The 56,692-nt window shown below is 52.3% G+C and carries 55 protein-coding genes, 1 pseudogene and 1 riboswitch (1 of these 57 only partly in view); of the genes and pseudogenes, 21 read left to right on the top strand and 35 right to left on the bottom strand.

From position 1 onward, the window contains the following. The 9 genes from ACFO4L_RS07195 to ACFO4L_RS07155 form a co-directional block, all read right to left on the bottom strand. Positions 1-662, bottom strand: the 5' portion of a protein-coding gene (locus tag ACFO4L_RS07195) for an aldolase (RefSeq protein WP_377909014.1). The gene continues 301 nt to the left of window position 1, outside the view; 662 of the gene's 963 nt are visible here — the first part of the coding sequence; its start codon is at positions 660-662; its stop codon lies beyond the left edge, outside the window. A gap of 55 nt (positions 663-717) precedes the next feature. Further along, positions 718-885 carry a paeninodin family lasso peptide gene (locus ACFO4L_RS07190; RefSeq protein ID WP_377909013.1) on the bottom strand — a complete coding sequence of 56 codons (168 nt, stop codon included), beginning with the start codon at positions 883-885 and terminating at the stop codon, positions 718-720. Between the two features lie 5 nt (positions 886-890). Continuing rightward, on the bottom strand, positions 891-2,801 hold the full coding sequence (locus tag ACFO4L_RS07185; RefSeq protein ID WP_377909012.1) for an asparagine synthase-related protein: 1,911 nt from the start codon (positions 2,799-2,801) through the stop codon (positions 891-893). 301 nt (positions 2,802-3,102) lie between these two features. Then, entirely contained in the window at positions 3,103-3,609 is a 507-nt protein-coding gene (locus tag ACFO4L_RS07180; RefSeq protein WP_377909011.1) for a peroxiredoxin family protein, read from the bottom strand. Between the two features lie 197 nt (positions 3,610-3,806). Then, positions 3,807-4,577, bottom strand: coding sequence for a hypothetical protein (locus ACFO4L_RS07175; RefSeq protein ID WP_377909010.1), 771 nt, complete (start codon positions 4,575-4,577; stop codon positions 3,807-3,809). A 67-nt stretch (positions 4,578-4,644) separates the two neighbouring features. Further along, positions 4,645-4,935 (bottom strand): MTH1187 family thiamine-binding protein, encoded by a 291-nt coding sequence (locus ACFO4L_RS07170; protein WP_168007102.1) that lies wholly within the window; start codon positions 4,933-4,935, stop codon positions 4,645-4,647. Positions 4,936-5,109: 174 nt separating this feature from the next. Then, positions 5,110-6,048 (bottom strand): class F sortase, encoded by a 939-nt coding sequence (locus ACFO4L_RS07165; protein ID WP_377909009.1) that lies wholly within the window; start codon positions 6,046-6,048, stop codon positions 5,110-5,112. Between the two features lie 75 nt (positions 6,049-6,123). Continuing rightward, positions 6,124-7,476: a copper amine oxidase gene (locus ACFO4L_RS07160; protein WP_377909008.1), complete on the bottom strand. Its 1,353-nt coding sequence runs from the start codon at positions 7,474-7,476 to the stop codon at positions 6,124-6,126. Positions 7,477-7,602: 126 nt separating this feature from the next. Beyond that, on the bottom strand, positions 7,603-9,126 hold the full coding sequence (locus tag ACFO4L_RS07155; RefSeq protein WP_377909007.1) for an FAD-dependent oxidoreductase: 1,524 nt from the start codon (positions 9,124-9,126) through the stop codon (positions 7,603-7,605). A 157-nt stretch (positions 9,127-9,283) separates the two neighbouring features. Between ACFO4L_RS07155 and adh the strand changes: the two genes are divergently transcribed. The 3 genes from adh to ACFO4L_RS07140 all read left to right on the top strand — a co-directional run bounded on the left by adh (position 9,284) and on the right by ACFO4L_RS07140 (position 11,735). Further along, a complete protein-coding gene (adh, locus tag ACFO4L_RS07150; protein WP_377909006.1) occupies positions 9,284-10,804 on the top strand; it encodes an aldehyde dehydrogenase in 1,521 nt (506 codons plus the stop codon). Between the two features lie 26 nt (positions 10,805-10,830). Then, complete coding sequence (locus tag ACFO4L_RS07145) at positions 10,831-11,187, top strand: DUF779 domain-containing protein (protein WP_377909005.1); 357 nt, start codon at positions 10,831-10,833, stop codon at positions 11,185-11,187. A gap of 50 nt (positions 11,188-11,237) precedes the next feature. After that, a riboswitch (SAM riboswitch) is annotated at positions 11,238-11,337 on the top strand. Between the two features lie 98 nt (positions 11,338-11,435). Beyond that, positions 11,436-11,735 carry a hypothetical protein gene (locus ACFO4L_RS07140; RefSeq protein ID WP_377909004.1) on the top strand — a complete coding sequence of 100 codons (300 nt, stop codon included), beginning with the start codon at positions 11,436-11,438 and terminating at the stop codon, positions 11,733-11,735. 158 nt (positions 11,736-11,893) lie between these two features. On the opposite strand, the gene ACFO4L_RS07135 is transcribed toward ACFO4L_RS07140, so the two are convergent. Together ACFO4L_RS07135 and ACFO4L_RS07130 are read right to left on the bottom strand one after the other, a co-directional pair. Beyond that, complete coding sequence (locus ACFO4L_RS07135; RefSeq protein ID WP_377909003.1) at positions 11,894-12,340, bottom strand: SRPBCC family protein; 447 nt, start codon at positions 12,338-12,340, stop codon at positions 11,894-11,896. A 430-nt stretch (positions 12,341-12,770) separates the two neighbouring features. After that, the gene (locus tag ACFO4L_RS07130) at positions 12,771-14,390 is read right to left on the bottom strand and encodes a M20/M25/M40 family metallo-hydrolase (protein WP_377909002.1); all 1,620 of its coding nucleotides are present in this window, start codon (positions 14,388-14,390) and stop codon (positions 12,771-12,773) included. A 149-nt stretch (positions 14,391-14,539) separates the two neighbouring features. On the opposite strand from ACFO4L_RS07130, the gene ACFO4L_RS07125 reads away from it, so the two are divergent. Then, positions 14,540-15,061, top strand: a complete 522-nt coding sequence (locus ACFO4L_RS07125) for a GNAT family N-acetyltransferase (protein WP_377909001.1) — start codon at positions 14,540-14,542, stop codon at positions 15,059-15,061. Between the two features lie 58 nt (positions 15,062-15,119). Then, positions 15,120-15,359, top strand: a complete 240-nt coding sequence (locus ACFO4L_RS07120) for a hypothetical protein (RefSeq protein WP_377909000.1) — start codon at positions 15,120-15,122, stop codon at positions 15,357-15,359. Between the two features lie 149 nt (positions 15,360-15,508). Here ACFO4L_RS07120 and ACFO4L_RS07115 read toward each other — a convergent pair whose 3' ends face one another. From ACFO4L_RS07115 to ectA, 3 genes are all read right to left on the bottom strand, one after another. Next, positions 15,509-15,904, bottom strand: a complete 396-nt coding sequence (locus tag ACFO4L_RS07115; protein WP_377908999.1) for an ectoine synthase — start codon at positions 15,902-15,904, stop codon at positions 15,509-15,511. A gap of 124 nt (positions 15,905-16,028) precedes the next feature. Continuing rightward, positions 16,029-17,318 (bottom strand): diaminobutyrate--2-oxoglutarate transaminase, encoded by a 1,290-nt coding sequence (gene ectB, locus ACFO4L_RS07110; protein ID WP_377908998.1) that lies wholly within the window; start codon positions 17,316-17,318, stop codon positions 16,029-16,031. A 75-nt stretch (positions 17,319-17,393) separates the two neighbouring features. After that, on the bottom strand, positions 17,394-17,909 hold the full coding sequence (ectA, locus tag ACFO4L_RS07105; protein WP_377908997.1) for a diaminobutyrate acetyltransferase: 516 nt from the start codon (positions 17,907-17,909) through the stop codon (positions 17,394-17,396). Positions 17,910-18,566: 657 nt separating this feature from the next. Here ectA and ACFO4L_RS07100 point away from each other — a divergent pair. Next, positions 18,567-20,012, top strand: coding sequence for a phospholipase D-like domain-containing protein (locus tag ACFO4L_RS07100; protein ID WP_377908996.1), 1,446 nt, complete (start codon positions 18,567-18,569; stop codon positions 20,010-20,012). A 783-nt stretch (positions 20,013-20,795) separates the two neighbouring features. Here ACFO4L_RS07100 and ACFO4L_RS07095 read toward each other — a convergent pair. Together ACFO4L_RS07095 and ACFO4L_RS07090 are read right to left on the bottom strand one after the other, a co-directional pair. Next, on the bottom strand, positions 20,796-21,704 hold the full coding sequence (locus tag ACFO4L_RS07095) for a phosphotransferase (RefSeq protein WP_377908995.1): 909 nt from the start codon (positions 21,702-21,704) through the stop codon (positions 20,796-20,798). Between the two features lie 88 nt (positions 21,705-21,792). Next, positions 21,793-22,509 (bottom strand): YqcI/YcgG family protein, encoded by a 717-nt coding sequence (locus ACFO4L_RS07090; protein ID WP_377908994.1) that lies wholly within the window; start codon positions 22,507-22,509, stop codon positions 21,793-21,795. Positions 22,510-22,619: 110 nt separating this feature from the next. Here ACFO4L_RS07090 and ACFO4L_RS07085 point away from each other — a divergent pair, with 110 nt between their 5' ends. Beyond that, positions 22,620-23,798, top strand: a complete 1,179-nt coding sequence (locus ACFO4L_RS07085; RefSeq protein ID WP_377908993.1) for an iron-containing alcohol dehydrogenase — start codon at positions 22,620-22,622, stop codon at positions 23,796-23,798. A gap of 226 nt (positions 23,799-24,024) precedes the next feature. Then, the gene (locus ACFO4L_RS07080) at positions 24,025-25,377 is read left to right on the top strand and encodes an FAD-dependent oxidoreductase (RefSeq protein ID WP_377908992.1); all 1,353 of its coding nucleotides are present in this window, start codon (positions 24,025-24,027) and stop codon (positions 25,375-25,377) included. Between the two features lie 73 nt (positions 25,378-25,450). Here ACFO4L_RS07080 and ACFO4L_RS07075 read toward each other — a convergent pair whose 3' ends face one another. Beyond that, positions 25,451-26,983, bottom strand: coding sequence for an esterase/lipase family protein (locus ACFO4L_RS07075; RefSeq protein ID WP_377908991.1), 1,533 nt, complete (start codon positions 26,981-26,983; stop codon positions 25,451-25,453). A 257-nt stretch (positions 26,984-27,240) separates the two neighbouring features. On the opposite strand from ACFO4L_RS07075, the gene ACFO4L_RS07070 reads away from it, so the two are divergent. Beyond that, a complete protein-coding gene (locus ACFO4L_RS07070; protein ID WP_377908990.1) occupies positions 27,241-27,990 on the top strand; it encodes a GTP pyrophosphokinase in 750 nt (249 codons plus the stop codon). A gap of 51 nt (positions 27,991-28,041) precedes the next feature. Here ACFO4L_RS07070 and ACFO4L_RS07065 read toward each other — a convergent pair whose 3' ends face one another. Further along, positions 28,042-29,061 carry a zinc-binding alcohol dehydrogenase family protein gene (locus ACFO4L_RS07065; protein WP_377909160.1) on the bottom strand — a complete coding sequence of 340 codons (1,020 nt, stop codon included), beginning with the start codon at positions 29,059-29,061 and terminating at the stop codon, positions 28,042-28,044. Between the two features lie 338 nt (positions 29,062-29,399). Between ACFO4L_RS07065 and ACFO4L_RS07060 the strand changes: the two genes are divergently transcribed. Continuing rightward, positions 29,400-29,594, top strand: coding sequence for a hypothetical protein (locus tag ACFO4L_RS07060; RefSeq protein WP_168007144.1), 195 nt, complete (start codon positions 29,400-29,402; stop codon positions 29,592-29,594). 52 nt (positions 29,595-29,646) lie between these two features. On the opposite strand, the gene ACFO4L_RS07055 is transcribed toward ACFO4L_RS07060, so the two are convergent. Further along, positions 29,647-30,345, bottom strand: coding sequence for a Na-translocating system protein MpsC family protein (locus ACFO4L_RS07055; protein ID WP_168007146.1), 699 nt, complete (start codon positions 30,343-30,345; stop codon positions 29,647-29,649). 263 nt (positions 30,346-30,608) lie between these two features. Between ACFO4L_RS07055 and ACFO4L_RS07050 the strand changes: the two genes are divergently transcribed. The 6 genes from ACFO4L_RS07050 to mgtE all read left to right on the top strand — a co-directional run bounded on the left by ACFO4L_RS07050 (position 30,609) and on the right by mgtE (position 37,514). After that, a complete protein-coding gene (locus ACFO4L_RS07050; protein WP_377908989.1) occupies positions 30,609-32,357 on the top strand; it encodes an L-lactate permease in 1,749 nt (582 codons plus the stop codon). 18 nt (positions 32,358-32,375) lie between these two features. After that, positions 32,376-33,110, top strand: coding sequence for a (Fe-S)-binding protein (locus ACFO4L_RS07045; RefSeq protein WP_377908988.1), 735 nt, complete (start codon positions 32,376-32,378; stop codon positions 33,108-33,110). After that, positions 33,107-34,534: a LutB/LldF family L-lactate oxidation iron-sulfur protein gene (locus ACFO4L_RS07040; RefSeq protein ID WP_377908987.1), complete on the top strand. Its 1,428-nt coding sequence runs from the start codon at positions 33,107-33,109 to the stop codon at positions 34,532-34,534. The genes ACFO4L_RS07045 and ACFO4L_RS07040 overlap by 4 nt, the downstream gene beginning before the upstream one ends. After that, a complete protein-coding gene (locus ACFO4L_RS07035; RefSeq protein ID WP_377908986.1) occupies positions 34,518-35,219 on the top strand; it encodes a LutC/YkgG family protein in 702 nt (233 codons plus the stop codon). Before ACFO4L_RS07040 ends, ACFO4L_RS07035 begins: the two co-directional genes overlap by 17 nt. Positions 35,220-35,313: 94 nt before the next feature. After that, positions 35,314-36,027, top strand: coding sequence for a FadR/GntR family transcriptional regulator (locus ACFO4L_RS07030; RefSeq protein ID WP_377908985.1), 714 nt, complete (start codon positions 35,314-35,316; stop codon positions 36,025-36,027). 128 nt (positions 36,028-36,155) lie between these two features. Then, complete coding sequence (gene mgtE, locus ACFO4L_RS07025) at positions 36,156-37,514, top strand: magnesium transporter (RefSeq protein WP_377908984.1); 1,359 nt, start codon at positions 36,156-36,158, stop codon at positions 37,512-37,514. Between the two features lie 46 nt (positions 37,515-37,560). Here the strand turns inward: mgtE and ACFO4L_RS07020 are convergent, their stop codons facing one another. Continuing rightward, positions 37,561-38,157: a hypothetical protein gene (locus ACFO4L_RS07020; RefSeq protein ID WP_377908983.1), complete on the bottom strand. Its 597-nt coding sequence runs from the start codon at positions 38,155-38,157 to the stop codon at positions 37,561-37,563. A 156-nt stretch (positions 38,158-38,313) separates the two neighbouring features. Here ACFO4L_RS07020 and ACFO4L_RS07015 point away from each other — a divergent pair, with 156 nt between their 5' ends. Further along, positions 38,314-38,763, top strand: coding sequence for an Lrp/AsnC family transcriptional regulator (locus tag ACFO4L_RS07015; protein ID WP_377909159.1), 450 nt, complete (start codon positions 38,314-38,316; stop codon positions 38,761-38,763). Between the two features lie 86 nt (positions 38,764-38,849). Here ACFO4L_RS07015 and ACFO4L_RS07010 read toward each other — a convergent pair whose 3' ends face one another. The 4 genes from ACFO4L_RS07010 to ACFO4L_RS06995 are packed head-to-tail and all read right to left on the bottom strand — an operon-like array spanning position 38,850 to position 40,888. Then, positions 38,850-39,593, bottom strand: a complete 744-nt coding sequence (locus ACFO4L_RS07010) for a VOC family protein (RefSeq protein ID WP_377908982.1) — start codon at positions 39,591-39,593, stop codon at positions 38,850-38,852. Next, the gene (locus ACFO4L_RS07005) at positions 39,583-40,008 is read right to left on the bottom strand and encodes a WapI family immunity protein (RefSeq protein WP_377908981.1); all 426 of its coding nucleotides are present in this window, start codon (positions 40,006-40,008) and stop codon (positions 39,583-39,585) included. The genes ACFO4L_RS07010 and ACFO4L_RS07005 overlap by 11 nt, the downstream gene beginning before the upstream one ends. Next, on the bottom strand, positions 40,005-40,250 hold the full coding sequence (locus ACFO4L_RS07000) for a glutaredoxin family protein (protein ID WP_377908980.1): 246 nt from the start codon (positions 40,248-40,250) through the stop codon (positions 40,005-40,007). Before ACFO4L_RS07000 ends, ACFO4L_RS07005 begins: the two co-directional genes overlap by 4 nt. Positions 40,251-40,306: 56 nt before the next feature. Then, the gene (locus ACFO4L_RS06995; RefSeq protein ID WP_377908979.1) at positions 40,307-40,888 is read right to left on the bottom strand and encodes a DedA family protein; all 582 of its coding nucleotides are present in this window, start codon (positions 40,886-40,888) and stop codon (positions 40,307-40,309) included. 192 nt (positions 40,889-41,080) lie between these two features. Here ACFO4L_RS06995 and ACFO4L_RS06990 point away from each other — a divergent pair, with 192 nt between their 5' ends. Beyond that, a complete protein-coding gene (locus tag ACFO4L_RS06990) occupies positions 41,081-41,236 on the top strand; it encodes a hypothetical protein (RefSeq protein WP_377908978.1) in 156 nt (51 codons plus the stop codon). 64 nt (positions 41,237-41,300) lie between these two features. Then, the gene (locus tag ACFO4L_RS06985; protein ID WP_377908977.1) at positions 41,301-42,740 is read left to right on the top strand and encodes a protein adenylyltransferase SelO; all 1,440 of its coding nucleotides are present in this window, start codon (positions 41,301-41,303) and stop codon (positions 42,738-42,740) included. Between the two features lie 198 nt (positions 42,741-42,938). On the opposite strand, the gene ACFO4L_RS06980 is transcribed toward ACFO4L_RS06985, so the two are convergent. From ACFO4L_RS06980 to ACFO4L_RS06960, 5 genes are all read right to left on the bottom strand, one after another. After that, complete coding sequence (locus ACFO4L_RS06980) at positions 42,939-43,820, bottom strand: glycine betaine ABC transporter substrate-binding protein (RefSeq protein ID WP_377908976.1); 882 nt, start codon at positions 43,818-43,820, stop codon at positions 42,939-42,941. A gap of 209 nt (positions 43,821-44,029) precedes the next feature. Continuing rightward, the gene (locus ACFO4L_RS06975) at positions 44,030-45,673 is read right to left on the bottom strand and encodes a flotillin family protein (RefSeq protein WP_377908975.1); all 1,644 of its coding nucleotides are present in this window, start codon (positions 45,671-45,673) and stop codon (positions 44,030-44,032) included. Positions 45,674-45,858: 185 nt separating this feature from the next. Next, positions 45,859-46,140: a hypothetical protein gene (locus tag ACFO4L_RS06970; RefSeq protein WP_377908974.1), complete on the bottom strand. Its 282-nt coding sequence runs from the start codon at positions 46,138-46,140 to the stop codon at positions 45,859-45,861. 20 nt (positions 46,141-46,160) lie between these two features. Then, positions 46,161-47,204, bottom strand: a complete 1,044-nt coding sequence (locus ACFO4L_RS06965) for a 2,3-butanediol dehydrogenase (protein ID WP_377908973.1) — start codon at positions 47,202-47,204, stop codon at positions 46,161-46,163. A 25-nt stretch (positions 47,205-47,229) separates the two neighbouring features. Beyond that, the gene (locus ACFO4L_RS06960) at positions 47,230-47,985 is read right to left on the bottom strand and encodes an alpha/beta hydrolase (protein WP_377908972.1); all 756 of its coding nucleotides are present in this window, start codon (positions 47,983-47,985) and stop codon (positions 47,230-47,232) included. Between the two features lie 190 nt (positions 47,986-48,175). On the opposite strand from ACFO4L_RS06960, the gene ACFO4L_RS06955 reads away from it, so the two are divergent. Both ACFO4L_RS06955 and ACFO4L_RS06950 read left to right on the top strand, forming a co-directional pair. Then, on the top strand, positions 48,176-49,603 hold the full coding sequence (locus ACFO4L_RS06955; protein ID WP_377908971.1) for an SLC13 family permease: 1,428 nt from the start codon (positions 48,176-48,178) through the stop codon (positions 49,601-49,603). 76 nt (positions 49,604-49,679) lie between these two features. After that, positions 49,680-51,068 carry an RQC-minor-2 family DNA-binding protein gene (locus ACFO4L_RS06950; protein ID WP_377908970.1) on the top strand — a complete coding sequence of 463 codons (1,389 nt, stop codon included), beginning with the start codon at positions 49,680-49,682 and terminating at the stop codon, positions 51,066-51,068. A gap of 137 nt (positions 51,069-51,205) precedes the next feature. On the opposite strand, the gene ACFO4L_RS06945 is transcribed toward ACFO4L_RS06950, so the two are convergent. The 6 genes and pseudogenes from ACFO4L_RS06945 to ACFO4L_RS06920 all read right to left on the bottom strand — a co-directional run bounded on the left by ACFO4L_RS06945 (position 51,206) and on the right by ACFO4L_RS06920 (position 56,477). Continuing rightward, positions 51,206-51,436, bottom strand: a complete 231-nt coding sequence (locus tag ACFO4L_RS06945; protein WP_377908969.1) for a hypothetical protein — start codon at positions 51,434-51,436, stop codon at positions 51,206-51,208. A 157-nt stretch (positions 51,437-51,593) separates the two neighbouring features. Further along, positions 51,594-52,724, bottom strand: coding sequence for a hypothetical protein (locus ACFO4L_RS06940; protein WP_377908968.1), 1,131 nt, complete (start codon positions 52,722-52,724; stop codon positions 51,594-51,596). Beyond that, a pseudogene (locus tag ACFO4L_RS06935) lies at positions 52,721-53,299 on the bottom strand (M15 family metallopeptidase); the annotation flags it as partial. The pseudogene ACFO4L_RS06935 and the gene ACFO4L_RS06940, both read right to left, overlap by 4 nt. A gap of 80 nt (positions 53,300-53,379) precedes the next feature. Then, entirely contained in the window at positions 53,380-54,039 is a 660-nt protein-coding gene (locus tag ACFO4L_RS06930; protein WP_377908967.1) for an MBL fold metallo-hydrolase, read from the bottom strand. 68 nt (positions 54,040-54,107) lie between these two features. After that, positions 54,108-54,905: a carbon-nitrogen hydrolase family protein gene (locus ACFO4L_RS06925; protein WP_377908966.1), complete on the bottom strand. Its 798-nt coding sequence runs from the start codon at positions 54,903-54,905 to the stop codon at positions 54,108-54,110. Positions 54,906-54,971: 66 nt separating this feature from the next. Continuing rightward, a complete protein-coding gene (locus ACFO4L_RS06920) occupies positions 54,972-56,477 on the bottom strand; it encodes a malate:quinone oxidoreductase (RefSeq protein WP_377908965.1) in 1,506 nt (501 codons plus the stop codon). Positions 56,478-56,692 lie beyond the last annotated feature (215 nt).

Raw genomic sequence — 56,692 nt, 5'->3', positions numbered from 1 at the left:
TCAACAATCGTCTGCATCGGCACCGGACTGCTGTGAAAATGCTCCTGAACAGGAATGTTGAATTTTTCTTCCCGTTCGACTACATGTTCCAGTCCCTCAATCGTCTGTCCGAACTGCTCCAGTGAATTCAGCCACATTTTCTGCTGCGGATAAGCAGGAAATATGAGCGGATCTGTTTCGTTCCAGTGCACCGGTATTACGTCATCGCTCAGCAGCCTGGCTCCTTGCTTGATAAAAGCGGCTGCGGTGGTAGATTTCCCCGCTCCTGAATCGCCGGTGATGATAATGCCCATATTCTGCAAATATAATGCGCTTCCGTGCATCGGCAGTATTTCCCGCTGCATCAGAATCAGTCCAAGACAGCTCCCCATCACGTACAGCCGGATGTAGGCATCTGTTGCTCCTTCCGCCCGTTCATATCCGATTTCACGGCCTGAACGGATCGAAAAAACACCCACTCCCTCGATTTGAAACAAAATCTCATTTCTCTCATAGATAAACATATCCTGCCCGGCCCTGCTCCCCCATTTATCGGACAGCTTCTCTTTACGGACGTGAACGTCTACAGCTGAGGCTGACGGATTTGGAAGCAGCCCCTTCAGCGAAATATCGCTCTGTATATTCATCCCGAAGGCATGATAATCAAATAGTGCCGGCTCCATTTCCGTCTCCCCCCTTCTGTCTGCTGCCTGAGCAGCGCAGCAAGATTATGTTTGATCAGCTTCCTACTCCTGGCGGATTGTTACAAGAGGCATTTGACTGTCCGTCATGTGTTTCGTGCCGGCCTTCCGATGCTTCAAAACAGTCCGGGTTCGCGTTACCTGGTCCGTTCATTGTCATGCGGATATCCAGAACGTCCATTGCTGGTGTTTTCCATGCTTTCATCACTCTCACCTCCTTTCAGCCTGCTGCAGAAACTGATTCAGGATCATGCTTCTGCTGATTATTTTAAAGTCAGCCGTTCCGGCGTAAGCCGGCTCGGCTTTCTCAGGCATCCTGTCTGCTGTTTCTATGAACACAGCCGGATCAACATAGCGGAAAAGCCGGTTATTCTGTTTAAGAGCTTGCACTTCCTCCCGCCACTTCTGCCAGTTGTTCTGCATGCGCCAAACTGTGTCGATTCCCTGAATCCCCCGTCCTTTCTGGAAACGGATTGCATCAGGAAGAATCCCTTTTGTCGACCTGCGAATCAAGGAGCGCTCCAGCCCGCCGGTAACGTACTGCTCTTCCGGAATCGACAGACAAAACTGGATCAGGCGAACATCGTTCGTCGGATCCATCTCCCTGATTCCGGTATACAGAGAGAGGTGGGTATTGGCATTTCCTGTGTTATTCCAGAAATAATCAGCTGTGTAGTAATGCCTCCGAAAGTCGCGCAGCTCATGCTTCGGCAAGCCCCCAAGCGGAACGCCGTAGTCGCTTAGTTTGTCATGTATATGTGTACGGAAGGCGAGATCCGGATGAATCCAGTCCGGAAACAAGTCCGGATGTTTTTCGGTTTTAAACAGCCTCTTAAAAATAAACGGATAGACCACACGTCTGCCGGTACGCTCCTGTCTGCAATAGGCCTGCATTTCACGATCCAGCTGCAGCAGTTTCATCTGCTTCAGCAGCGTTTCATAATAATAGTAGGTCAGACGATGCGATCCCCATGAGACCGAATGGTTACCGCGTGCCCCGGTGAGCATTACAGCAGCTCCTTCTTTTGCTGCCTGCCGCTGCACGCCTTCCAGCCAGAAAAAATTTTCGATAAATTTATATGGCGATTCCAGCAGTTCGATATGCTCTGCTATTTTTTCAAACGGATCAACGCCGTTAAATGACAGCTTTTTAGAATCGATATTGCCACTGAAGTCAGCGGTTAAATTAATTCCCCTCGATTCGTCAGGCTGATAATAAACGTCTGTCCAGTTGTCAAACCCTTCAGCTGGAACCATGCTGTACGTCTGCAGCGGTTCGTTCGTATGGGCGGCGGCGATGCTAGCCACCGTTCCGGAATCCAGTCCCCCACTTAGATGCGAGGCCACTTTTTTCCTCGTACGCATTTTAGAGGTGACTGCCTCTGTCATGATTTCCCGGAATGCCTCTTCATAAGCCGCATCAGACGAGAGCCTGATCTTATAATCCGGATCGATCAGCTGATATGGGGAAATGCTGACCCGGCTGCCCTGAAAAGTGAGGACAGAAGACGGTGGAACCTGCTGAATATCCTTGTAGACGGTCATATTCATATCCACTGCATCAATCATCGAAGGAATCGCGATAAATTGGGCCATCCAGCTGTCGTTAATATCGCGGCTCACTCCATCTCTACCTTGTAGAAGCGATTTGGTGGTTCCGAATGCCAGTGTGTCCCCTTGATGAACGTAATAGAGGGAGCGGGTCCCTGAAAAATCCCGGAACAGTGTGAGCTTTCTCTCTTGGTTATCCCACACCGCTCCGGCAAAACTCCCATGCAGATGCCGCGGCAGCTCTGCACCCCACTTTGCAAATGCGTGCGCAAACAGCTCTGCTTCTGTTATCTGCCGCTGTTCGGCTGCATCAATTGATAATTTGTGAAACAGCTCCCGTCGATTGTCGATCAGCGCATCTGTAAGGACGAGATAGCGTCCTCTGAACCAGAGCGGCAAACGTTCCCCCGGCTGCTCTTCCGTGATCCACTGATGGGCACAGGCCATGAAGATTGTTTCCTCCTGCATAAAGTGAACGGCATCAGAGACGAACCGGTTCAGCTGGTGCAGCATATATTGTTTTTCAGATTCCTGCTGAGCTGGTCCGATTACGCCTGCCAGTGCACTCATGCCAACCGCCCCTTATTGTGCGTTTTAAAGAACAAATAAAGTAAAATAAATGCAAACGCGCGCCAACACGTTCGCTTTACAAAATCGATTTGCAACTAAATTCTTAATAACGAACAACTTATGTTCAATTTAGCACCATATGTAACTGCTGTCAACTAAATATTCAGAAAAAAGATTGTTGAAAATTCTCTTAAAATTGAACAGCCGTTCGTTTTATGAGCTATTCACAAAGAACGTTATAACGAACAACTATTCATAAATAACGGTCTGAGCGGATTGACTCAGACCGTTCACTTTCCTTTTACTGCTTATGCTCCGAAATATAGTCAATATTCTGCTGTAGACCTTCCATGTCAATACGGCCGAACGGGCCGCTCTGCCGCTGCACGAAAAGCAGCCTGTTTTCTTCATCTAACAAGAAGACTGCCGGCTCTCCATGAATTCCGTGATCGCTGTACATGCTGTTCTCATCGTCGTGCTTATAAACACCATAGTCCTGGAGCATTTGCATGTTCTCATCTGCAAGGACCGGGAACGGATAGTTGTGCTTATGCTGAAAGCCTTCCAGCTTTTCAAGCCTGTCGCTCGATACAGCCGTAATCCACACGTTCTGATCAGACAGCTGTTTTTGGCTTTCCTTCAGCTCCTTCAGTGATTTCTCGCATGCGGGGCACCAGGAGCCGCGGAAGTAATAAATCAGCCTCCAGCCCGGTCGCTCCTCTTTATCCTTCTCAAGCTGATACGTGTCGCCTGTTACAGCGGGAAGAACAATATCCGGTGTATGATAGCCTACTAACAGATTTTCCATCCTTTCACCTCAGTGATTGTGACGTGATGCTTTCTTTCCCGTTATTTCTCACACTTAATCATGAAGGCTTTTACCAGCATCAGTGTCAGACGGATACCCTATGCAGCCAGGTTAGTTCTCTTCATTCAAGCAGTATGATGAAGCGCTCGCTGTCAGTCTTATGAATCAGTCACACTATTTAAGCCGTCATTCTATGATTAGTCTAGACGTTCTATTTCCCGGGAAATAAGAGCGCCAATTTCCCGGAGCGATGAACGAGATCCATACGAACCGTGATGACGGCCATTGCTGTCTGCAGCGCTTCCTAGCCCAAGAAATTGTTCCCCAGGCTTCGCATAAACAAACACAGCCGAAATACCGCACAAGCTCCCAGTTCCAAATGATACAGCTGGATAATCGGATACTTGCTGCACCCTTTCCTGATTTACCCCGGGCAGTGCCTGAATCACATCCGCTCCGAACACCCATATCTGACTGGGCTTCAACCAGTCAATTCGCTTCTGAAACAACGCACGTATTTCCTCCAGCTGAAACAACGCTTCTTTCAGGCCGGTTGCCCCCATCCGCTTCTTTGTCGCAAATGGAACATAGTCCAAGTGATAGACCGATGCCGAATCCCCGTAGTAGCTGTATCCTGCTCCATTCATGAACCCTTCCATCTTTGCGCCGTTCTTCTTTCCAAACCAGTTTGTGTACACGTTTCCGGAGAGAAAATACTCGTTCAGCTTCCGAACAGCCTGCTCTGCCTCCGTTTTTGCCCAATCGATAGCCTTCTGGTTGGTATGTTTCTGCGGGAAGCGGTTCGCTTTGTCAAAATCCCGTGGAGACGGGTTCACGCCAACTGTCAGAACCGGGCGCACGGGCCCGAGCCAGAGGAGCGGCACAGCCTGCGGCAGTAGAAGCTCCGGGTATATCTCTGTAAGACGGTCCTGAAGCTGAGCCGCCTCGTCCATCAGCTCTCGTTCCACTGCCTGCACCTCCTTCATAAAATACTCCAGCCAGGCTTGCTGCCCGGCTGGAGCTGTTTTGTTTCGTTTATTTGTCTACTTTGTTGACCTGGCCTTCAAGCGTCATGTCTTTATCCGTGCGGTCGTCGATTTTCATCGTCGTGACAACCCGCTTTGCGTTATTTTTCACTTCGTTCAGGTGAATCACCTGGGCAACATCGAACAGTTTATCGATGTCTCCTTCCACGATCGTTGACGTTGGTGTGACCTGATACTTGAGACCGTTCTGCTCAATAACTGCGACAGCTCGATCGACATCGTCTTGAAAGCTTTCTGAACCTGTTCCTACTGGTACTACGCTGATTTCTAAAAGTGCCATAGTCAACTTCCTCCTTTTAACGTCTTGTTAAAAAGACTATTGCCATTTCTCATCCTGTTTAAACATTCGTCTCTGATCGAGAGGAATCCAAGGCCCGTTCAGGCACCATACAGCTTAGATTCGAAACGCATCAGAAAAAGCCGGACCCTTTTATGAAAAGGATCCGGCCCGCGTTTATTTTTTCTCTGATGGTTCTGATTCTGCACCATCTTTCGTCACAGCAGTGACGTAATGCGTCAGCTCGCCTACGTCTTCTGACGAGTAACTCTTACGCCCATAGGCTGCTTTGCTGGCAGCAAGCTCCACAGTGCCGTCCTCCAGCTCCCTGTATACCCGGTAGCCGACGACGTTCTCATCGTCGACCGCATGCCAGCGGAAAGACTGGCCGCTGACCGAAATATTTTCCGGGGGATCCGGCTGCTCAGCTTCGTCTTCCACGAGTTCCGTATAGACGACGAGGCGGTCATCGTGTGTGCCATACTCCTGATTAAAGGTGCCGGTGCAGGTAATCAGATTCAGATGCCGTCCGTCGCTGCGCCCGAAAATTTCCTCAAGCGGAGCCTCACGTCGATCGTAAACGATCGTTTTCGTCACTTCAAACTGAAACTCATTTCCTTCGTCATCGGTTACAAAAACCTCTTCTCCAGCTTCCAGCTCATGCAGATCGTAAAATACGGCAGGACCGTCGCGGCTGTCTACGTGACCAGCCAGTACTGCGTTCCCCTGTTCTCCGGGACGCACACCCGGTTCAAACCAGCCGACCCCCTCAGCTGAATCAGGAACGCCCATCTGCCCGTTATCCAGTATGCCGACCTCCTCCAAATCGGCTTCCACGTCAATCGCCGGAATAGAGAGCGTTTCAGGGAGCCCAGGTCCCGTATCTTCTTCTGAAGCCTCCGGTGCTTCCTCCTGATTTGGATGGACCGTGAATGCGTCCATATCCTCAAATTCTCCGGCTTCTGCTTCCTCTGGCTCAGCCGGTGCTTCATTGCGCTCGGACAGCACCTGCGTCTCAGTCGGACTGGAGAAAACAGGCTGGATGAGCACCACGATCATAAAAGCAGCTGCGGCAGCTGCAGCCGGCAGCAGAAATAAGTACATGAGTCGCTTCATGTCAGCCTCTCCTTCCGCTGTCAATCGGACCAGTCCGGGAGCTTTGCTCCCGGAAGATCCGTATATAATCAGCCGTTACTGCTGGCTGCTCCACTTCTTTCGACCAAGCACCAGTGCACCTGCCGCAGCAATGAAGGCTGTCAGCATGGCCCACATAAAGGTCGTGTTGGATGCGGTACCGCCAAGACCAGTTGCCGGCATCTCTTCAGGCATGCTGTCTGCAGCGAACATGTCCGGGTTCTGGTCGACGATCGCTCCGCCCAGCACTTCACCGAGCATAAACATATGGTGGAAACCGTGACGGAACTCATCGCTCCACGTGCGCTCAAATTCACCTGCGGTATACGCATCGAACGTATTCGTCACGTCCGCTACGTGGGAACGGATTTCCTCTTCCCCGGCTTCTTGCGGAATGCCTGTTGCTTCATCGAGGAAGGCGGAAAATTCAACGACGTAGCTTTCCAGATCCGCTTCTGCCTGCGTTCGTGCATCGGCATCATCTTCAATTGCCGCTACAGTCATGTCACCGAAGAAATCAATGTGACTCTGCCAGATCGGTTCGAAGGCTTCTGCGCCATCATCTCCATAGACAGATCCGATTGTTTCTGTCAGATCCGCTGTATTTTCATCCAGTGCCCAGGACACAAAATCAAAGTCTTCTGCACCATCAAAGCCTTTCTGCATCGTGAAGGATGCCAGGAAGAAATGCTCGGACAGAAGGTGGTTCAAGTGTGCACGAAGGTCTGCGGCCGGTGTGGACACCTCTGTGTTATCAAAGTCTTCCGGGAACTGTCCGGAAATAGCGCCGCCAAGGTTCACGCCGATATCAAACATGTGGTGGAAGCCGTGACGGAAATTCTCGTATGCCTCCATGAATTCGCCGTCCACATAGGAATCAAACGTGCTCGATACATCTTCAACGTGTGCAGAAATCGCTTCTTGACCAGCTTCCTGCGGCAGACCGCCTTCTGTTGCGGCATCAAGGAAAGCAGAGAATTCGTCTACATAGTTATCCAGATCTGCTTCTGCCTGGGCGCGTGCTTCTTCGTCTCCTTCGGCTTCGGCTGCTACCATGTCACCGAAAAAGTCGATGTGGCTCTGCCAGATGCGGTTAAATTCTTCTGCTCCTTCAGATCCGTAAACAGATTCGATCGTCGCGGTGATCTCTGCTGTGTTTTCATCCAAAGCCGCTCCGGCTTGCGCCGTATCCTCTGCTCCATCAAATGCTTTCTGCATAAACGCGACTGTCAGTGCAAAATGCTCGGAGAAAAGCTGATCCAGGTCAGCCCGCAGATCAGCTGCCGGTGTGGAAACTGTCGGACTGTAGTCATCGTGATCGTGGTCTCCGTGATCATCAGCCATTGCAACGGTTGGTGCAAATACGAGCAGTGCGCAGGACGTCAGTGCTGCTTTCTTCATCATTTTCATCAATAATCCCTCCGTTTTTGTTTTGCTTTCACAAGAGTAAACGGAAGGAAAAAAGGATTGGATCACTTTTTCTCAAAAAAAATAAAAATACCGCTCCCGGACCTGTCCGGAAGCGGCTTTCCTGTTCTATTCTTCTTTTATCTGATCAAGCGGCTTCACCGCCGGGCCTTCGAGTACATCGCCGTCTGTGTTAAACCTGGACCCGTGGCATGGACAGTCCCACGACCGGTCCCCGTTATTCCAATAGAGCTCACAGCCGAGGTGGGTGCACGTTGTATCCACGATTGTGACGTGGCCTTGCTCATCCTTATAGGCACCTGCACGCTTTCCGTTTACATTGACGACTGCGCCTTCATTGAAATCGAGGTCTTCTACCTTTTTGCTCTTTCCGCGGTCGAGCTTTCCACGGACAAACTCCATGGCAACATCCATGTTTTCCTTAACCGCATGTTTCATTTCTTTTCCCGGCCTGAAGCGGGATGGTGTATACAGCGGCGCGTATTCGTTTCGCTTTTCCGTAATCCGGTCCGCGATGATCTGCGCGGCAGCAACGCCGTTCGTCATGCCCCACTTTGCAAAGCCGGTGGCGACGAATACATCATCTTTTCCCGGATTAACAGGTCCCGCATACGGGAGCCCGTCCAGTGTAAATACATCCTGGGAGGCCCAGCGGTAAGGCACTGCAGCGGTATCAAAGTGATCGAGGCCGAACTGATGCAGTTTTTTATAGTTTTCAAGCGTATTCACCTTCTGTCCGCTCGTATGTCCTTCTCCGCCGATAAGAAGAAGCTCTCTTCCATCCGTATCAAACGCACGGCGAATCGACCGCTTCGGGCTTTCCACATTCAAATACATCCCTTCCGGCGCTTTTGTGTTCAGACGGAAAGCAACGGAATAGGATCGTTCCACGTGCAGCCTCGCGACGAACAATGCCTGCAGGTCTTTGAATGGATAGTGAGTCGCCATCACCACATGGTCCGCCATCACGACGGAGCCGTTTTCCATGAGCACCTGCGGCCGCTTCCCGCGCTTAATATCGACTGCCCGCGACTGCTCGAATACAGGCATGTTTTCGACCTCCAGATAGCGAAGCAGCTTGGCGAGAAAGCAGACCGGGTGAAACTGGGCCTGGTCATACATTGCCAGCATGCGACGCTTCGTGCCGTCAAAGGCTTCTTTTTCCACCATGCCGCCATCAAGCTCCAGCTTTAAATACGCTTCCGCCTCCCGTTCCAGCTGCGTCATTCCCGCTTCCGTATCGGCATATAAATATGCGTTCTGCCGCTCAAAATTGCAGTCAATATTCAGCTTGCGGGTCATCCGCTCGATCCAGCTGATCGCATCCTCGTTGGCATCGTAGTATAGCCGGGCATTATCGACACCGACCTGATCAATCAAATCTGCATATTTCAGTCCGTGCTGGGACGTTATCTTTGCTGTCGTCCAGCCGGTCGTGCCAGCACCCATCCGGTCGGCCTCCACGAGCACAACCTGAAAGCCCCGTCTCGCAAGCATAAAGGCAGTCGAAACGCCTGCAATACCTCCGCCAATGACGCAGACCTCGGTATCGAGATCCTCCTCCAGTGCCGGAAATGTCTGTGTAGGCCGCTCCCGCCATAGTGATACGGGCTGTTCGGGCAGCTTGTTCATCCGGATCCCCCCTTAAAAAGTCGCTTTGCTTTCGATATTCCCACTGCCATTATTTATGAAACGAAATTATTTGAAAATTCGACGATTTATGATATATTGTAATCGCTTACATTTTTTTCGCTTCATCAAATACAGAGAAGAATGGGAGAGTGTGCACATGATCTACGCAAAGCCGAATACGGAAGGCAGTCTGGTTCAATTTAAAAAGCGGTACGATAACTATATTGGAGGACAGTACGTGCCGCCGAAAAACGGTGAGTACTTTGAGAACACGACGTCGGTAACCGGTGAAGTCTTTACCGAGCTTGCCCGCTCTTCGAAGGAAGATGTAGAGGCCGCCATTGAAGCGGGCCACGAAGCAAAAGCCTCCTGGGGCGCAACATCGCCGACCGAACGAGCAAATATTCTGCTGAAAATTGCAGATCGCATGGAAGCGAACCTGGAAATGCTGGCTGTTGCTGAAACGTGGGAAAACGGAAAAGCCGTCCGCGAGACGCTTGCTGCCGATATCCCGCTTGCTATTGACCATTTCCGTTATTTTGCGTCTGCTATCCGCGCTCAGGAAGGCGGCATCAGTCAGCTCGATGATGATACCATTGCCTATCATTTTCACGAGCCTGTCGGCGTCGTCGGTCAGATTATTCCGTGGAACTTCCCGATTTTAATGGCAACATGGAAGCTTGCTCCAGCTCTTGCTGCAGGTAACTGTGTTGTCCTGAAACCTGCTGAGCAGACGCCGTCCAGCATCTTTGTGCTGCTCGAGCTGATTGAAGATCTGCTTCCGCCAGGGGTGTTGAACATCGTCAGCGGTTTCGGTGTGGAAGCCGGAAAGCCGCTCGCGTCCAGCTCCCGAATTGATAAAGTAGCCTTTACCGGGGAAACGACGACCGGCCGCCTGATTATGCAGTATGCATCAGAAAATATTATTCCCGTTACGCTGGAGCTCGGCGGCAAGTCGCCGAACCTTTTCTTCGCTGATGTGATGCAGCAGGAGGACGGATACCTTGAAAAAGCACTTGAAGGCTTTGCAATGTTCGCGCTGAATCAGGGCGAAGTATGTACCTGTCCGTCCCGCGCCCTGATCGAAGAGTCCATCTACGACAGCTTTATGGAAAAAGCTGTAGACCGGGTCAAGCGCATCAAGACCGGCAACCCGCTTGATACGGATACGATGATGGGTGCTCAGGCATCGAAGGAGCAGCTCGATAAAATCCTGTCTTACCTCGATATCGGCAAACAGGAAGGTGCCAAGGTACTTGCCGGCGGCGAACAGGCGCACCTGGACGGCGACCTTTCCGGCGGATACTACGTGCAGCCGACTATTTTTGAAGGGCACAACAAAATGCGTATTTTCCAGGAGGAAATTTTCGGCCCGGTGCTTTCCGTCACCTCGTTTAAAGATCAGGCGGATGCGCTGTCGATCGCAAACGATACGCTTTACGGCCTCGGCGCCGGCGTATGGTCCCGCAATATTAACACGGCCTACCGCTTCGGACGCGCGATTCAGTCCGGACGCGTGTGGACCAACTGCTACCACGACTATCCGGCTCACGCAGCATTCGGCGGATATAAGAAGTCGGGTATCGGACGCGAAAACCACCTGATGATGCTGAGCCATTACCAGCAGACGAAAAACATGCTGGTCAGCTACAGTGAAGAACCAAAAGGCTTTTTCTAAGCCAAAAAAAGAAAGGGTGTTCTGTGATGACAGAACGAGTAACCGCAACCGAGGAGACGCTGGAACTGATTGAGAAGCTGAAAAAGCGCCACGGTCCGCTCATGTTTCACCAGTCAGGCGGATGCTGCGACGGCAGCTCCCCGATGTGCTACCCCGACGGTGACCTGCGAATTGGTGAAAGCGACGTGTACCTCGGCGAGATCGGCGGCTCTCCGTTCTATATGTCACGAGATCAATATGAATATTGGAAGCACACGCAACTGATTATCGACGTCGTCGATGGACGCGGGGGCATGTTTTCGCTGGAAGGCCCGGAAGGAAAGCGTTTCTTCACCCGCTCCCGCGTCTTCAGTGAGGAAGAACGAAAAGAGCTGCAGCTTTAGCATTTCTGGACATTTTCAAGCAAACCGTTTATACTTCCGTTAACAGTATACATTTATCCTGAGTGGACGAGAGATCTGGCTCTACGACTCCACGGCAACCTGCCTCGCAAGGTGCCAACGCCAGCAGAGCAATGCTCTGAGCGATGAATGAACGGATGAACCCCTTCTCTCATCGTGACAGAAGGGGTTTTTTGTGCATTTGCACGGACAGGGAATGTATGCTGAATCTATCAGCAGAGGAATGATGTATGATGAGTTACGCTTCCGCTCTATTTTGTCACCACGCCGATCCGGGAACCTATTTTCAGTCAACGGCGGCCAGAATGAAACAAAAAGCTGCCGGCTGTCAGTTTATCTTTGATGCCGGCACCTCCTTTTTCCACGATCGCTTTTACGTATACGCTTCCTCGATTCGCGGAACAGAATATCGCATCACGCTCTCCCGGGAGCAGTCCGAAACACTGCAGAAAAAAGGGCCCGGTTCCCTTGAACACTTTTTATGGAGTGAGCTGGAAAAGCAGGGGTTTCCCGCTGCCAAGGTGCAGTAAATCGCAACGAACTTCCTGCTGCTCAACGTATTGAATAACTGAAATACGCAGGCGGAGTCCATTCAGCTATCCAAGAACGCTCGTGAAAAAGCTGTATCTGTATCTCCAATAATCGCGAAAAAGACGTCCAGCATGATCGCTGGACGTCTTGTTGTTTCCTATGCTCCTGTTTCCTGACGCAAGTGGTGCACAAACCGGCGAACAAGCTGATCTCGTGTCCGTTTTGCAGAGAACTTCAGCTTAAGCTTGCCTGTGAGGCTGACCGGCTTTTTTTCACCTTCGTAAATCAGCTGTGTTTCGTTTTCGTTTAATTTGATCAGCGTAAAGCGCAGCGTCATGGCGAAATGTCCATCCGCTTCAAACGAAATCTGCTTCACTTTTTGGGACGGTTCATCGCGGTAATCCGTTGTTTCTACCACGTACGTTATTTCCCGTCCGCCCTCCGAGCACGTCTGCCGATGCTTCGCTCCAATAGTATCGCTGCTTCCTTCAATCAGTTCACTGTGAACAACGTGCGGCAGCAGGGTGCCGATGGAACGGTCCTGAAATCTGTGCCACACAACTTCAATATGTGTCGGAACGAGAGATTCTTCCTCCCACTTCATCTTGTTGCCCCCTCCTGCCCATTCGTTTCCTATGTTCCTATTATCGGGGCAGAAACACCGGCAAATCAAGCGATTCGGCTGTGGGAGATTATGAGAAATTGACGGAACTGTGGGAGGCCAGACTGATCCTTGTGAACCTGCACAGCTCGTACGTTTCTCGAACAGCGAACGAAGCCGGCATTTTCAGGTGCTGCATGATAAATGGTTCTACGCTGCTTCCAGCTCGCCTGACAACAAAAAAAACAGCAGGCCGCCCGGGTGCTGCGGACGTCCTGCCGTTTTTGTTATGAAGATACTTTAAGGGGGAAGATCTTCATGAAAAAGGGGGAGATAATTTGGTGCTCTCTCTTACAATTTCCACTTTAACATCTTTGTGTTAAAAACGTGTTTCAGAAGCGTAAAGGATTATGAAAGGATTGTAAAAAATTGTTCAGCTATAGTGGGGCGAGCTGTTTTTCTGCCAGACCTCCATCAGCTTATGCAGCATTTTCGGGGTATGCACAAATGCATTCTGCCGGTGCAGCCGCTCTGTCCGCTGATGCGGATCTTTTCCGAACGGGCCGACGTTCAAGACCGGTGCCTTCAGCTGCTGCATCGCTTCAAATGGAATCGTGTAACCCGTCCCCCAGACCGGTGTATTGTTGCGGTAAGCATCAAGCTCAGAGTCAGGCTTTTGATAGTTGACATAGCTGAGGTCGCAAATCCCGTTAAAGTAGTGGACGTGCTCGACGCTGAAGCCTTCTTCGCCTGCCGTCTGCTTTAAACTCTCCACGGCCTCCTGAATACGGCTCTCATCTGAAGAGTTGACTGCCGGATAGTACGGCGGTGCGAAAAACAGCACGGCGGCCGGGGCCAGCTCCGGACAAAGCAGCATCCACTCTCCGGCAAGACGGATCGCCTGCTCCCGGTCATCCCAGTCCTCTTCCTGCAGAATCGTGCGGGTCCCCTCCTCAATCAGATCTTCATCAAATTTATTTTTTACATAGGCGTAAAGCTCTTCGTAGCGGATGACACGAACGCCTGCGACGCCTTCTACCTGCTCACGTTCGCATAACCGCCGATAGTCGGCGCTGCACTGGTCCATCGCGCCGGTAACGACTTCTTCAAAGGTGTCCATCACCGCTCCTGCATCACGCTTCATCGTAAAGACGTTATAGAGGGCAGCGGCCCGGTACGGGGTCTGGGTCGAATATTCCAGCTTCAAATCCCGCAGCTGCAGCGAAACCGGAAGCGGCGTGCTTTCGCCGAGATCTTCTTCTCGAAACGCAGGATTCCATTCCATTTCTTTTGATACGTAAGAGGACATATAGGTTGCCGTAATGCCGCTGAGCGGTTCCCCTACGTGCGTTTCCTTTCCGTAGAACAGAACTGCCGGCATAATTTTGCCCATCGTGCCTGTATAAATATAGTGGGTCTCATCACCCGGCCGCTGCGTGAAGGAGGGTTCACTGTTCAGGAAAAGCGTATAATCCAGCGCGTGCCTCTCTTTCAGCTTCAGCAGCTCCGGCACCACTGTCCGCATGCCGACAGAATCGACCTCTTCATCCGGGACCGAAACGAGTATGAGATTGAGCGGCCAGCCTTCTTCAATAGCCTGCTCCATCACATGCAGATGCAGCACAACTCCCATTTTCATGTCCATCGTACCGCGGCCAAACAGATAGTTATCGGACTCTAAATCGCTTCTGGCTGCTTCCGGGAGCGTTTCAGCTTCCTCCTTCAGCTTCATGGTCAGCGCCTTCGGATCAAATGCAAACGGTTCCAAATGGCCGTATTCCTCTGTCTGAACCGTATCAAAGTGGCTGATCATGACGATCGTCTTTGTAACGTCTGCATCTGGATGCCGGTATACAGCTGTCAGGGAACGCCGGCCTTTATCCGCATCATGCAAGTGAACGTAATCCCGGTGTTCTTTAAAATAAGGAAGCAGCTTCAGCTTCTCTTGTAATTTAACTGGAAAATCTTTTTCTCCTTGTGAAAACGTCCGGCTCTCCCAGCCGACTACTTCACAAAGAAGTTCTTCAAGTGCTTCAGGTGTGTGCCATAACATGCCAACCATCCTCCCGCTGATAAAAAGTCCATTCCTTCACCAGTTTACCTTATCTGCAGAAAAAAACCATCAGTGAAGCAGAAAACCTTCCAATTCCGCTCCGTTGCCTGCACAATAGAAGAAGTATTGAAAAAGGACGTGATCGGATCGTGACGATACTTATCAGGCCGGCGATGCCAGAGGATGCTGCCAAACTTGCCGCTATAGCCTCGGACGTAACAGACGAAGGCTTTGGTCTTGCGAGTCCGGAGGAAGTGACACACACTGCTGCTTCGATGGAAGAAAAGATTCTCACTGTCGGAAAAGACCCCCGTTCGTTGTTTTTAACAGCAGAGAGCGATGGACAGCCTGTCGGTTCGCTGATCTTTCAGCGAAGTTCGCAAGTCAAATACGTCCACCACGGCAGTTTCGGCATGTCGCTTGCCCCTGCCTCACGAGGAGCGGGCATCGGTCGAAAGCTGATGGAGGCACTGCTGAGCTGGGCAGCAGAAGCACCAGGCCTCGAAAAAATCACGCTCGAAGTACTCGCAGAAAACACAGCCGCCCGGTCTCTCTACAAACAGTTTCAATTTGAAGAGGAGGGCAGGCTGCGCCGCCATGTCTACTATCAGGGTGCCTATGACGACCTGATCCTGATGGCCCTGTTTCTAAATCAGGAAAACCGAGTTTAGTCCCAGCTTTCAGTGGGAAACAGAGTCGTACACGATCCCAATTAAAGGAGCTGACTGTATGACACAACATCGTTTAAACCAGCTTGAAATCGGTCAAAATTACACGGCAAAGGAGCTTGACAGCTTCGTGTCCACGACGGATGTCGTCGTTCTCTCTTCAAACGAAGAGCAGCTGTTTACCGATCCGGAGCGCGAATACAAAGTTGCCGGTTCTTATAATGGCTTTTTCGAGCATTCCTCCGACAACGGAGAAAAGTATTTCCGTGAAAAACGTGCTTATATAGTAGAGAAAGTCTGACGCTGTTTCACGTGAAACGTTTAAATCCCGGACCAGTAAGAGACGGTCCGGGATTTTTATCAGCCGTGAACGTGATAGATGAAAAAGCCTGCAGAGGGTCAAAAGAGCGCAGCGGGATTTGATCCGCTGCGCTCTTAGCATATCGTGATTTATTCGTCTTCGACGAGCTCGTACGCGCCTTCTTCGTTGTGCGTTTCCTGACCGGTGATCGGCGGGTTGAACACGCAGACCATGCGCATATCCGAGCCTTCGTATGCTCGCAGATAGTGCTCGTCGTTCTTATCCAGCGCGTAGATTTCGTTGGCTTTGATCGGCCATACTTTGCCGTCTGCAACCGTTTCTACTTCACCCTCACCCTCAATGCAGTAAACTGCTTCCAGGTGGTTCTGGTACCAGATGTGCGTTTCAGTACCTGCTTTTATGACAGTATCGTGTACGGAATAGCCCATGTTGTCCTTTTTCAGGAGCAAGCGGCGGCTTTCCCAGTTTTCACCTTTTACGTGCTGATCGGAACCAATGATGTCTTCCAGTCGAACTACCTTCATGTCTGAAATCCTCCTCGATGTTTTCCGGTATTCTTCTACTATACAGACTGTCCGTTATCCGGACAGCAGAAAAGAGCGGCCGAAAGCGGAGTCCCGGCCGCTCTGATTCTGTTTTATTAAGTCGTTACTTCGCTGCCGTTTTCGTCTTTACGTTCATGGATTTGAGAGCGTCCTTGATGCTTGCTTCAATAATATCCAGTCCTGCCTGCAGGCCTTCCTCGTCAATGTTAATCGGCGGGAACAGCTTGAACACCTGGTCGTGTCCCCCTGCTGTTTCCATGATCAGCTGTCGTTCAAAGGCGTGCTCTGCCACCTTTTCACTAAAGCCTTCAATATCAGAAGAAATACCCTGCATGAGACCTCGTCCTTTACGGTGAGCCTTCATCTCCGGATATTTATCAATCATGTTATCAAGGAACTTCGTAACGGTTTCTGCGCGTGCCTGGACGCTCTTTTCAAACTCCGGGTCTTCCCAGTACGTGAGTGATTCTGTCGCAGTGACAAACGCCATGTTGTTACCGCGGAACGTACCGTTATGCTCGCCCGGCTTCCAGTCGTCCAACTCCGGCTTAATGAGCGTGATTGCCAGCGGCAGGCCGTAGCCGCCGATCGACTTGGACAGGCAGATCACGTCCGGCTTAATGCCGGCAGGCTCAAAGGAGAAGAACGTACCCGTACGTCCGACGCCAGCCTGAACATCGTCCACAATCAGGACAATGTCCCACTCGCGGCAGATGCGCTCCAGGCGCTGCATCCATTCAAAGCTTGCGGCGTTAATACCGCCTTCACCCTGTACGGTTTCAAAAATAACCGCTGCCGGAACGGCTACGCCGCTTCCGTTGTCTTCCAGGAATCGCTCGAAGTAGTCAAGCGTGTCTTCGCCTTCAACAAAGTTATCATACGGCATTTGAACCGTATGGCTCAGCGGAATGCCGGCACCTTTACGCTTCATGGAGTTTCCTGTTACAGACAGGGAACCGATCGTCATGCCGTGGAAACCGTTCGTGAAGCTTACGATGTCCGTGCGGCCGGTCATTTTACGTGCAATTTTCAGCGCACTCTCGACCGTGTTCGTTCCTGTTGGTCCCGGGAACATAATGCGGTAGTCCATGTCACGTGGTTTCATAATGACGTCACGGAACTTCTCCATAAACGCTACCTTTGCGTCTGTTGCTTTATCAAGTGAATGCGTGATGCCATCGTCGAGGATATAGTCAACGAGCTTTTTCTTCATAGCAGGTTCGTTGTGGCCGTAGTTCAGTGCGCCTGCACCAGAGAAAAAGTCGATATACTCCTTGCCTGCTTCATCCCACATTTTGTAGCCGCGGGCTTTCGTAAATACGGTTGGAAAGCTTCGTACATAGCTTCGTACACTGGATTCAAGCTCTTCGATCAACTGTAGCTTTTCATTCATGGATAAAGGTCCTCCCAATATAATTGTAGTCACCTTGTCTAAGCGGACGGTTGTCTTCCGATCTTGCCTGTGAGTTTATTTCTTCCAGAAAGGTCCGATACGGTACGTGTATTCTGCTTTCCCGTCTTCTTCCGGGAACACGTCCGCAGGGAACGTTTCGCGTACTTCAAATGACGTATCTTCTGTCTTCGCCAGCTTCTTAAAGAGAGACTGGGAAGCGACATTGTCTTTTGTAATCGTTGCTTCCAGATACTTGACATCTTTCGCTGCGTCACGGCTGAGAAGCTCATCCAGCATTTTGTAGGCTACGCCTTTTCCGCGCTGGGAGCTGTCCACTCCTACCTGCCATACAAATACTGTATCCGGATGCTCCGGCTGGATGAAACCGGTGATAAATCCGACTAGTTCGTCGTTTTCACGCGCAACGACGCAGGTCTCGGAAAAATATTCCGCCATCATAATATACTTATAGGCAGAGTTCAGATCTAACGACGTCTTCTTTGCCAGATTGTACATCCCCTGGCCATCTTCTTTGGACGGCTGTTCCAGTGAAAGGGCCTCAAGTACAGGAGTAACAGTAGTGCTGCTCATTACTTAAAAACCACCTTTTTTTTATTTATTTTGCGAGAAGTCATAGATCAGGATGTCTTCAAGCAAAGAAGCTTCCGTTTTTTCAACACTATTAATCATAGGACGCTTTGACTTTATTCGCAAACGGACTTAAACGGCATGGATAGTGATTAATCAGTATCGCTTAAGCTTAGTTATCTTCAGACCATCGATCTTGCTTATACCTCTCGATTTGTCGCTAATGCACCAGATTGCTACAGGTCGACTGTTAAATTTGCTTACAAATGGAAATTTATATCCATCTCCTCCTGTTTTTTCGGCCCGGTTTCTGTCCCGCCGCCGTGAAAGCGCTCATGGCACGCTTTCATATTATTTTCATTGATTCATATACCTGTTTATCAGAAAGCTAAACGGGAAATTATCAAAAAAGATGGGAGACGCCGAACGTAAAAACGGGTCTATCCCTTATCCCATCTAGGTCCTACGCCCTTGTAAAGATTCTATAAACTTTTTTAATCACGGATGAATTGCACCGTCCGTTTGCGGCTAAAACGAATGAAGCATTCTTTTGGTCAACGCACCCCTTTCTCTCCCGTCGCTTCATTTATTTTCAAATGAATGAAATACAGTCTGCTGTTAAGCGGTATACTATGAAAGAGTACAGGGAGGGAATAGCAGATGAAGCACAAAAAGTGGCTCTGGATTGGACTAGCTTTCGCAGCGCTTTATATCGGGGTGACCGCCTGGCACCAGCTGAAACCGCTGCCGGAGGGGATTGACTATACAGGTGATGTGCATATGCTGCAGGAGGATGAGGCGGTCTTTCTGGCAGATTTGACGTATCAGAATGAAGCAGACGAAGTGTATGAGCACGAGATTATGGAGGAAATGTTCCGCGTGATCGATGAAGCAGAGCGCTTTCTGATTATCGATATGTTTATGGTAAATGAATTTTCCGATGAATCACGGTCGTTTCCCGAGCTGAGCCGTGAATTCGGCGATCGGATCGAACAGCGGATGGCCGAGTCGCCTGACCTCAAGGCCGTGTTTATCACGGATCCGATCAATACGACGTATTTCTCTCATGAGGCGGCTCACATTGACAGGCTTGCCGATGCTGGTGTAGAAGTGATCTACACGAATTTGGAGAGACTGCGTGACCCAAATCCAATATACTCCAGCTTCTGGCGGATTGGTTTTCAATGGTTCGGCCAGCGGGGACCCGCTTGGCTGCCAAATGCGTTCGGTCCTTCCGCTCCGGACGTCACGCTTCGCTCGTACTTAAAGCTGGCCAATATTAAAGCGAATCACCGCAAGCTCGTGATGAATGAAGAAGAGGCGGTCATCACTTCTGCCAATCCGCATGACGCCAGCGGCTTTCACTCCAATATCGGCATCCGGGTATCAGGCTCTATCTTAAAGGAACTAGTCGATCAGGAACGGGCCGTCGCTGCGTTTTCTGATGGAGACCTCGATGCTTTTCCGACTTCGGAGGAATTAGATGAGTGGGTGACAATCAGAGAAGAAGGTCCGATTCAGGCGCAGCTCGTGACAGAGCAGAGTATCCGCCAGGCTGCTTTGAAGATTTTGGAGCGCGCGGAGCAGGGAGATACCGTCTGGCTCGGCATGTTTTACTTGTCAGACCGTTATATAATAGAGGGACTTCACGAAGCGGCAGACCGGGGCGTGCAGATTCAGGCAGTGCTTGACCCGAATCAAAATGCGTTCGGCCAGGAAAAAATCGGACTGCCGAACATTCCGGTTGCCTCTGAACTCGTGGACCGCGAGGACGGACTGATCACCGTACGCTGGTACGATACCTATGAAGAGCAGTACCATTCCAAGCTGCTCTACGCCGACCGCGGAGAGCAGGTAAACATTCTTGCCGGCTCCACGAACTTCACGGAGCGTAATTTAAATAACTACAATCTGGAGAACAACATCAGTTTGACTGCACCTGCCGACAGTCAGCTTGCCGAAGACGTGGACGCTTACTTTGAACGGATTTGGAACAATGAAGACGAAACCTTTACGGTAGCCTATGAGGAATATGAAGGGGCTGTCACCCCGTACCTGTACGGTCTTTATGTACTGCAAAAATCGCTCCGGTTTACTACGTATTAGCATTCTGCCAGCATCAAAAGCGTTTCCCGGATCCGGGAAACGCTCAGAGTGTCAATAAAGTCCTATTAGGTGAATAACGTTGCATTTGCCCGTATCTGCGGACACTCGCTTTCCGGAGGGAACGGGCTCAGCTAAGCGCTTCTTCCCTTCGTCAGAAGCGCTGGATCTTTGCCTCGTTCTGAGCCGAGGTCCTCCGATGTCGGCAGCTGGCAGTACGGTTCATATGTGTGGTTAGGCCTGCACGAGCTGCTTCCATACAGGTAGAACTTTCCCGATGAGACGTTTCGATGTTGAACAGGAGTATCCGTACTTCCTACAATTCCGTATAAAAGGTAAAAAAGCAGTCGCGTTTGCCTGTCGTGACATTGTTCTCCAACAATCAGAGCCGTGTGTCCGGCGGAGGCGCAACAAGCAGTCTGAAGATTTCGTGCCGTTCAGATCTGCGAACGGCATCCACGCACGAGCGGAGCCGGCCTGGTTTTTAAAGGCTTCTCGAGAGAAGCCTTTGTCCGAGTGAAGCCTTATCGCCGTTCGAACTTGAACGGCATGACAAGCGCGTGCGGAGCCGGACCGGCTCTTGAAGGCTTTTCGTGAGAAGCCTGAGTCCGAGTGAAGCCGCGCCATTCTCCCTTCATACAGGGGTCACCCTGAGAAATAGCTGAAGGCCAGCCCACCGCAGGCTAAGTAAGCAGAGGGGAAAGACAATCAAACAAAAAACATGTAAGCTGAAAGATTTTTTAAACAGCCTGAGAGCCTGCCGCGTGGATGCGGCAGGCTCTTTTTTTAATGGTCAAACCAGTAGTGCAGCGCCCGTTCCAATCCGGTGCGGCACCATTCAGCTACCCGCTGGTCCTGCTGCTCATAGGCTGCTTTTCCGACAGCTGCGCTGACAAACACGGCTTTAAAGATCGCGAGCTGCTCCGTATCGTCATCAATGGCTCCGTACCATTCATAAAAGCGCTTCTTCGCTTCATCCGGGAGCGCCTGATAGACGAGTGCAAGATCGGATGCCGGGTGCCCGACGTGCGCGTCGCCCCAATCGATGATGCCCTTTAGTCTTCCACTGTGGGCGATCAGGTTTTTGGGATGAAGATCGCCGTGTACAAGCGTTGTTTCAGCCGGATTTTCCCAATCCGGCACCTGCTGTAAATAGCGCTGGACCATCTCGATCGTCCGGCCGGAGCAGATCGGCGCCAGACCGTGCATGCTCTCTTCGAGCATCGGCTTGCGCTTTTTAGCAGACAGCCGCTTCAGCTCATCTCCTGGCAGGCCGCTTCCGGAAACCGGGAGCTGGTGCAGACGCACGAGAAAGCAGGCAAGCCGGTCTGCTTCACTGCCAAGCAGGTCTGTGTTCTGCTCCATGGCAAGCTCTCTGCCCGGCACATAGGAGAAACCGGTAAATGGATACTGGTGTCCTTCCGCTGTATCTGCGAACGGCACCGGCACATCATACACGCTGTGAAACTGCCGTTCGGCCAGCATGTTCAGCACATACTTCTCATTGCATAAAGAACGCCAGCCTTTTTCATGTCTCGGAAATCGGAACACGTACCGGCCCCCAGCTGCATAAACGATCGTATCGAAGCCGGTGCCTGTATGCTCCAGCCTGACCGGAGCCATGTCCGGAAGCGCAGCTTCTACATATGCTTCCGCCTCCCGGCGGGTAATATCTCGAAATGAAACGGTCGTCATACGGCCTCCTCCTCTGTCGTTTCATTTTACAACAGAGAGTGCCGGCCTGTCGTCTGCAGGCCCTGCTCGGCAGGCCATTTTCAACATGCTACTTTTTCACGTGAAACGGACACTGTCCCTTTATCGGTTCCGCGTCATCTCCGATAAAGAATTGCTTCCATTCCTGATGCTCCGGATCGCCGTAGTGGCTGATATCCGGATGAGTCGGCAGCTGGTCCCACTCCTCGACCCGCTGACGTACCTTCTCACGGGACATCATGCCCCCAGGCTGGGTGCCCTCCAGTCCGTCAAAAATTCGCCGCGGCTGAAACCCAAGAATGAGGCTGTTGCCAAGATCCCTCGTTTTACGCTGCTTATAGGCCGGTGCATTCCCAAAGACAAAGATCGGCTCCTGCTCAAAGTGAAAATCCCATAAAAAATGCTCCGGGTCAGCCGGCTTATCGTTCGGCCAGGGAAGCGGATCCTGCTCGTGTAAGTATTGAAGCAGCTCCCAAAAGTAAGCGCGGTAATACTCAATGCTTTTCTCTTCCTGCTCCGGTTCTACGAACACAAACAGTCCATGTCTTGCGGGCTTTGGCTCCTGGAACAGCTGTAAAAATTCGTGCACGATTTGCGGAAGGGCGCTCCAGTCGTTATGAGGGACGCATCCGTAGCGCAGCTCTGCTTTCTTCTCCCCCTTTTGTCCAAAGTAGCAGGGAAAATCCTTTCGTGTAACAATCGAGCGAAACGTATCATATTCTTTATTAAACCAGGACGGAAGCTCTCTTCCGCCTGCAATCATCTGTTGATCCAGCAATCCATTCATCTTATGGCCCACCTCCTGGTCATTCTTATTCCCATTATCCTCCTATAAAAAACGGTAACTCTATACCATAACCTGCTATAATGGTTAAAAACCGACAGGAGGCGTTTCGCATGCAGGTATTATCCCGTCTGTATCAATCGGCTTTTTACATCGCTACCCCTTTCCTCCCATGGCGGACACCGGAGCTTTTGGAAGGTCCTGGCACACTCAAGCATCTGCCTGCCCTGCTGCAGCACCGAAATCTGCAGCGCATTCTTGTGGTCACCGATGCCGGTGTTGAACAAGCAGGCCTTCTTGGCCCCCTGCTGGACTTATTTGAACAAAAAGGGATGACCGTGGACGTATGGAAAGACGTAACCCCCGATCCGACTTCTACTCAGGCTGCGAGTCTTGCGGAAGCGGTAAAGCGGTTTGATGCGGATGCGATTGCGGCTGTCGGAGGAGGTTCCGTCATCGATTGTGCGAAAGCAGCCCGGGCACTGATTGCCAGACCGGATCGTTCGCTGTCTGAGATGAGGGGCGTCCTGAAAATTCGCCGGCGCGGTTTGTTTTTTGCCGCCGTTCCAACAACTGCCGGTACCGGCTCTGAAGCGACCGCCGCCGCTGTAATTACCGACGCTGACACGCATGAAAAGTATGCCCTGATTGATACGTGCCTGATTCCCGATGCAGCGGTTCTTGATGCAGCCCTGACGGTCCAATTGCCGAAGCGGCTAACCGCTGCTGTTGGTATGGATGCGCTGACGCATGCTGTCGAGGCGTTTATCAGCCGCAGCAGAACGAATGAAACTGACCGGCATGCGGCAGAGGCTGTCCGACTGTTAGTGAAACACCTGCCAATTGTCTATCAGAACGGAGATAATCTGGAGAGCAGAAGACTCGTGCTCCATGCCGCTCATCTGGCCGGCCTGGCCTTTACAAAAGCGTTTATTGGAAATGTCCATGCGCTTGCTCATCAGCTTGGAGCTCAATACAGAATTCCTCACGGTGAGGCAAATGCTATGCTGCTCGTCCCGGTGTTACGCCAGTATGGCAGCCGCATTTATCCGCGCCTTGAGAAGCTGGCTGCAGCTGCCGGACTTTCCCAGACAGACGGTGCTGCTTTCATTGAGCTTTTGAACGAGCTCCGACAAAGCCTGGACCTGCCTGCTGGAACAGAAAGTCTGCAGACAGCGGACTATCCGGCGATTTCCCGTGCAGCGCTTCGCGAGGCAAATCCGCTCTATCCTGTACCTGTCATGTTTAGTGAGCGAGATATGTACGAAGTGCTTCGCTCTATCCATCTGTGAAAAGTTTGTGAATGAATGAGCATTTGTGTTGCATCCTGAATACAAAGGTTATATACTAAGCATACGGTTAATTTGTGATCTTATTCACAAGTTAGACTGTGTGTTTTTTGCTTCTTCTTGTGAATGTTTGAGCAAGTTGCTGGATGACCGATAATGAAGCTGATAGGATAGCTGTATACGATTTTTTGTGAATAATTGAGCAAGATAAAACAGGAGGTATGTCAGCATGAAAATTGCTGTTATTGGAAGCACACATGCAGGGACGGCCGCGGTTCGGAATATGGCAGAGCTGTACCCGCAAGCAGAGATTCACGTTTATGAGCGAAATGACAACGTTTCTTTTCTGTCCTGCGGTCTGGCACTGTACGTTGGAGGGGTAGTGAAAGATCCTCAAGGTCTCTTCTATTCGTCTCCTGAGGAAATGAAGGCAATGGGCGTGCACGTGCACATGGAGCACGATGTCACCACTATCGATACCGAGAGCCGCCAGCTGGAGGTCACCGATATGAAAACGGGCCAGGCCCGTACGGACAGCTACGATCGTCTTGTCATGACAACCGGTTCATGGCCAGTGACTCCGCCGATCGACGGTATTGACTTGGAGAATATTTTACTTGCAAAGAACTTTAACCAGGCGAATACGATCATTGAGCGCGGAGAAAAAGCCGAACACGTAACGGTTGTTGGCGCAGGCTACATTGGCGTAGAGCTTGTGGAGGCCTTTCAGCAGGCAGGAAAAAAGGTCACGTTGATCGATGGCGTTGACCGCATCTTGAATAAATATTTAGATAAGGAATTTACCGATATAGTCGAACATGATTTCCGCAGCAAAGAGATCGAACTTCGTCTTGGGGAATCTGTTGTCCGCTTTGAAGGCGACGGGCACGTGCAGCGTGTTATAACGGATGGCGGTGCAGTCGAAACGGATATGGTGATCATGTGCGTCGGCTTCCGTCCGAACACCGGCTTACTGAAAGGAAAAGTCGACATGCTCGATAACGGCGCTATCCGCGTGAATGATTATATGCAGACGAGCGATCCTGCGATTTTTGCAGCTGGCGACTGTTGTGCCGTACCGTACAATCCAACAGCAGGCCACGCTTATATTCCGCTTGCAACGAACGCGGTGCGCATGGGAACGCTCGTCGCCCGCAACATCATGCAGCCGCAGATGCGCCACGTCGGTACGCAGGGTACGTCAGGCCTGCACATTTTCGGGATGAACATGGCTTCTACCGGCCTGACAGAAACGTCAGCGGAAGCGATGGGCCTTGAGGTCAAAAGCGTAACGATTAACGAAAAACACCGTCCTGAATTTATGCCGACATCTGAAGACGTGCAGCTGAAGGTAACCTTTGATCCGAACTCCCGTCGTCTGCTTGGGGCGCAGGTCATTTCCAAAGCAGATGTGACGCAGTCGATCAACACGCTGAGCGTCTGTGTGCAGACGAGAATGACAGTAGACGAGCTTGCCTTCGTCGACTTCTTCTTCCAGCCGCACTTTAATCAGCCGTGGAACTTCCTGAACAAGGCAGGCCTGGCAGCCTTCGAACAGCCGCAGCCAGAGCACGCCAAGTAAAGGAGCCGAACGGTAAAGAATGCAAACGACAACCAGCACCCGGGAATGTTCTCCCGCGGTGCTGGTTTTTTCGTTAATAGGACTGTCCATCCTCATCGGTAAAGACCGATCGGACAGCTGATCGTTCAAATGCTGTGCCGGACGGAGCATGTCCGCTGACACGGACGACTGCGTTGTACACTCCTGCCCCCCGGCCGCCGACGGCTATCCGGTCAGGTGCCTGTCCCCTTGCCTGCTGCCGGTATTCACTGACCGCCTGGCCGAATGCGCGGCCTGCTCCCGGCTCACCCGGTGTGAAGCGGATATCTGCGTTCATCTCTATCACTCCCCGCCCAGACCGGTTCACGGCCGGGAAATCGGCCTCTGCCCGGAAGGAGCGGTTGTTTTCTTCTGCACGCACGTGCAGCTGGTCGTTCAGCTCAGATTCGAATTGAGCCACCAGTCCGTAAGCTTGCGACCCGTTGTCCGCTGCCCGGACCGTCAACTCTCCCGCTGACGGTTGTTCCAGGTCTACAAGATGATGATAAGCACCTTGGAAGAACGGTGTTTCATCCTCTTCTGCTGCGACCTTTACGACATCCACAGAGCCATCCGGCTTTTCAAGTTCAAGCTCCGCCAGCGGTTCCATGCTCATCCAGCTGAAGGAAACGCTGTCCGCTTCCTCTTCAATCATGATCGTTTCCTCTGCTCCGCCTTCCTGCTTCCCGCCTTTTACAAGCGTAGACAGAGAATCATCTGCTGTGGCTTCCATCAGGGAGGCAGCGCCTGCCTGACCGCTCAGAACGTGCTGTATGAATGGAAACGCATTCTCTCCTTGATGGACCTCACCGTGGTTCCAGTTTCCGACGCCGAGCATTGTTCCGTACGGAAGCGTAGCGCTCTCGACGGATACGACCCCGTCACTCGGACCGGAAATGAATCCGCTCCCAAACCAATAGCTGCTGAAAATGGGACCGGTTCGATCACCAGCCAGAGTAAAGTACCGATTTTCCTGCACTTCCGGCCGGGAATCGGTAATGGAGCGGAAATGATTCATGACGCCTGTCTGCAGACTCTGCGTTCCTTCACTGTTTTGGCCGATTAAATCAGCCAGCCAGCCGAGCGAGGTGCTGTTTGCTAAATCGGCGAGCTCCGATCCATCGTGCGGCGATCCGATCGTGATCACGTCCGAGACGAGCGAATGCCTTCCTTCATGAATCAGTGCTACCTGGGTATCGACACCGCCCTTGCTGTAGCCGACCACTACGATCTCTTTCCCGTTAAAATGCGCGGAAATGTCATCAAGCTGACCTGCCAGCATCGCACCGTTATCCCAATAGCTTTTCGGCTCTCCGCCAGAATCATGGAGCTCCACAAATACGGTCTCATAGCCGGCCTCTCTGGCAGTATCGTACATCGAATTTCCGTCATACCAGGTCGTGGAATCGTTCGTCAGTCCTTGCACAAATACGAGCACAGGCTTCGCCGGATCCACCTGGGCCGGCGGGTCGCCGTATGTAATGGTCCCCGGTGTCAAGTCACCACCGCCTCCCTTGAATTCTCCGGCAGAAACAGTCTGAATCGGCATGAGCAGCATCACAGCAAGAACCAGCAGTAAGATACGCATCTTCTCATCCTTTCCCTCATTGGAGGCGGATTACCCGCCCGTATTTGCCTTTCGGCTCTCTCAGAGTTCGAGGTTCAGCTTCTCTTCCCTGCCGTACTTCCTTCTCTTTCAAGATGTTCACAGGAAAGACCTTCCTGTTCACCAGAAAATCCGTGACCTTCGTAGAACTACTTTGTGATTCATTTCACAAAAGTTCCACATTTACAGCCCTTTTTCTGTTTTATAATAGAAGTAGTACGCAAAGGAGGGGTCAGCTTATGGCCGAAGTACCATCACTGAATTTGCACCAGCTGAAGCGAATGAAAGAAGAACTAACGCGTTTTATGATGACGTATCAGTTTGCCTTGGATGAGATTGTTACGAAAATCGAAATTCTGCAGCAGGAATTTCACTACATGAACGACTATAATCCCATTGAACACGTGAATTCCCGCCTGAAAAGTCCGGAGAGCATCGTCGAGAAGCTGCACCGGAAACACCTGCCGATTAACTTAAGCTCCATGCGAGAAAATATTCAGGACATTGCAGGCGTGCGTGTCATCTGTTCGTTCCAGTCAGATATTTACGAAATCAGCCGCATGCTCCAGCAGCAGAAGGATCTCGACGTGCTTGAAGTACGGGACTACATCAAAGAGCCGAAAAAAAGCGGTTACCAGAGCCTGCATCTGCTCGTACGCATCCCTGTCTTCATGTCCGACCGGGTAGAGCACGTTTGTGTGGAAATTCAGATCCGCACGATCGCCATGGATTTCTGGGCAAGCCTCGAGCATAAGATTTTTTATAAGTACGATCGGGACGTTCCGGCGAGACTTCGCGCGGAGCTGAAAGAGGCCGCCGATTCTGCCGCAGCGCTTGACCGGAAGATGGAGAAGCTTCATTTGGAAATGAAAGAGCTGAAGGACAAGGAAGAAGATCCTGAAGGCGTGTTTGAGCTTATTTTAAAGGATAACCGCCTGCGTCTCCCTGAAGCGTTTTTAAAGCAGGACGACGACGAAACGCTGAAGTAAACAGCATAAATGAAGGCTGCATCGGTTTTTACACCGGTGCAGCCTTTACGTTTAATCTGTGAATTCGATAACAAGCTTGCCGATCATGGTGCCGGATTCCAGTTTTTGATGAGCTTCCCTGAACACGGACGCATCCAGCCCGCGGCGGCGCTCGGTAATCGTTGTTTTCAGCGTTCCGGCATCCAGCCTGGATGAGACTTCTTCCAGCAGCCGGTGCTGTTCGATCATATCCTCTGTCTCAAACAGCGCGCGTGTAAACATGAATTCCCAGATGAAACCTGCGCTTTTCTGTTTTAATAATCCGAGGTCGAGCTTTTCCCCGGTTTCGACAATGGAGCAGATCATGCCCTGCGGCTTAACGACATCCGCCATTTTATCCCAGTGTGTGTCGGTTGCGTTCAGGCAGAAAATATAGTCAACTTCATGAATGCCTTCCTGCTCCAGCTGCGGCCTGAAATCGTCGTGGTGGTTGATGATCGTGTCCGCTCCCATCTCACGGGCCCAGTCCGTTGTTTCCTTCCTCGAGGCTGTCCCGATGACGTGCAGCCCTGCCTGTGCTGCCAGCTGCAGCGCAATCGACCCGACACCGCCAGCAGCACCGATAATCAGAATCGATTTCCCTTCATTTTTCTCAGCTGCCTGAGCGATGCCAAGCCGGTCAAACATGCCTTCCCAGGCGGTGATCGCGGTCAGCGGCATCGCAGCTGCTTCTGCAAAATCGAGCGATGAAGGCTTTTTGGCCGCTATTCGTTCATCGACTGCATGGTATTCACTGTTAGCTCCCTGTCTGCCGACCGAGCCGGCGTAATAAACCTCATCGCCCTCCTGGAACAGTGTCACCTCTGCTCCGGTTTCAACAACAATCCCGGCTGCGTCCCAGCCAAGAATTTTGGGCTCCTCTTCTTTACCGTCTTTTGGCGCCCGGATTTTCGTATCAACCGGATTAAGCGAAACAGCTTTTACTTGCACCACAATATCGTGCGGCTTCGGCGTTGGCCGTTCCACCGTTACATTTTGCAGGCTGTTCTCATCCTCAGCCGGAAGGTATTCATAAAGTCCAACTGCTCTCATCGTCGTCATCGTCTTCTCTCCTTCATCATATGATTATCATTTGAACGAGTCTGTACCCTGCCATGGCGGGACTTTGTATGCTTATACAAAGATCTGTTTGACATATACCAGAAAGGTGCGTATCATGGGCATTACTCGGAAAACAATAGTGTTTCCGTTAGAACCTGCTGTACTCCCTTATTAGACAACCGTTCCGTGTAACAGCCGGAGCGATCATATTTTGGCAATCTGTGACAGACAATAGTGCTGTTTTCGCAAAGCCGAAGAGACGAACCCGCCAGAGGTACGTCTTTTCGGCTTTTTTTCTGTCCGCTTTCGACTAGAAAGGTGGTATTAGCGTGACATTTTTCATCGATCACAAACAAAAACGAGTTCACCGTGTACTATGCGCAGGTGACAAATGTGGATTTAACGAAACACCCGCAGATCAGCGGGAGTTTACAAACAGCAGCGAACAAATCGACCGTCTCGTTCGCGACATGGCTTATCATAAGTGTTCGCACTGTGAAGCCTTTACCCTTGTTGGAAAATAAGTAAACCCATAACGTAAGCCGTTCCTCTATTCAGGAACGGCTTTTTGCTTGTTCACTGGGCATCCATAACCAGCACGATGTACCCCTTATCGGTATAGAAATCCCAGGAAACGAAATGATCAAGCACCGGCTTTCCCACAGCACTTTCCAAGTCTACCTCCTGAAGCATCCGGTGTTCCAGCGGCCGCTTCGCCTGCTTTAGTTCACGGAGCATGCCGTGACGGATCAGTTCCTTTTCGACTTCAACAAGAATTTTTTTGCGCCGGCAGAGGACGGTCCGTTCATTCAGCCAGTAAATTTGCGTTTCTCCCGGCTCTTTCTCTGCCATCTCGCTCGCACGGACTAATTCTCGAAGCAGCGCCCGGTCATTCACTTCAACAGGGGATTTCCACTCCTGATCTTCAGCCCGTATCCCTCTTAGCTCTCCAAAAATAAGGCCGGTTTCCCGGCGCAGGTTCCAGTCGGTGTACATTTCTTTCATCTCCACACCGGCAGTCTGCTCAAGCATTTCGCAAATATCGCTGCGAAGCTCGGACAGCATCATTTCCCGTGTATCCAGAATTCGCTGATATTCTCTCCGTTTCAGCAAAATCTTCTCCATCGGAGGCTGAAATCCTCGTATATGAACAGTAAAAAATGGCGGCTCAATGGTGACATAAACAGAAGTTGGTCCTCTGCCAAAGTGTTCGCGAAGCAAAGAGGAAAAGTAGCTGCCCAGCTCCGCCTCCATCGATTTTGATTTCTGTGTCATGCTGAATTCCTCTCTTCATAATGAATTTCTGTTTGTCTATTACCCGTAAATCCATATTAGTATTCCTGGCAGCACTGCCGCACTCATTTTCCAGTCGCATTTATGAGTATTTTCTGAAAAAACAAGTTGCATTCAGCAACCTTATCCGCTTATAATGTAAGCACTTACATAATCAGTCATCTGATGACCTGCTCTCTTGATGACCAGCTGTTTTTTCTTGGATGTGTTAAACGCTTGTTTTACAATGGAATGGAGGAATATGAATGGGAACTGGAATGCTGGCACTGATTGCACTTACCCCGATCCTTGCTGTCCTGCTTTTTCTTGTTATTTTGCGCTGGCCCGCCAGCCGTGCAATGCCGGTGTCGCTGCTGATCACCATTGCGGCAGCAATGATCTTCTGGAACGTACCGGCTAATCAAATCGGCGGCGCGATCGTTAACGGACTCGTTTCGGCTCTCACGATTCTGCTTATCGTTTTCGGCGCTTTGCTTTTGCTGAACACGCTGCGGGAAGGCGGAGCACTTGATACGATCCGCCGCGGCTTTACGGACATCTCTCCGGACCGTCGTGTTCAGGCGATTATTATCTGCTGGCTGTTTGGTTCCTTTATCGAAGGGGCTTCCGGTTTTGGAACGCCTGCTGCTATTGCGGCTCCGCTGCTCGTAGCCATCGGTTTTCCTGCGATGGCGGCCGTCATGGTTGCCCTTACGATCCAGTCTACACCGGTGACTTTCGGCGCGATCGGAACACCGGTCCTCGTCGGCATCAACGACGGTCTCCAGAACACAGCAGGCTTCAGCACGGCAACGCTTATGGAAATTACGCAGCACGTATCCATTCTGCATGCAATTATCGGATCGTTTATTCCGCTGATCATGATCGCGATGCTGACAAAGTTTTTCGGAAAAAACCGCTCGTTTACAGAAGGACTGCGAGCATGGAAATTCGCTCTGTTTGCAGGGGTTTCCTTTACGATTCCGTACATGCTGATCGCCGTCTTCATGGGACCCGAATTCCCGTCGCTGTTCGGCGGGCTGATCGGTCTTGCGATTGTCATCCCAGCTGCGAAGCGCGGTCTGTTCGTTCCGAAGGATGACTGGCAGTTTGAGAAAGAATCGAACTGGGATCCGGAATGGAAAGGCGTGCTGAAAACAGAAGCAGTTGGCAGCGTTCCGAAGGTGTCCATGATCCGAGCCTGGGTGCCGTACATCATCGTCGGCCTGCTGCTTGTCGTCACCCGCCTGGACGCTCTGCCAGTGAAGGCGTGGCTGCAAAGTGTTGTTGTCAGCTTTGGAGAACCGTTTAATGCGGGGATCGCCGTATCGTTTCAGCCGCTTTACCTGCCGGCTGCGATTTTAATCCTCGTATCTGTGCTGTCTGTTCTTTTATATAAGATGCCCGTCGCCCGCTTCGGCCGCGCTGCTTCGCTTTCCTTTAAAACGACCATCGGCGCTGCAGCTGCACTGATTTTCGCGGTGCCGATGGTACAGGTGTTTATAAACACTGGTGTCGAAGCGAACACGTTCGGCACGATGCCGTTTCAGCTTGCACTCGGCGCTGAATCCGTCTTTGGATCCCAATGGCCGCTCGTCTCCGCTGTCATCGGTGCCCTCGGCGCGTTTATTGCAGGAAGCAACACGATCAGCAACATGATGTTTTCCGGCTTTCAATATGAGACGGCTGAGCTGATAGGCGTCACCGGCACAACGACGGTTGCACTGCAGGCGATCGGCGGTGCCGCCGGGAACATGATTTGCGTCCATAACGTCGTCGCGGCAAGCGCCGCTGCCGGACTAACCGGCAAAGAGGGGCTGCTGATCCGCAAGACGCTCATTCCAACGACGTACTATCTCGTATTTGCCGGAGCACTCGGCTCCGTCTGGTTTTATGGATTTGGTTTAAACATTGGAAGCCTGCTCCTCATACTTGTTATTTCCGGGCTCGCCTATGCAATCTACCGCGGTTCACGGCCGGTGAGCGAACAGGAGGCGGTTTCCAAATCTGCTTAACTTTCAGGAGGACTATTTATGAACGTATCGCTTTTCATTACCTGCCTTGCTGATGCTGTCTATCCTTCATCTGTCGGACGGAGTACGGTTGAACTGCTCGAGCGGCTCGGCTGTAACGTCTCCTTTCCAAAGAAACAGACGTGCTGCGGTCAGCCTGCCTTTAACAGTGGCTTTCACAAAGAGGCGCAGACAGTGGCCCGTCATATGATTACGACATTTGAAGAGGAAGAATGGGTCGTCACCCCATCCGGCTCGTGCGCAACGATGATTCACGAGTATCCGAAGCTGTTTGCTGAGGACGACGTTTGGAGAGAGAAAGCGGAAAAGCTCGCTGCCAAAACGTTTGAGCTCACCCAGTTCATCGTCGATGTGCTGGAAATAGAGGACGTCGGCGCCACGTTTCATGGAAGCGTCACCTACCACTCATCCTGCCATATGACGCGCCTTCTCGGCGTGACAGAAGCACCCTACCGGCTGCTGAAACATGTATCCGGACTGACGCTGACCGAGCTTCCTCATAAGGAACACTGCTGCGGATTCGGTGGTACATTTTCAGTAAAAATGATGCCAATTTCCGAGCAGATGGTCGATGAAAAGGTCCAGCACATTGAAGAAACCGGGGCGGCCTGCCTCGTCGGCTCGGATCTTGGCTGCCTGATGAACATCGGGGGCCGTATCGAACGGACCGGCAAACCTGTGGAAGTCCGTCACATCGCAGAGATTTTAAACAGCAGAGAGGAGACGGTTTCATGAGTATCCGTATCAGCAACGATCCGTTTTTTGACCGGGTCGGCAAAGGAATCGAAAACACTTTCATGCGCTCCGCGGTCTCCGGTGCTCAGGATCGACTGGAAGGACGAAAGGCTGCTTCTACTGCTGAACTCGGCACGTGGGAGGACTGGCGCGATCATGCAGAGGAGATCCGCCAGCATACACTCGATAACCTAGACTTCTATTTACAGCAGTTTGCTGAAAATGCCTCCGCCCAGGGCGGCCACGTTTTTTTCGCCGAAACGAAGGAGGAAGCAAATGACTATATTCAGTCGGTGATTCAACGCAAGGAAGCGAAAAAGGTCGTGAAGGCAAAGTCGATGGTAACGGAAGAAATTGGCATGAACGAGGCCATTCGCGATATCGGCTGCGAGGTGATTGAGTCTGACCTCGGCGAATGGATTCTGCAGCTTGACGATCACGATCCGCCGTCGCATATTGTCGTCCCGGCCCTTCATAAAAATAAAGAACAGATCCGTGAAACGTTCCACGAAAAACGCGCGTACGATAAATCGTCCGACCCGCAGGAGCTCGGACTGTTTGCCCGCGAGCAGCTGCGCCAGGACTTTTTAAGCGCTGACGTCGGCATCACCGGCTGCAACTTTGCAGTTGCCGAGTCGGGCTCCGTCTCGCTCGTTACAAATGAAGGAAATGCCCGCATGGTGACCGCGCTTCCAAAAACGCAGATCAGCGTCATGGGTATGGAGCGGATCGTTCCGACATGGGAGGAGCTTGACGTACTTGTCAGCATGCTATGCCGGAGCGCCGTCGGTCAGAAACTGACGAGCTATGTCACCGGACTTACGCCATCGGAAGCAACGGATGAGCACGCGCCGGAGGAGTTTCATATCGTCATCGTCGACAACGGGCGCTCCAAGATTCTCGGAACGAAATATCAGAGCGCACTGCAGTGTATTCGCTGTGCGGCCTGCATTAACGTCTGCCCGGTTTACCGGCATGTTGGCGGCCACTCCTACGGCTCGATTTACCCGGGTCCGATCGGAGCAGTGCTCACTCCCCTTCTGGAAGGCTATGAGAACAACAAAGAGCTGCCGTTTGCCTCGTCGCTCTGCGCTGCCTGCACGGATGCCTGCCCGGTTAAAATTCCGCTGCACGAGCTGTTAATTGAGCACCGTAAGGATATCGTCGAGCAAGAAGGCGGTTCCAGCTTTGGAGAAAAACTGGCTATGCAGGGATTCGCCTACGCAGCAAGCCATCCGAAACTGTTTCAGCTGGGAGGAAAATCAGCAGGACCTTTCGTCGATAAATTCAGTACCAAGGAAAGCGGTCCCGGTCCTGTGAAGCTTTGGACGCAGATCCGCACACTACCGTCGCAAAAAGAAGACCGGTTCCGCGACTGGTTTGAGGAGCGGGAAAGGAGGAAACACCGTGGGAACGATTCATAATCAGGATACGTTTTTAGCCAACATCGCCGATCGTCTCGGACGAAGCCGACGCACAGAAGGCGTGAACCCTCCTGTCTGGACCAAACAGCCTCAGCATGAGGTCTTCGCAGGAGCTTCTCCGGCAGAATTGCAGGAGATCCTCATCCGGCAGTGCGATGCGATTCACACGTCTGTCGACACAACGCAAAAGGCAGATCTTCCGGACGTGCTTGCTTCAGCCCTGGAGCGGTTCGGCTCCTCCCCTGCCGTATACTGGTCAGATGAGCGTTTTGCGGATTTCGGGGTTGATCACGTGATGGATTCTCTCGAAGAAAGCAGAGCGTGGACGGATGAAAACCGCGAAGAGATGACACGATTTGCCGAGCGTGCGAAAATCGGTGTCACCTTCTCTGACATCACCCTCGCCGAGTCCGGCACAGTTGTGCTGTTCAGCGCGCCAGGAAAAGGTCGTGCCGTCAGCCTGCTGCCGGAGGTGCATATCGCTCTGATTCCACGCTCTACGATCGTACCCCGCATGACCCAGGCGGCCTCTGAAATTCACAAACGCTGCAAAGAAGACGGGACTGTGCCGTCTTGCGTCAACTTCATTTCCGGCCCCAGCAACTCAGCCGATATCGAAATGAGGCTGATCGTTGGTGTTCACGGGCCCATCAGCGCCCACTATATCATTATCGAAGACGCCTGAACCCCGGGCGTCTTTTTGCTGCCGGAATTGAATCCTGCCGGTTGGAATGGTATGTTTTGAAAAGACCGTCAGCTAAAAGAAGGAGACTGCCGCTATGAGCTTTAAGCAGATCAAAAACAAAAAGATTTCCGAAATTGTGCGCGAACAAATAGAAGAACAAATCCGCTCCGGGGAACTAAAACCCGGTGAAAAGCTTCATTCCGTCGTCCACCTTGCCGACGAGTTTCAAGTGAGCCGCTCTGCTGTGCGTGAGGCGTTAAGCGCACTGCGTGCCGTCGGTGTAGTGACGATCCGCCAGGGCGAAGGAACGTTTGTGAACGACTATGACTTTTCCAGCATGTCGGATCCACTTAAATCGGAGCGGGTGATTTCCAGACAGGAGATGCTCGAGCTCTTTGAGGTTCGCAAGCTGATGGAAGCCGGGGCCGCGGAGCTTGCTGCCGAGAAGCGAAACGACGAACACCTGCGCGTCATGCAGGAGGCGCTAGACGAGATGGCCGCAGCTTCCGGGGAAGATGTAGGCGAAGCGTCCGATGTTGCTTTTCATCTAGCCGTTGCGGCGGCTGCCGGCAATAAAACGCTGTACAGCATGATGGAACAGCTAGCCGATACGCTGCGGCGCACGATGTACGAAGCGCGGCGCGTCTGGCTCTTCTCTGAAAAAAAAACACTCACGCGGCTGTATGAAGAGCATGTGGTGATTTATGAGGCGATTCAATCCGGCAGCGCAGACGCAGCAAGACAAGCGATGCTCACCCACCTTTCCAACGTCGAAAAGGCGATTATCGACGGTATCAGCCAGTCCTGACGGCCGCTGCCTTTATTCGAAAAAAGGTGATGATTTGTAAGTGTTTCACGTGAAACAGCCCCTGCCCTATTCTCTTTTCGCAAGTGGTATGGGATGATAGAAACAGCAGCAGGAACGGAGGGAACGCCATGCCGATCACCATGACCGAAAACGAACTGACGCTCGCCGTCATTCAAACGCTGAAAGAAGGCCGCCGCAAAGCATTCCAGGAACTGATGGAAGAACTGCAGCCATACGATATGGCGTGGCAGTACAAAGAAATTCCGGAGAAGCACCGCTATAAATTTTTAGCCTACATGACGATTGAGGAATTGACCGACCTCATGGGCGAGCTCGATCAGGATGACCAGCTCGACGTACTCGACCGCCTCGGCGCCAAGCGGTCTACGAAAGTTCTCGACCTCATGGAAAACGATGAGCTCGCCTCTTTTCTGACAGATCTTGAGCCAGAAAAGATGAAGGAGCTTCTCGGGGATATGAAGCGGGAAGAATCACAGATGGTACAGGATATTATGAACTATCCGCCGGAAACGGCTGGACGGCTCATGAACAACCGCTTCGTCTGGATCAAAAAGCATTATACGATCGGCGAAGCCGTTGATAAGCTGAAGGAATTCGCCGAGCTCGCTGAATACTTAAACTACCTGTACGTCATCGACGAGGAGCGCAAGCTCGTGGGCGTGGTTTCCTATCGCGACCTGCTGCTTGCGGAAGCAGATGAAAAAATTGAAGATGTCATGTACGGACGCGTGGTGAAAGTAGAGGTAACGGAGGACCAGGAAGAAGCCGCGAAGCTGATCAGCCGCTACGACTTCGTCTCCCTTCCCGTCGTGAAAGAAGACAACACGCTCGCTGGCGTGATTACCGTCGACGACATTATCGACGTCGTGATTCAGGAAGCGAATGAAGACATTGAGCGACTCTCAGCATCCGGTAAGGACATTGATTTTTCGACGAAGCCGCTCGTCGCTGCCTACAGGCGTCTCCCATGGCTGATCATTCTTCTGTTTGTGGGACTTGTTTCCGGGGGTATTATCAGCGGATTTGAAGGGACACTCGATGCAGTGGTGGCGCTTGCCTTTTTCATGCCCATGATCGCCGGGATGACCGGAAACACCGGCACCCAGTCGCTCGCTGTCGTCGTCCGCGGGCTTGTGCAGGAGGATTTAACCTTTAAACAGACCGCACAGCTCATATTGCGTGAGTTCTGGGTCGGTATTTTAATTGGTATTACGTGCGGTATTCTGATCACCTTCGTCGCCTTCTTTTGGCAAGGAGATCTGCAGCTCGGACTTGTCGTCGGCTCGTCCCTTCTGCTGACACTGATTATCGGCACGCTTGCCGGAACGATCATTCCGCTTATTCTGTATAAGCTGAACGTCGACCCGGCCATCGCTTCCGGTCCGCTTATCACGACGATCAACGATATTTTATCGCTGCTGATTTACTTCGGCATCGCGACAACGTTTTTAATTAATCTCTCATAACGAAACGCCTGCTCCGAATCGCACGTTCGGAACAGGCGTTTTTTGTCTATCTGCCGCGGTCCACTTCTCCGCCGTGTGCTTCCACCATCTGCATGATATTGCGACGGTGGTTGAGGAAATTCGGGTCGCTCGCATCGAATTCGAACCGGTCACCGTTCTCAAACGTAAGCTCGATCTTATCATACGCCGCACTTGTCTCATCATCGGTGATCGTCAGTGCAAGCAGCTCGACGTCCTCCCACGCGTAAAACGTTTCTTCCGTGGCCAGCATTTCATTGACTGTAAAGCCGTCGTCGGTGAAGTAATAGTAGTTCATCGCCCCAACCCAGCCCGCCGGAAACGAGAGCAGCATGAGGAAAAAGACAATCAGCGCCGGTACGATCGGATGCTTGTTGATCCAGTACCGTTTTGTAAAAAAATATAAAAGCGACACCGCTGTGACAATGAGAAATGCTCCTGTCACGACAAGGTAGGCCGCACCCGTATGATTCACAAACCAGTTGCCCCGGTCAAACAGCACGGTTCCCTGCACGATCGGCAGAATCACGACCGGAAGAATGACTGCGCAAATCGTCGTGATGATCGCTGTGACGATTACCACTTTATCGACGTCATCGTGATCCATTTTATCAAACAGCTTCATCAGCTCTCCCCCTCTCTCGGTATACATGTACTTATCATACGCACCGGCCTTCGGATGGTTTCATGATTTTTCCAATTAACGTGAAAATAGGTGTGCTGAACCGTGGAGAGTGGTACGATAGAAATACCTATTCTGATGAAGAGCGAGGCGATGTCCATGAAACTAACCAAAACAGATATTCAAATGCTCAATATTCTCAGCGAACACGGCCGTATGTCCTACGTCGATCTGGCAAAGGAAGTCGGTATGTCGCGTGTTTCCGTCCGCGAGAGGATGCAGATGCTGCAGGATGAAGGCATTATTGAAAAATTCAGCGTCGTTATCAACTCGGAAAAAGTAGGCAAAGGCGTCTCCGCTTTCTTTGAAGTCGACTGCGAGCCGACTGCACTTGTCCAGGTAGCGGAAACGCTCGCCGAAAACCCAAAGGTCGCCAGCTGCTACCAGATGACCGGTCCCAGCACGCTGCACATGCACGTGCTTGTTGAAGATTTCATTCAGCTGGAGCATTTTATTAACGAAGAGCTTTATGCACTTGAAGGCATTACCCGCGTAGAGAGTCATATTCTGCTGCGCCGCTTTAAAAGCCGTACCGGCATGAAGCTGTAGCCCGAGAGCCGCCCCTGCACATGCAGGGGCGGCTTTTTTTATGCTGAACGACCAGGCGGATCCACTCTCCGGCCAGCAGCTTCTGGTTAGTCGAAAACGTAGCGCCCGCTTCCAATCGTCAGCGTGCGGCCGGCAAGCTTTGAGCCAGCTGAAGTCAGCTTTACTTCTTTCAATCCCGCATGCTCTCCTTTATGAAAGGAGAGCCGGCAGTCATTCAGCCAGAGGTCGGTCCCATCCTGCCGGAAGCCAAACAGCCGGCTCCATTCCGAAGCAACGTTCTCCGGGTCAGGTGTTTCCCAGACGGCCCCGACAGCCGTGAGATCACCAGCCTCGTGCGTGAGTGCCCCGAGCTGATGGAGCATACGTCTGCGTGCTTTTTCGTCGTCGCCCCATTCCATTAAAAACGGATAAGGCACACCGGCTGTTTCTCCTTCGATCGGCAGCATGCGCCACGTCAGCAGCGTGCCATCCGCTGTACGGCGCTCCCCGGATTTGATCGAGGCCTCGATGCCGTTGTCACGAAGCTGCTCCAGAGCCTGATCGAGATCGTTCGTCCGCAGTGCGATCCGGCTCATGACTTCGTCGTCCGGTAAATGCTTTAAGGAATCGAGCGAAATAAGGTTCCGCTCCTCCGGCTCTCTGACAATGGATTCGTTTTCAATGCCAATAAACTCCATGTACGTGAGGTCCGCATAGAGCAGCCGGTTCCAGGTGCCCCACTTCTCATGAGACCCTCCCGCTTTCACGGTAAGACCGGCGCTGCGGCACTGCTCGGCCGCCTGCTCCGGATCATTCACGTAGTGGACAACATGATCCCACTCAAGCTTCATCTGCTTCCTCCTTCTGCGGCGGATAAACGAGCAGGGCCGCACGTAAATGCTGCAGCAGCGTTTGTAGATCCAACTCTTTCAGCACGGCGCGTACCGGCTCTTTCTCTCCCGGTACAAGATCGAGCTGTACGAGACAGGTTCCTGCCTTGCGATCGATAACGAGCTCGACGATCGGCTCTGCACTGCTGAGGACGAGCATCTTGTTCGAGCTTTCAAGCTGCCTTGCCCATACGGCGAGCTCGCCGCTTTGCAGCACGGTATCGGTCAATCGAGCCGACCGGCCGTCTGCAGTGAGCGTGACGTCCGCCGTCAGCCAGTCCCGGTCTTCCGCAAAGGCGGCTGTCGGATAAGTACGTCTAATGACGTGAAGCCGCAGGAACCCGTTTGCCCCTGCGGCTTCGATAGATACAGTCACGTTCGTTCGCCTGCTGCACGATTGACGAGCGCCTCCAGCTCCGGATTCATGCCCTTGACTGCTTCGCCTTCATAAACGGTCACCGGAACCCCGAGCAGTCCGAGCTCCTGCACTTCTTCGCGGTAGGCTTTCTCCGCCATAATATCTCTTACTTCATAGGAAACGCCTTTTCGATCGAGCATCTGTTTTACAAAAGAACATTCTACGCAGTCCGGCGCAGAATAAACGATTACGTCTGCCATGCTGTCATCCTCCTGTTTTCTCTTTTCTTCAGTCTACTAAAACTTTCTGCCAGCTGCTAGAGCTGGCGCTTATGATGTTTTTTCCGCTGGCGGATCCGATAGTACACATAGCCGCCAATCGCCAGAACAATCACGGCAGTGATGACGTACTGCACCTGCTGAAAAGCCGCGTAAACGGCTTCTACATTGCCGAGCCCGCCTAAGTACAGCATGAGAAATGCAACCGGCAGCACGCCGATAAACGTAAAGATGCCGTATCTTGCCGGGCTGATGCGGCAAAATGCGGCTACATAAACGATATACCCCATCCCGAGCACCCGCCCGGCGGCAATCGTCCAGCCTCGGTATTTCTGCATGAAACGGACCATCCGCTGGGCTCGGCCGGTGCGGATGCGCCGTTCTACAACATACTTAAATTTGACGGAAAGGGCGTACGGCAAAAACGCCACGGCTGTATAAATCGCGGCAGAAGCCAGGCTCAGCCAGACGAGATCCATTCCGGTCGGGTCTATCAAATAACCATAGAGCAAAAAAATAATTGCTGCTGGAAAGGGAATCGATAAGGCTTCAACCGCCACGCCGATAAAGAGGCCCATCCATCCCAGCTCGCGCAAAGTTGTCAGTATCATGTCAATCATTGGCACGTTCCTCCATCGTCTGTCTCTTTCTATTATGTACCCTCGATGACGAGAGAAAAAGCCGCTTCTGCTAAACAATTATGGGAAAGCATCACACAGTCCTCCTTTTTCATCAAAAACAGGCCTATTGCCAGGTAAATTGGGTATGCTCAGCCTGAGAGGATATAACAATTGGGAAGGGAAGAAAAACGAATGACCAGAGCGTTCCTTCTAGTGCTCACCGCCATTTTTGGCAGCTACCTGCTTTTTCAATATGTATTCGGCTTACGATTGGAAACGAACCCGCTGAATTATTTCATCCCTGCTCTGCTCGTCGTCTTGTTTTTACTCCAGCGGCGGCCCTCCTGATTGCATTTCCTTCCAGCACGGGCGTATCATAAAAGCAAGACATGTTTGAAAGGACGGATGTTTCATGGCAGACCAAAAGCTTCACACCGGCTGGAAGCTCCAGCACAGTTATCTGGAGCTCCGCGACCTGTTCCATCAGCAGCTGACGCTGAAGCCGGTCGCCTCTCCCAGCCTGCTGCTGCTCAACGACGACCATGCCCGGGAGCTCGGCCTTGACCCGGAAGCACTCCGCAAAGAGGCGGATGTGCTTGCCGGAAACCGGATGCCGGAGGGGGCGGTCCCCTTCGCTCAAGCTTATGCCGGTCATCAGTTTGGCAATTTCACCATGCTTGGAGACGGACGCGCCTTGATGGTCGGCGAGCAGCTGACCGCTGACGGCAAACTCATTGATATACAGCTGAAAGGATCTGGACCGACGCCATATTCACGCGGCGGAGACGGTCGGGCTGCGCTTGGTCCGATGCTGCGGGAATATTTGATCAGCGAAGCGATGCATCATCTCGGCATCCGCACGAACCGCAGCCTCGCTGTCGTGAAAACAGGAGAGGACGTCTATCGGGAGACGGCCCTCCCCGGCGCTGTACTGACCCGGACCGCTTCCAGCCATCTGCGCGTCGGAACGTTTGAATTCGCCCGTCGCGGCGGCTCGTACGAGGACTGGGAAGCTCTCGCTGAGTATGCAGTGAGCCGGCACCTGCCGGAGGCTTCGGGCAGCGACGACCGCTATGAACAGCTGCTGCACGCCGTTGTAAAGCGCCAGGCCGAGCTGATCGCTTCCTGGCAGCTGGTCGGCTTCATTCACGGCGTGATGAACACCGACAACATGACGATCAGCGGCGAAACGATTGATTACGGCCCCTGTGCGTTCATGAATGCCTATGATCCAAAAACGGTGTTCAGCTCCATTGACGCCGGCGGCCGCTACGCCTATCAAAACCAGCCGTATATCGCCGCCTGGAACCTGGCGCGCCTGGCTGAGTCCATGATGCCGCTCCTTGCTGAAGGTGATGAAGAGGCACTCGCAAAAGCCCAGCAGGCGATCGATTCGTTCCGATCTCATTATGAAGCCGCCTGGCAGGACGGCATGCGCCGCAAGCTCGGCCTTCATGAGGCAAAAGCCGGCGATGCCGCCCTTGCCGATGAGCTGCTTGGTCTGATGGAACAGGAGAAAGCCGACTTTACGAATACGTTCCGCACCCTTGCAGAAGGCGGCCTGCCCGGCGACGCATTCGGCCGCTGGCAGGAGCGTTGGCATGCGCGGCTCTCGGAGGAAAACACCTCCCTGGAACAAGCGCAGACGCTTATGAAACAGCATAACCCCGCCGTCATTCCGCGAAACCATCTCGTGGAAGAAGCCCTGCGTGCGGCGGTGCAGGAAGATGATATGGAACCGTTCCACGAGCTGCTTGCCGTTTTATCAGATCCGTATCAGGCTGAAAAGCCGGCACGCTTCTGCGCTCCGCCTGATGATGAAGGCGGCTACCGCACGTTTTGCGGGACGTAAGCCTTAATATACGAAAAAAGTGGCCGCAGAGGCCACTTTTTCATTTGACGGTACCGACGTAAGCGTCATCTGTTCTTTTTGCACTGCTACCACGGAATCGTACGTCATTGATGAGCAGGTCAGCTTTTACGACGTCGTCCCCTCCCAGCTCCAGATGCTAAAACGCTCGTTCATCCTGGGGACTGTTCAGCTTCTCGTCTACTGAATCCATTCCTCCACCATGTCGCGATTATCGTCGATCCATGCCTTGGCGCCTTCAACTTCATCATCCATGTCGTTGATGTAGGACATCAGCTCACCAAGCGTATCGTCGTCCATTTCCCAGTTGTCCCACCATTCGATCACTTCCGGGTGCTCCTCGTGGAAGCCTTCACGCGTCATGTAGTAGATGTCTTCCGGATCGCCGTAAACGCCCTGCGGATCCTCCAGATACTTAATGTCATAATCGGAGAACGCCCAGTGCGGGTTCCACATCGTAATCAGAACGGGCTCTTCGTTGTTGTAGGCCGTGTCCAGCTCTGAAATCATAGCTGGCTCCGAGCTGACGAGCAGTTCGTAGTCAAGATCGTAGTCCTCAACGACATCTTCTGTCAGTCTTGTCAAGCTTGCTCCGGCATCGATACCGACGATTTCCCCGTCGAACATATCGACGTTGTCGTTTAATTCGTCAATGCTGTCGATGTCGACGTATTCCGGTACTGCGAGTCCGAGACCAGTGCCTTCAAACCACGTCGTTTCGCTCAGCTCCAGGTTATCGCCGTGCTCCTCGTAAAGCGGTTCATCGGTCGTTGGAAGCCATACTTCCAGCGCAGCATCAAGGTCGCCGTTTGCGACACCGACCCAGATCGGTGATTTCTCTGACATCGTAATTTCTACGTCATAGCCCTGCTCCTCCAGAAGCAGCTTCCACATATTCGTAATCGCAATGTTTTCCGTCCAGTTGTTATAGCCGAGTTCAATAGAGCCGCCTCCGCCCTCCTGTGCTGCTTCTTCGTTCGTATTGCCATCGTTATCGCCGCATGCCGCGAGCAGCATCACAGAAGCTAGCGCTGTACCGGTAAGTATGGTCGCTTTTTTCATTCAGACATCATCCCTTCTCGTTTTTCACACAAGCTTAAGTATACGTTTTTCTTTCGGGAGGCTCAATGTTCGTAAGCGCTGTTACATGCTTCTGCTGCCCACCTGGTACTGAAGAAAACGGTCTCACCGGTCCAGCGCGCCGCTTAAAGCCCATATCCTCGGTATACAGATTAAAAACCCGGTGCAGCTGTGTGCACCGGGCATGTTCGTTAGTTTTTACCGTCGTTTTCTTCTGCAGCATGTTGATCGTCTGCTGCTTCTGTACGGTCGTCGTCTTCCGTCTTCACTGCTGTCGCGACGTCAGCCGATTCGTCGGCCATCGTGCTGCCCTGCAGATTCTGCAGCGAATCGAGGCCGCTTTTGACTTTGTCGGAGCTTTTGCCGGCGAAATCCTTGACGAGGTTCGCGATGTCGAGGCCGGTCGCTTCCTTTACCGGCTCCTGCATGCTCATCAGGTTGCGCGCCACACTGTTGCCCATCGTGTTCATGCCTTCTCCGCTGCCGCTGTCGATCACTTTCACAGAGTCGATGTTGGAGAGCGGACGGGCGAACTCGGCTGCTACCTGCGGCAGAATTTCGATCAGCTTTTCGCGGATAATCGCTTCGCCGTTTTCGGCCATTGCTTCTGCGAGGAGACGGCGTGCTTCTGCTTCTGCTTCCCCTTTTTCGCGGATGATCTGGGCTTCCGCCTGACCTTCGCGAATCTTAATTTCAGCGGAAGCATTACCCTGCTCGCGCGTAACCTCGGCTTCGGCTTTTCCTTCTTCGATGCGAATCTGTGCGCGTGCTTCCTGCGCAATGCGGTCGGCACGTGCCTTCGCTTCTGCAGCGATCTCGTCCGATTTGGCCTTCGCTTCGGCTTTTTTCGTCGTTTCGTAGTAATCCGCGTCGAGCTTCGTACGGCGTACTTTGTTTTCTTCTTCTTCCAGCTTTACAGAACGCTCGCGCTCCATAAACTTCGTATTCAGCTCTTCGTCTTTCACTTTACGGTCGAGTACGGCTTTTTCCAGATCGTACGCCTGCTCGGATTTCGCGCGGGCACGTTCTGTTTCCTCTTTGATCGAGGCGGCCCGAATGTCTTTTTCTTTACGCGCCTCAGCCGTGGAAATTTCACTCTCGTACTCGCTCTTTTTAGCTTCTTCTTCTGTTTTCGCCTGGTTGATCCGCGTTTCACGGAGGTTTTCGGCTTCCGCTACTTCCGCTTCCTTCCGCACCTTGGCAATCTGCGGACGTCCGAGATTTTCGAGATAGCCATTTTCTTCATCGGCATCTCGAAGATCGGTCAGCGTCAGCGCCGTGATGTTAAAGCCCATCCGGTCGAGCTGCGTCTGCGCCACTTCCGTTACCTGCTCGGCAAATCCTTCGCGGTCTGCGTTAATCTGCTCGACCGACATTTTACTAAGAATCGCACGGAGGTTACCGTTTAATACCTCGGAAATTTCGGTTTCAATTTCTTTCTGATCTTTCCCGAGAAACTGCTCGGCGTAGTTGGCGATGCCCTTGAGATCATCGGCAACCTTTACCATGACGACCGCATCCGCAACGATCGGCACGCCGCCTTCCGTGTACACTCGCGGCGTCGTCAGCTTCTGCTGGAATGACGTCAGGTTAACCGGTGTCGACGTCTGGAACCGCTTGAGCAGCACCCCGCCGCCGCGGACAATTTTCATCGACCGGCCTTCCTTATCGGTGAAAATATTCGTTTCCTTCTGCTCATCACCGAGCTTTGGCCCCGTAATGATCAGTGCTTCATTGGAACGCGCCGTCCGGTAGCGGATCTTCATAAATATGTAGTAGCCCGCTACAGCAAAAAGGAGAACGACAAGCGCAATCCCTGCATAAATAAAACCCATTTTCTCACTGCCTTTCTAAAAGAAGAATGATTGCTCACCTGTACTGTACGGAACGTGTCTGCTTAAAGTTCCTGAATTGTTCAAATTTACCGGGGATTTTTCTGTGTGCCGAAAATCCGCTTGACACAAGCCGAACCCTGCCCAAGTCTGACAGGGTTTGGCTGCGTACATAGTTTCATTTTTACTCAGGCTTTTTCCTGCTTTAGTTGAAACGTCGCTTTCGCTGCCGGGTGAATACGGAACCTGAACAGTTTTGCGATGAGAAGCATCACCAGCTTGATGACGGCAAACGCGATCACGAACCGTACCAATAAAGCAAGCAGTACGACCATCGCTTCCCCGATTCCGCTCGTCCAGTAGACGTCATCAGAGCTTACCGCAAACGAAACGGCAAACACGACCGCAAAGAGATTGCTCGTCACAAGCGCCATGATGTAATCGGCCAGATCCGGTTTGCCTGTCTCCATGCTCGACACCTCCAGTCGTTTTACGAGGGTTTCACCATGATTTTGACGTGGCTTTTATCGTGCAGCAGCGCCTCAAATCCGCTGTCGACTACATCGTCGATGCCGATGCGGGACGTGACCATATCATCCGCAGAAAAGAAGCCGGACTTCATCAGCTCCATCACCTGCGGGTAGATGTCGCGGTAGGCAATGATCCCCTTCATCGTCCGCTCGGCAATGACGAGGTCGTTCGGCTGAAACGACGCCTCGCTTTCCCATATGCTTACGATGATCGCTTCGCCTCCGGTATGCGTGCTGTGCAGCGCCATGTTGAGCACCTTTGGCACGCCCGTTACCTCGAACGAGACGTCCACCCCGCCGCAGTCGGCATGAATGTCTTCGACGGCGCGCTCCGGATCCACGATAATCCCGCCAAGATTGCGCGCTTTCTGCTGACGCTCTTCGGACAATTCCACAACGTAAATCTTAGAAGCGCCGGCTGCTTTTAGCGCATCGATGACCATGAGGCCGATTGGACCGGCACCGAACACCGCGGCCGTATCTCCGACCTTAAAGGAGCTTTGCCGGACGGCATGCACCGCAACCGCAGCGGGCTCAACAAGCGCTCCCTGCTCATCAGAAAGTTCATCCGGCAGCTTATGCGCCATATGCTCGCCGACAACCGTGAATTCGGAGAAGCCGCCTCCTCCGCCGGACAGTCCGTGAAACCCGAGCTGCGGTGAAAGATTGTACTTCGCATCTACGTAGCGGCCGTTTTCGTTCGGGGCGAGAATCGGCTCGACCGCCACGCGGTCCCCCGGCTTCACCTTCGTCACGGCGCTCCCAACGTCAACCACTTCGCCGGCAAACTCGTGCCCCATGACGATCGGCGCCTTTCCTCCGCTGATCGGATGCGCGGAATCAACCGGAATAAAGATCGGGCCTGCAGCGTATTCGTGCAGGTCGCTGCCGCAGATGCCGCACCAGCCGACTTTGATTTTTACGTCGTGTTTTCCATTGACCTGGGGCTCCTCCACCTGTTCCACGCGCAGATCCTTTGCTTTGTACCAGACAGCAGCTTTCATGCTTCCCACTCCTTTTCAGAATGATTTATTCCTGGTCAAATACGGCGTGCTGCTTCATGAACGTAAGCGACTCCTCCATGATTTGCTGCTGATCGTTGTCGAGCGTAGCGACATGATAGCTGTTCTTCAATTCAAGAAACGTTTTTTGATCAGAGCTGATCTGATCATATATTAAATTAGAATTTTCCAGCGGGACCACGTGATCCTCAGTGGAAGCCATGATGAGGGCCGGACAAGCGACGCGGGGCAGATCGAGCTTCACCTGCTTCATCAGCTCCAGAATCTGCTTCACAGAAGCAACCGGGGTCTTTTCATAAGCAAGCTCGACGACGTCCGGCTTTTTAATATCGGAACCAATCGCATCGATATACCGCTCCTGCCTATGCTTCACAGGCTCCATATCCGGTACATCAACCGCTGCGTTAATCGTGACGATTCCGCTTATTTCCGGATGGTGCTGGGCCATATAAAGCGCGAGCGTGCCTCCCATCGACAGACCGACGACAAAAATACTGTCACAGCGCTCCTTCAGCCACTGATAGCCTTCCTCGACCGAGGCAATCCAGTCCTCATACGTTGACTGCTCCATGTCTTCGTAGTGGGTCCCATGCCCTTTCAGGCGGACCCCGCATACCGTATAGCCGGCATCAGCAAATGCTTTGCCGAGCGGCCGCATGCTCTGCGTCGTGCCTGTAAATCCATGCGAAACGAGAACGCCGACGCGGAACCCTTCAATCTTAAACGGCTCCGCTCCCTTCATGACCTGATACGTTTCCTGCATCGTTATCCCTCCTGATCGTAGCGTACAGTCCAAACGAGTCATTACTTCGACAAAAGCCCAGCATTTTCCTGCTTCTTTTTCTTTCGTCCTTTTTGACATTTTCCCATTTCGCTTCGGGCTTTTTCTGGAAATAATCTGGTACGCTCGTAAACGTAAGCGATTTCAGCGAAGAAGAAGGACGTGATGATTTATGACAACCAGACAGCTGACGGGACTGATTCTCGGTCCCTCCCTGTTCGGCCTGATTTATTTTTTTCAGGGGATGACCGGACTAGACGATGCACCGCGCGCCGTGCTTGCCGTTACTGCCTGGGTAGCGACCTGGTGGATTACCGAGGCTATGCCGATCCCGGCGACGTCATTAATGCCGATCTTTTTGCTGCCTCTGACGGGCGGCGCTCAGGAAGAAACGGCTACGATGGCGTATGCTGATCCAATTGTTTTTATGTACATGGGCGGCTTCACAATTGCGCTCGCCATTGAAAAGTGGAACCTGCATAAGCGAATTGCGATGTCGATCATTGCAATGGTGGGCTCTGACAGCTCGCGTATTATTCTCGGCGTACTGCTCGCTACCGCCCTGCTCTCGATGTGGATTTCCAATGCAGCCACTGCCTTAATGATGCTGCCAATCGCGCTTGCACTAATTACAAATGTGAAAGAGAAGAATTATCTGGACGAAGAATCACTCCGGAAGTTTGCAAAAGGTCTGCTGTTAACGGTGGCCTATGCCGCTTCCATCGGCGGTCTCGCCACGCTGATCGGCTCTGTGCCAAACGCCGTATTTGCCGGGGTTGCCTCGCAAATACTTGGAGAAACGGTTACGTTCACCGACTGGATTATATTCGGGCTTCCGCTCACGATTATTTTGCTCGTTGTGCTCTATTTTTACATGACGAAAGTTCAATTTAAGATTACACAGAAAGCGAGTATCTCTGACGATTTTGCGAAAAATCAGCTGAAAGAGCTTGGCCCGATGTCATTTGAGGAAAAAGCGGTGCTGACGATTTTCACCTTCACCGGACTCATGTGGATCTCCAGTGGCTTTTTGCCGGAGAATCTGCGCTTATCTGATACCACGATTTCAATCATTGGTGCGACCTCGATGTTTTTACTTCCTGCCAAGCAGGAAAAGGGCGGGCTGATGCAGTGGGATGATATGAAACGCCTCCCGTGGGGTCTTTTACTTTTATTTGGGGGCGGCCTGTCGCTCGCTGCTGCCTTTGAAGAATCTGACCTGACCTCCTGGTTCGGCGAGTTACTCGGAGCGCTTGAAGTGCTGCCATTCCTGCTTATCCTGATTGCGCTCGCTGCCGCTGTTCTGTTCATGACAGAGATTATGTCCAATACGGCCGTCTCCAATATGCTGATTCCAATCAGCATCGGTCTCGCACTCGGAATCGGCGTTGATCCGTACGCGATTATGGCTGTTGTGGCACTCACGTCCTCCTGTGCGTTTATGCTGCCTATTTCAACTCCGCCGAACGCAGCCGTGTTCAGTTCGGACTACATTACAATTGATGACATGGTAAAGGCAGGGTTCTGGATGAATATCGTTTCGATTTTCGTAATCGTGCTGTTTGTCTACTTCTGGCAGCCTCTCGTACTCAGCTTTTAACACAAGTCTCCGTGCTTTTCGGAAGATCCGGGATCGCTTATAATGAGGGCACTACCGTTGTCTGGAGGGATGTGCCATGTCACACGCACAGCAGCAGCCTGAACCGTATCCGTATTTGGCGTTTCTTCCGGCAGGCTTTGGCCGCCGGGCCCCTTACATCGTCCGCAGCCGCGGACTGAACCGGCTGCACGAAGCGGCCGCTGAGCTGCTTTCTGCTCTTTCAGCGTCTGAAAAAGAAGCCTGGTGCCGCCTTACCGGCCAGTCCGCCTGCCGGCTTCCTGTCGGTATGGAAGCGAACGGCCAGGCGGTTCCGGTGCTCGTTCGGCCGGACGTGTTTTTATGGGGAACTGCGCCGACACAGCTTTCACTTGATCGACGTTCGTTTTTCCAGCGGGATACGACGAAGCTTTCCGATGCGCAGCTTCGCCGCCATCTCGAGCAAGTCGTTCGGCAGTATTTGCTTGCTGCAGCGCTGCAAGAACGCCCTCGTTCGGCCTGGCTTGCTGACTTGGAAGCTGCTTATCTCCGCCATCCGTTTTTAACACTTGCCCGTCAAAAAGCAGACGTTGTCGAGGCGGTCGAGCAAATGAATCGTTCCTCTTTGCTTGCCGTTTTAAAATACCCGGAAGATATCGCCTACTGGCGCCACCAGGTGGAGATTGTGCTGCGGCCTTACCGGGCGCTGCCTGAGGCGTGGCGAAACGGCCTATGCGAGCACGAGAAAGAGCTGTATACGACGACGGATAAACTCGTCTGCCACTGCACGACGTGCGCGTTTACGGTTTACTACCATCCTGCCGACGGCAACGCTGAACTCGAAGAAGAGGTACTGATGCCTCGAGCGATAAAGCGTATTGCTACGATTGAACAGCAGCTGAATGAGATCGCCGAGCAGAGCCTCGATGTGATCGGTCAGCTGCGACGGCTGCAGGGGCTGAAAAAACAGCTGCTTCCGTTTGAGACCGAGCTTGAACAGCTGAGCCGTTTCAAGCAGCAGCTCAAGCATCCGCCTGCGGTGCCGGTCGTGGATACGTATGAAGCACTGATCCGTACAACGTTCCCGACAGCTGACGTGCAGCCTGAGCTTCACTCACTTGCCGGTGTTCACCTGCATGATACTGCTGTCCTTGCCATTCCACACGATTTCGGTGGACAGGTTGAGTCTCTCCTTGACGAGGTCTCCCAACAATACGATGAGCAGGCAGAGGAAGAAAAACCGAAGCCGGATGACGTCGTGTTTCACGTGAAACGATGCAAACTGACACAGGGTGAAAAAGACGAGATTGACGCCTTCCTTAACATGCACGACTTTCGACCGTCGGCTCATCAGCTGGCGAAGACACTCGCTGGTGTCCCAACGAACAAGGTACGCTCGCTCGGCCTGCACGAATCACCGATCTTCGGGCTGCTCCAGTCCTGGCCGGAAAAGCAGGTCGTCAATGCCGTGCACCGGTTGTTTGTCTAACTAGATAAAGCATCCTCTAAATACAAAAACAAGCATGGAATCGACGCAAAAACGTGATTCCATGCTTGTTTATTTAAGTAAGAAAAGATGAAACCCCCTCATAAAAAGCACCACTAAATCAAAGCGTGCCTGCTGACTCACGCCCCAAACCGGTTAAAAAACCAAACGACAAGAAAGATGCTGATCACACCCCATACGGTTGTGGCGGCAATTAACGCGATGATTTTTCTCGTCCGCTCCGAACTTTCAGCTTCACTTCCTTCTGCATTCGCCGGGTTCCACGATAAACCCATTCGCTGTTTGATGGTAAAGATAATGAGCAAGCCAATGAAGAAAAAACCGACTGGAACGAATACAAAAAGATCCATAGCGAAGCACCTCCTGATTAGAGCTTAGCACAAGATTCCCTTCTTTTCTCTATTCATTCGTTTCGACGTTCCGTCAGCTCGCAGCTGCTTATGATCGCCAGTAGAGATAGATGAGCTGATCAGATGGCAACACTGATCAGCTCACTCTTACAGCTCGTTATCCGATCCGCTCTTCCTGCACATGGCTCACGCTCTCTGCTTCCGGCTCGTCCCAGATGAATACGCAGCCGGAGCGCGGCAGCACCCACTGGTCGAGCTCGATTTTGACGATGTTGTTCGGCAAGTAGGAGACGGCTTCGCTGTCGTCAAAAAACGGTACCGGTACGATACGTACGTCCGGATCGGCATGGGTGAAGAGGATATCCACCTGCTGGGTCGGCTCTGATACGATCGACACGAATTTGCGGATCGTTTTTAGCTGCGGCATATGGAAGTGGTAGTGAAACTTATACTCGCGGTCTGCTTCTGCCTCAATCGTTCCAGACATGTCAAACTGCAGGTAAAAGCCGTTCTCGCTGTTTTCGACTGTGAACGGGAGGCTTTTCTCATCAAGCGCGAAGGAAAACTGCATGACCTCTTCGACAAAGCGCTGCAACTCTTCATTCGTCATCTGCTGCATGCGCTCCTTTTGACTGGAGCCAATGAACAGATTTTCACGGAAAAAGATCCCTTCCCCTTTAAACAGCTCCTCGAGATCACTCTCCCAGTAGGAAAAACCGACGGTAACGCGGCGCTTTTTCAGCTGAAAGATGTTCAAGCTCCGGTAAAACGATAAATCTTCTTCCACCCAGTAATAGTCCTCTTCCGGAAACGATGTTTCCATACCGTTCCGCTTCAGCGAGTAGCTGATGTGATAGCGAAAGCGGTGGCGGAAATGATACTTGTTTTCCAGATACGGGCGAATTAATGTCGTATAAAGCATGCCGCCGGCCCGTTCACCGAGGAGCGACTCGGTCGAGTTTTTAATAAAGCCTTTACGCGCCCCTTCTGAAAAGCGCGACAGTACGCCCTTATCCAGCATCAGCGCCTCTGCGACGCTGTTCGCCGTCTCGATTTTCTGGTGGCGCCGGGTCACTTTTTCATAAATCACGTTAAAAAGGACGAGCGGCAGCATGATTCCGATCAGAGACGTCATCACGTCCATGTAAAAGCTTTCCCATGAAATGGTTCCGAGCAGCACGTTCGTTAAAATGATCATTCCGAACAGGAGCAGGAGTACGGTGATAAACAAGGCAGTGACGTTGCGGTAGGAGCTGGCCGATTCGGAGCGTACGTCAAACCGGCTCATCGTGCTCCCTCCGGCACCGCGGCTTTTCCGTAGACCGCGGCTTCCTGTCCAGTGCGAAGCGCCCACCACTGGTTTCCGTAATCAAAATGCCACCATTCCTCTATGTAGTTTGAAAAGCCTGCAGCTTCCATCACAGCTAACAGCAGTTTTCTCGACTCCTGCACGTCCCCCGGTTTGTCGTGAAAGGCATCGGTCCGTGCGAGCTCACTGAAATCATCAAACACCGTACCCATCGGCAGCTCGTCTCCGTTCTCATCCAAAATCGTCAAGTCCACCGCACCGCCGGTTGCATGCGGAGCCGGAGCAGATAGATTCTGGGACGGGTACGAGACGTACGTCGTTACCTTCTCGCTAAGCGCTGGACCGGTTAATTCCGGATTTTCGCGGCGGATCGAAGCTTCAAAGGCTTCATACAGTCCCCGCTGCACGTGATCCGGACGGAAGCCGTCCCAGATGAGCAGACGATAGCCTTCCGGCAGCAGCGAAGCCGCGGTATAAAGACGGTCGGCAGACGATTCGTTCGTGCGCAGGTGTAACGAGCGGTTCCCGATTATCATCGATCGGAATGTGCCGCCAGTCGCGTATTTGCGTCATGGTCTGTCCTCCTTGAATCATGGTAGGACTTATTATACCACGCCGAAAGACCTGAATACGATTATCTATCCATGTTTTTCCTGTATTGCGCCAGTGCTTCATTTCCTTCCGCTACGTCTTTCCCGTGACAGATGCTGATGACGTCGATGTCATAATCACGGAGCATTCCTGCGCTCTTGATCGCCTGATCCATATCGGCAGTGAACATCGGAATCGGCCGGTTGAGCTGCCCTTTTTTAGAAGTAAATAAATCACCGGTGATCATGACGCGAGTCTCCGGCTCGTAGTAGCAGACGTGTCCCGGTGTGTGCCCAGGCGTAAACACCGGCTGCAAACCGGCGATGGGAAGGAGCTCACCGTCTTCCTCTGGCAGCGGGGTGAGCGTGCCTGCAGGAACGATGTTCTCCGGCTTTTTCCGTCCAGGGTACGGGAGCCTTCCTTCTGCATAGGGAATTTCCTTCTCGTGCGCATAGACGGCAAGCCGCCGCTTTTTCAGCAGCTTTTTCAGGCCGCCGACGTGGTCAAGGTGGCCGTGTGTCAGCAAAATGCCTTTTACCGGCCCGAGCTTTTCCGCTTCTTTCAGCAGTTTTGGAGCCATAAACGAGAGCCCCGTGTCGACGATATAAATGCCGTCGTCGCCGCGAACGGCCCAGGCGCTCATCTTCAGCACGACCCATGCCTCCAGTTTGCCCGCGTGATCTGATACGTGCTTCCATTTCATGCCGATCCCTCCCGCTTTCCTCTGATTAAAATCAGTATAGCCGGTTCAGGCGTATTGGGCGAGTGTTTTTACCAGTCGGCGTCCTCCCGGTAGCTGTACGTCCGGCGAACGTCCTCTAAAACGCCGGCATCGATTTCATAAACGCGGATCGCTTCCGCTTCAGCGAACACGTCTGCCTGCACGTTCCATCCGCTCCACGGCGGCTGCATGACGGAACCGCCCCACATCGCACCTGCACGGTTCACGCTTAGCAGGTACACCTGATTTTCCACCGCTCTCGTCAGAACGAACGCGTGCCAGCTCGGGTACGTATCATCCTTTGAAAACGCAGACGGATGCAGCAGGACATCAGCGCCCTCCTCCCATGCGAGCCGGCGGGCGTGCTCCGGAAAGCGGATGTCGTAGCAGATCATCAGGCCAATGCGGACGCCCTTGCAGTCAAACGTGCAGATGTCTGTGCCACGGCTGAAAAAATCCCGCTCCATTGAAGCACCAAACTGGGCGAGATGCCGTTTTCGATAGACCGCAGCAACGTGTCCAGTATGATCGATGACGACCTGGGCGATAAAAAACAGGCCGTCCTCTTTGATCGGCAGCCCAAAAACGATCGTCGCTTCTATGTCTTTCGCCGTTTGCTTAAAGACAGCTGCGGACGTGCCGTCTGCTGGTTCAGCGAGCTCGTCCAAAGCGAGAAAGGCTTCGCGGCTGTACGTGATCGTCGCAAGCTCCGGCAGGACGATCATGTCAAACGGCTCCTTGGCTGCGTGAAGGCGGATGGCTTGGGCGAGCCGTTTCACGTGCTGGTTTCGAGCGTCCGCTGTCACAATTGTGTCAGGAATCTCCGGCTGGTATATCGCGATTTTCATGGGTGACGCCTCCTTCTTAACGGAAGAAAGCCAGTCAGCGGCTGACTGACTGGCTCCCGTTTCATCTTATAACGTCGATTCTGCTTGTTCATTTACTGTCAGACCGAGTGCCTTGTCGGTTTTCGCCTGTAGCTCGCGGATCAGCTCCGGATGCTCTGACAGCTTTAATCCGTAAGACGGCACCATCTCTTTAATCTTCGGCTCCCATTCCTTCACGCGGTCCGGGAAGCAGCGCTCGATGATATCAAGCATCACCGATACAGCTGTGGAGGCTCCAGGCGACGCGCCGAGCAGGGCCGCGATCGACCCGTCGGCAGAGTTGATGACCTCAGTGCCAAACTGAAGCGTGCCTTTCCCGTTTTCCGTATCCTTAATCACCTGCACGCGCTGACCGGCTGTGATCATTTCCCAGTCCTCGCTTTTCGCGTCCGGAATGAATTCACGCAGCGCTTCGATCCGCTTTTCCTTCGACTGCATCACCTGCTTGATGAGATACGCCGTTAGCGCCGTGTTTTTCGCACCAGCGGCAAGCATCGTCGTCACGTTGTTCGGACGGATCGACGTAATGAGATCGGTATAGGATCCTTCCTTTAAAAACTTCGGCGAAAAGCCGGCAAACGGCCCGAAAAGAAGGGATTCCTTATTATCGATAAAGCGCGTGTCCAAATGCGGCACGGACATCGGCGGTGCGCCGACTGGTGCTTTCCCGTATACTTTGGCGAAGTGCTTTTTGACGACTTCCGGGTTGGAGCACGACATGAAAATGCCGCTCACGGGAAATCCGCCGTAGCCTTTTCCTTCCGGAATGCCAGACTTCTGCAGCAGATGAAGGCTTCCGCCTCCGCCTCCGATAAAAACAAAGCGCGCCGTGTGATGCTCAACGGTACCGCTTTCATGATTGGTGATTTTCACTTCCCAGCGGCCGTCTTCCTGCTGGGCGAGGTCTTCTACCGTGCGGTTGTAGTTTAATTCCACGCCTTTTTCTTCGAGCTGCTCAAACAGCACGCGCGTGAGCGCTCCGAAGTTCACGTCCGTTCCGCCTTCGATGCGCGTAGCCGCTACCGGCATGTCAAGCTCCCGGTTTTCCATCATGAGCGGAATCCACTTCTTCAGCTCAGCCGGATCATCGGAAAACTCCATGTCATCAAACAGCGGATTCGCCTTCATCGCCTCAAAGCGGCGGTACAGAAACTGCACGTTGTCCTCTCCCTGCACGAAGCTGATGTGCGGAAGCGCTCCGATAAAATCGCGCGGGTTCGTGATTCTGCCGCTGTTAACGAGGTACGACCAGTACTGCTTTGACTCGTTAAACTGCTCGTTGATTTTCACAGCCTTCGTGATATCAACCGAGCCGTCCGGCTGCTCGTGCGTATAGTTCAGCTCGCACAGCGCCGCGTGTCCTGTTCCTGCGTTGTTCCATTCGTTCGAGCTTTCCTCACCGGCACTGCCGAGCTTTTCAAACACTTTAATGTTCCAATCCGGAGCAAGCTCCTTCATCAGGGAACCAAGCGTCGCACTCATGATACCGGCACCTATTAATAGTACATCTGCTTGTTTTTGCTCTCTGCTCATAATCTCTTCCTACTCCTTACGTTTTTCGGAAAAGATGCAGCCGCTTCAAAAGACGACAGCGAAACAATGACATTCGACCAGGTTCCACACCTTTTCCAGTTCATTTTGCTACACGTAATAGTTTATCACTGATAGCACGATAATAAAACGCTTTCGATAGTTTAAATAGGAAGAAAAGTGCGAAAACACATGTGATTTTAGTCTACTAAGCAAGA

Origin of the sequence: Bacillus daqingensis, from assembly GCF_042654445.1 — a bacterium.
Lineage (GTDB): Bacteria > Bacillota > Bacilli > Bacillales > Salisediminibacteriaceae > Alkalicoccus > Alkalicoccus luteus.
The sequence above is the reverse complement of the archived record's forward strand: the minus strand, read 5'-3'. Positions and strand labels throughout refer to the sequence as shown.

Coding starts and splice junctions, on each gene's coding strand:
- ACFO4L_RS06990 (WP_377908978.1), top strand. CDS start 41,081: ATGACCAGAGCGTTCCTTCTAGTGCTCACCGCCATTTTTGGCAGCTAC.
- adh (WP_377909006.1), top strand. CDS start 9,284: ATGATCTACGCAAAGCCGAATACGGAAGGCAGTCTGGTTCAATTTAAA.
- ACFO4L_RS07190 (WP_377909013.1), bottom strand. CDS start 885: ATGAAAGCATGGAAAACACCAGCAATGGACGTTCTGGATATCCGCATG.
- ACFO4L_RS07095 (WP_377908995.1), bottom strand. CDS start 21,704: ATGACGACCGTTTCATTTCGAGATATTACCCGCCGGGAGGCGGAAGCA.
- ACFO4L_RS06965 (WP_377908973.1), bottom strand. CDS start 47,204: ATGAAAGCTGCTGTCTGGTACAAAGCAAAGGATCTGCGCGTGGAACAG.
- ACFO4L_RS07020 (WP_377908983.1), bottom strand. CDS start 38,157: ATGAAGCTGTTTGATAAAATGGATCACGATGACGTCGATAAAGTGGTA.
- ACFO4L_RS07185 (WP_377909012.1), bottom strand. CDS start 2,801: ATGAGTGCACTGGCAGGCGTAATCGGACCAGCTCAGCAGGAATCTGAA.
- ACFO4L_RS07085 (WP_377908993.1), top strand. CDS start 22,620: ATGCAGGTATTATCCCGTCTGTATCAATCGGCTTTTTACATCGCTACC.
- ACFO4L_RS07155 (WP_377909007.1), bottom strand. CDS start 9,126: ATGAACAAGCTGCCCGAACAGCCCGTATCACTATGGCGGGAGCGGCCT.
- ACFO4L_RS07135 (WP_377909003.1), bottom strand. CDS start 12,340: ATGAAGTGGGAGGAAGAATCTCTCGTTCCGACACATATTGAAGTTGTG.
- ACFO4L_RS06920 (WP_377908965.1), bottom strand. CDS start 56,477: ATGAGCAGAGAGCAAAAACAAGCAGATGTACTATTAATAGGTGCCGGT.
- ACFO4L_RS06930 (WP_377908967.1), bottom strand. CDS start 54,039: ATGAAATGGAAGCACGTATCAGATCACGCGGGCAAACTGGAGGCATGG.
- ACFO4L_RS07045 (WP_377908988.1), top strand. CDS start 32,376: ATGAACGTATCGCTTTTCATTACCTGCCTTGCTGATGCTGTCTATCCT.
- ACFO4L_RS06925 (WP_377908966.1), bottom strand. CDS start 54,905: ATGAAAATCGCGATATACCAGCCGGAGATTCCTGACACAATTGTGACA.
- ACFO4L_RS07165 (WP_377909009.1), bottom strand. CDS start 6,048: ATGAAGCGACTCATGTACTTATTTCTGCTGCCGGCTGCAGCTGCCGCA.
- ACFO4L_RS07160 (WP_377909008.1), bottom strand. CDS start 7,476: ATGAAAATGATGAAGAAAGCAGCACTGACGTCCTGCGCACTGCTCGTA.
- ACFO4L_RS06960 (WP_377908972.1), bottom strand. CDS start 47,985: ATGCAGGAAACGTATCAGGTCATGAAGGGAGCGGAGCCGTTTAAGATT.
- ACFO4L_RS07090 (WP_377908994.1), bottom strand. CDS start 22,509: ATGAATGGATTGCTGGATCAACAGATGATTGCAGGCGGAAGAGAGCTT.
- ectA (WP_377908997.1), bottom strand. CDS start 17,909: ATGAGCAGCACTACTGTTACTCCTGTACTTGAGGCCCTTTCACTGGAA.
- ACFO4L_RS06945 (WP_377908969.1), bottom strand. CDS start 51,436: ATGGATCTTTTTGTATTCGTTCCAGTCGGTTTTTTCTTCATTGGCTTG.
- ACFO4L_RS06950 (WP_377908970.1), top strand. CDS start 49,680: ATGTCACACGCACAGCAGCAGCCTGAACCGTATCCGTATTTGGCGTTT.
- ACFO4L_RS07130 (WP_377909002.1), bottom strand. CDS start 14,390: ATGTTATGGCACACACCTGAAGCACTTGAAGAACTTCTTTGTGAAGTA.
- ACFO4L_RS06955 (WP_377908971.1), top strand. CDS start 48,176: ATGACAACCAGACAGCTGACGGGACTGATTCTCGGTCCCTCCCTGTTC.
- ACFO4L_RS07040 (WP_377908987.1), top strand. CDS start 33,107: ATGAGTATCCGTATCAGCAACGATCCGTTTTTTGACCGGGTCGGCAAA.
- ACFO4L_RS07080 (WP_377908992.1), top strand. CDS start 24,025: ATGAAAATTGCTGTTATTGGAAGCACACATGCAGGGACGGCCGCGGTT.
- ACFO4L_RS06995 (WP_377908979.1), bottom strand. CDS start 40,888: ATGATTGACATGATACTGACAACTTTGCGCGAGCTGGGATGGATGGGC.
- ACFO4L_RS07015 (WP_377909159.1), top strand. CDS start 38,314: ATGAAACTAACCAAAACAGATATTCAAATGCTCAATATTCTCAGCGAA.
- ACFO4L_RS07115 (WP_377908999.1), bottom strand. CDS start 15,904: ATGAAGGTAGTTCGACTGGAAGACATCATTGGTTCCGATCAGCACGTA.
- ACFO4L_RS07140 (WP_377909004.1), top strand. CDS start 11,436: ATGATGAGTTACGCTTCCGCTCTATTTTGTCACCACGCCGATCCGGGA.
- ACFO4L_RS07065 (WP_377909160.1), bottom strand. CDS start 29,061: ATGAGAGCAGTTGGACTTTATGAATACCTTCCGGCTGAGGATGAGAAC.
- ACFO4L_RS07100 (WP_377908996.1), top strand. CDS start 18,567: ATGAAGCACAAAAAGTGGCTCTGGATTGGACTAGCTTTCGCAGCGCTT.
- ACFO4L_RS07055 (WP_168007146.1), bottom strand. CDS start 30,345: ATGACACAGAAATCAAAATCGATGGAGGCGGAGCTGGGCAGCTACTTT.
- ACFO4L_RS07070 (WP_377908990.1), top strand. CDS start 27,241: ATGGCCGAAGTACCATCACTGAATTTGCACCAGCTGAAGCGAATGAAA.
- ACFO4L_RS07145 (WP_377909005.1), top strand. CDS start 10,831: ATGACAGAACGAGTAACCGCAACCGAGGAGACGCTGGAACTGATTGAG.
- ACFO4L_RS06940 (WP_377908968.1), bottom strand. CDS start 52,724: ATGAGCCGGTTTGACGTACGCTCCGAATCGGCCAGCTCCTACCGCAAC.
- ACFO4L_RS06970 (WP_377908974.1), bottom strand. CDS start 46,140: ATGGAGACAGGCAAACCGGATCTGGCCGATTACATCATGGCGCTTGTG.
- ACFO4L_RS07120 (WP_377909000.1), top strand. CDS start 15,120: ATGACACAACATCGTTTAAACCAGCTTGAAATCGGTCAAAATTACACG.
- ACFO4L_RS07030 (WP_377908985.1), top strand. CDS start 35,314: ATGAGCTTTAAGCAGATCAAAAACAAAAAGATTTCCGAAATTGTGCGC.
- ACFO4L_RS06985 (WP_377908977.1), top strand. CDS start 41,301: ATGGCAGACCAAAAGCTTCACACCGGCTGGAAGCTCCAGCACAGTTAT.
- ACFO4L_RS07180 (WP_377909011.1), bottom strand. CDS start 3,609: ATGGAAAATCTGTTAGTAGGCTATCATACACCGGATATTGTTCTTCCC.
- ACFO4L_RS07170 (WP_168007102.1), bottom strand. CDS start 4,935: ATGGCACTTTTAGAAATCAGCGTAGTACCAGTAGGAACAGGTTCAGAA.
- mgtE (WP_377908984.1), top strand. CDS start 36,156: ATGCCGATCACCATGACCGAAAACGAACTGACGCTCGCCGTCATTCAA.
- ACFO4L_RS07050 (WP_377908989.1), top strand. CDS start 30,609: ATGGGAACTGGAATGCTGGCACTGATTGCACTTACCCCGATCCTTGCT.
- ACFO4L_RS07075 (WP_377908991.1), bottom strand. CDS start 26,983: ATGCGTATCTTACTGCTGGTTCTTGCTGTGATGCTGCTCATGCCGATT.
- ectB (WP_377908998.1), bottom strand. CDS start 17,318: ATGAATGAAAAGCTACAGTTGATCGAAGAGCTTGAATCCAGTGTACGA.
- ACFO4L_RS07010 (WP_377908982.1), bottom strand. CDS start 39,593: ATGAAGCTTGAGTGGGATCATGTTGTCCACTACGTGAATGATCCGGAG.
- ACFO4L_RS07000 (WP_377908980.1), bottom strand. CDS start 40,250: ATGGCAGACGTAATCGTTTATTCTGCGCCGGACTGCGTAGAATGTTCT.
- ACFO4L_RS06980 (WP_377908976.1), bottom strand. CDS start 43,820: ATGAAAAAAGCGACCATACTTACCGGTACAGCGCTAGCTTCTGTGATG.
- ACFO4L_RS06975 (WP_377908975.1), bottom strand. CDS start 45,673: ATGGGTTTTATTTATGCAGGGATTGCGCTTGTCGTTCTCCTTTTTGCT.